The 57,671-nt window shown below is 45.1% G+C and carries 52 protein-coding genes, 2 pseudogenes and 1 riboswitch (2 of these 55 only partly in view); of the genes and pseudogenes, 48 read left to right on the top strand and 6 right to left on the bottom strand.

Features of this window, described 5'->3' with window-relative positions:
* The 16 genes from ACBP55_RS31395 to ACBP55_RS31320 form a co-directional block, all read left to right on the top strand.
* Positions 1 to 1,267, top strand: partial view of a DJ-1/PfpI family protein gene (locus ACBP55_RS31395; RefSeq protein WP_464647274.1) — the 3' portion only. It extends 95 nt beyond the left edge of the window; only the last 1,267 of its 1,362 coding nucleotides appear in the window; the start codon falls outside the window, past its left edge; the stop codon is at positions 1,265 to 1,267.
* A 192-nt stretch (positions 1,268 to 1,459) separates the two neighbouring features.
* Positions 1,460 to 3,088, top strand: a complete 1,629-nt coding sequence (locus ACBP55_RS31390) for a PAS domain-containing sensor histidine kinase (protein ID WP_464647272.1) — start codon at positions 1,460 to 1,462, stop codon at positions 3,086 to 3,088.
* 145 nt (positions 3,089 to 3,233) lie between these two features.
* The gene (locus ACBP55_RS31385; RefSeq protein WP_464647270.1) at positions 3,234 to 3,692 is read left to right on the top strand and encodes a MarR family winged helix-turn-helix transcriptional regulator; all 459 of its coding nucleotides are present in this window, start codon (positions 3,234 to 3,236) and stop codon (positions 3,690 to 3,692) included.
* 204 nt (positions 3,693 to 3,896) lie between these two features.
* Complete coding sequence (locus ACBP55_RS31380; RefSeq protein ID WP_464647268.1) at positions 3,897 to 4,235, top strand: DoxX family protein; 339 nt, start codon at positions 3,897 to 3,899, stop codon at positions 4,233 to 4,235.
* A 235-nt stretch (positions 4,236 to 4,470) separates the two neighbouring features.
* Positions 4,471 to 4,926 carry a nickel-responsive transcriptional regulator NikR gene (nikR, locus tag ACBP55_RS31375; RefSeq protein WP_464647266.1) on the top strand — a complete coding sequence of 152 codons (456 nt, stop codon included), beginning with the start codon at positions 4,471 to 4,473 and terminating at the stop codon, positions 4,924 to 4,926.
* A gap of 51 nt (positions 4,927 to 4,977) precedes the next feature.
* Positions 4,978 to 5,382, top strand: coding sequence for a DUF2203 family protein (locus ACBP55_RS31370; protein ID WP_464647264.1), 405 nt, complete (start codon positions 4,978 to 4,980; stop codon positions 5,380 to 5,382).
* Between the two features lie 10 nt (positions 5,383 to 5,392).
* Positions 5,393 to 7,042, top strand: a complete 1,650-nt coding sequence (locus ACBP55_RS31365; RefSeq protein ID WP_464647262.1) for a copper resistance CopC/CopD family protein — start codon at positions 5,393 to 5,395, stop codon at positions 7,040 to 7,042.
* A 40-nt stretch (positions 7,043 to 7,082) separates the two neighbouring features.
* The gene (locus tag ACBP55_RS31360) at positions 7,083 to 7,268 is read left to right on the top strand and encodes a hypothetical protein (protein WP_464647260.1); all 186 of its coding nucleotides are present in this window, start codon (positions 7,083 to 7,085) and stop codon (positions 7,266 to 7,268) included.
* Between the two features lie 135 nt (positions 7,269 to 7,403).
* Positions 7,404 to 8,534, top strand: coding sequence for a GntR family transcriptional regulator (locus ACBP55_RS31355; protein WP_464647258.1), 1,131 nt, complete (start codon positions 7,404 to 7,406; stop codon positions 8,532 to 8,534).
* 192 nt (positions 8,535 to 8,726) lie between these two features.
* Positions 8,727 to 10,058, top strand: a complete 1,332-nt coding sequence (locus ACBP55_RS31350) for a glycoside hydrolase family 125 protein (protein WP_464653478.1) — start codon at positions 8,727 to 8,729, stop codon at positions 10,056 to 10,058.
* Between the two features lie 75 nt (positions 10,059 to 10,133).
* A complete protein-coding gene (locus ACBP55_RS31345) occupies positions 10,134 to 11,462 on the top strand; it encodes an extracellular solute-binding protein (protein ID WP_464647256.1) in 1,329 nt (442 codons plus the stop codon).
* 92 nt (positions 11,463 to 11,554) lie between these two features.
* Positions 11,555 to 12,400 (top strand): carbohydrate ABC transporter permease, encoded by an 846-nt coding sequence (locus ACBP55_RS31340; protein ID WP_084160062.1) that lies wholly within the window; start codon positions 11,555 to 11,557, stop codon positions 12,398 to 12,400.
* Between the two features lie 12 nt (positions 12,401 to 12,412).
* Complete coding sequence (locus tag ACBP55_RS31335) at positions 12,413 to 13,282, top strand: carbohydrate ABC transporter permease (protein ID WP_464647254.1); 870 nt, start codon at positions 12,413 to 12,415, stop codon at positions 13,280 to 13,282.
* A gap of 30 nt (positions 13,283 to 13,312) precedes the next feature.
* Entirely contained in the window at positions 13,313 to 14,491 is a 1,179-nt protein-coding gene (locus ACBP55_RS31330; RefSeq protein ID WP_464647252.1) for a glycoside hydrolase family 76 protein, read from the top strand.
* 154 nt (positions 14,492 to 14,645) lie between these two features.
* Complete coding sequence (locus tag ACBP55_RS31325) at positions 14,646 to 16,208, top strand: glycoside hydrolase family 76 protein (RefSeq protein ID WP_464653476.1); 1,563 nt, start codon at positions 14,646 to 14,648, stop codon at positions 16,206 to 16,208.
* 31 nt (positions 16,209 to 16,239) lie between these two features.
* Positions 16,240 to 17,913 carry an alpha-galactosidase gene (locus ACBP55_RS31320; RefSeq protein ID WP_464647250.1) on the top strand — a complete coding sequence of 558 codons (1,674 nt, stop codon included), beginning with the start codon at positions 16,240 to 16,242 and terminating at the stop codon, positions 17,911 to 17,913.
* A 441-nt stretch (positions 17,914 to 18,354) separates the two neighbouring features.
* Here the strand turns inward: ACBP55_RS31320 and glsA are convergent, their stop codons facing one another.
* From glsA to ACBP55_RS31300, 4 genes and pseudogenes are all read right to left on the bottom strand, one after another.
* Positions 18,355 to 19,308, bottom strand: coding sequence for a glutaminase A (glsA, locus tag ACBP55_RS31315; protein ID WP_464647248.1), 954 nt, complete (start codon positions 19,306 to 19,308; stop codon positions 18,355 to 18,357).
* A gap of 27 nt (positions 19,309 to 19,335) precedes the next feature.
* A pseudogene (locus tag ACBP55_RS31310) lies at positions 19,336 to 20,257 on the bottom strand (aldo/keto reductase).
* 109 nt (positions 20,258 to 20,366) lie between these two features.
* Positions 20,367 to 21,983 carry an MDR family MFS transporter gene (locus tag ACBP55_RS31305; RefSeq protein WP_464653474.1) on the bottom strand — a complete coding sequence of 539 codons (1,617 nt, stop codon included), beginning with the start codon at positions 21,981 to 21,983 and terminating at the stop codon, positions 20,367 to 20,369.
* Positions 21,984 to 22,046: 63 nt separating this feature from the next.
* A complete protein-coding gene (locus ACBP55_RS31300) occupies positions 22,047 to 22,475 on the bottom strand; it encodes a MarR family winged helix-turn-helix transcriptional regulator (protein WP_464647246.1) in 429 nt (142 codons plus the stop codon).
* A 522-nt stretch (positions 22,476 to 22,997) separates the two neighbouring features.
* Between ACBP55_RS31300 and pheS the strand changes: the two genes are divergently transcribed.
* The 5 genes from pheS to ACBP55_RS31275 all read left to right on the top strand — a co-directional run bounded on the left by pheS (position 22,998) and on the right by ACBP55_RS31275 (position 30,224).
* Positions 22,998 to 24,032: a phenylalanine--tRNA ligase subunit alpha gene (gene pheS, locus ACBP55_RS31295; protein ID WP_464647244.1), complete on the top strand. Its 1,035-nt coding sequence runs from the start codon at positions 22,998 to 23,000 to the stop codon at positions 24,030 to 24,032.
* A gap of 25 nt (positions 24,033 to 24,057) precedes the next feature.
* On the top strand, positions 24,058 to 26,511 hold the full coding sequence (gene pheT / locus ACBP55_RS31290) for a phenylalanine--tRNA ligase subunit beta (protein ID WP_464647242.1): 2,454 nt from the start codon (positions 24,058 to 24,060) through the stop codon (positions 26,509 to 26,511).
* A 94-nt stretch (positions 26,512 to 26,605) separates the two neighbouring features.
* The gene (locus ACBP55_RS31285; RefSeq protein ID WP_464647240.1) at positions 26,606 to 28,087 is read left to right on the top strand and encodes a cell division protein ZapA; all 1,482 of its coding nucleotides are present in this window, start codon (positions 26,606 to 26,608) and stop codon (positions 28,085 to 28,087) included.
* A gap of 12 nt (positions 28,088 to 28,099) precedes the next feature.
* Complete coding sequence (locus ACBP55_RS31280; RefSeq protein WP_464653473.1) at positions 28,100 to 28,648, top strand: CvpA family protein; 549 nt, start codon at positions 28,100 to 28,102, stop codon at positions 28,646 to 28,648.
* Between the two features lie 970 nt (positions 28,649 to 29,618).
* Positions 29,619 to 30,224, top strand: a complete 606-nt coding sequence (locus tag ACBP55_RS31275) for a transposase (RefSeq protein WP_464647239.1) — start codon at positions 29,619 to 29,621, stop codon at positions 30,222 to 30,224.
* A 262-nt stretch (positions 30,225 to 30,486) separates the two neighbouring features.
* On the opposite strand, the gene ACBP55_RS31270 is transcribed toward ACBP55_RS31275, so the two are convergent.
* Complete coding sequence (locus ACBP55_RS31270; protein ID WP_464647238.1) at positions 30,487 to 30,867, bottom strand: cupredoxin domain-containing protein; 381 nt, start codon at positions 30,865 to 30,867, stop codon at positions 30,487 to 30,489.
* 183 nt (positions 30,868 to 31,050) lie between these two features.
* A pseudogene (locus tag ACBP55_RS31265) lies at positions 31,051 to 31,420 on the bottom strand (phage holin family protein).
* Between the two features lie 244 nt (positions 31,421 to 31,664).
* Between ACBP55_RS31265 and ACBP55_RS31260 the strand changes: the two are divergent.
* The 27 genes from ACBP55_RS31260 to ACBP55_RS31130 all read left to right on the top strand — a co-directional run.
* Positions 31,665 to 34,025 (top strand): endonuclease MutS2, encoded by a 2,361-nt coding sequence (locus tag ACBP55_RS31260; protein ID WP_464647236.1) that lies wholly within the window; start codon positions 31,665 to 31,667, stop codon positions 34,023 to 34,025.
* Positions 34,026 to 34,163: 138 nt separating this feature from the next.
* A complete protein-coding gene (locus tag ACBP55_RS31255) occupies positions 34,164 to 34,844 on the top strand; it encodes a PspA/IM30 family protein (RefSeq protein ID WP_173185149.1) in 681 nt (226 codons plus the stop codon).
* A 79-nt stretch (positions 34,845 to 34,923) separates the two neighbouring features.
* Positions 34,924 to 35,343 carry a DUF350 domain-containing protein gene (locus ACBP55_RS31250; protein ID WP_029194077.1) on the top strand — a complete coding sequence of 140 codons (420 nt, stop codon included), beginning with the start codon at positions 34,924 to 34,926 and terminating at the stop codon, positions 35,341 to 35,343.
* A gap of 138 nt (positions 35,344 to 35,481) precedes the next feature.
* Positions 35,482 to 35,982 (top strand): hypothetical protein, encoded by a 501-nt coding sequence (locus ACBP55_RS31245; protein ID WP_173185148.1) that lies wholly within the window; start codon positions 35,482 to 35,484, stop codon positions 35,980 to 35,982.
* A gap of 118 nt (positions 35,983 to 36,100) precedes the next feature.
* Positions 36,101 to 37,414 (top strand): MFS transporter, encoded by a 1,314-nt coding sequence (locus tag ACBP55_RS31240; protein ID WP_464647233.1) that lies wholly within the window; start codon positions 36,101 to 36,103, stop codon positions 37,412 to 37,414.
* An 83-nt stretch (positions 37,415 to 37,497) separates the two neighbouring features.
* Positions 37,498 to 38,409, top strand: coding sequence for a cysteine synthase A (gene cysK, locus ACBP55_RS31235; RefSeq protein WP_464653471.1), 912 nt, complete (start codon positions 37,498 to 37,500; stop codon positions 38,407 to 38,409).
* A gap of 172 nt (positions 38,410 to 38,581) precedes the next feature.
* Positions 38,582 to 38,881 carry a hypothetical protein gene (locus tag ACBP55_RS31230; RefSeq protein ID WP_464647232.1) on the top strand — a complete coding sequence of 100 codons (300 nt, stop codon included), beginning with the start codon at positions 38,582 to 38,584 and terminating at the stop codon, positions 38,879 to 38,881.
* 179 nt (positions 38,882 to 39,060) lie between these two features.
* Positions 39,061 to 39,552, top strand: a complete 492-nt coding sequence (locus tag ACBP55_RS31225; RefSeq protein ID WP_029194082.1) for an Lrp/AsnC family transcriptional regulator — start codon at positions 39,061 to 39,063, stop codon at positions 39,550 to 39,552.
* 15 nt (positions 39,553 to 39,567) lie between these two features.
* Positions 39,568 to 40,773 (top strand): aminotransferase class I/II-fold pyridoxal phosphate-dependent enzyme, encoded by a 1,206-nt coding sequence (locus tag ACBP55_RS31220; protein WP_029194083.1) that lies wholly within the window; start codon positions 39,568 to 39,570, stop codon positions 40,771 to 40,773.
* 68 nt (positions 40,774 to 40,841) lie between these two features.
* Positions 40,842 to 41,108 (top strand): aspartyl-phosphate phosphatase Spo0E family protein, encoded by a 267-nt coding sequence (locus ACBP55_RS31215; protein ID WP_464647229.1) that lies wholly within the window; start codon positions 40,842 to 40,844, stop codon positions 41,106 to 41,108.
* Positions 41,109 to 41,169: 61 nt separating this feature from the next.
* Complete coding sequence (locus ACBP55_RS31210; RefSeq protein WP_268614224.1) at positions 41,170 to 41,697, top strand: type 2 periplasmic-binding domain-containing protein; 528 nt, start codon at positions 41,170 to 41,172, stop codon at positions 41,695 to 41,697.
* 32 nt (positions 41,698 to 41,729) lie between these two features.
* Positions 41,730 to 41,881: riboswitch (cobalamin riboswitch) on the top strand.
* Positions 41,882 to 42,127: 246 nt separating this feature from the next.
* The gene (locus ACBP55_RS31205) at positions 42,128 to 43,144 is read left to right on the top strand and encodes an ABC transporter substrate-binding protein (protein WP_464647226.1); all 1,017 of its coding nucleotides are present in this window, start codon (positions 42,128 to 42,130) and stop codon (positions 43,142 to 43,144) included.
* 1 nt (position 43,145) lies between these two features.
* A complete protein-coding gene (locus ACBP55_RS31200; RefSeq protein WP_029194087.1) occupies positions 43,146 to 44,183 on the top strand; it encodes a FecCD family ABC transporter permease in 1,038 nt (345 codons plus the stop codon).
* A 5-nt stretch (positions 44,184 to 44,188) separates the two neighbouring features.
* Complete coding sequence (locus ACBP55_RS31195; RefSeq protein ID WP_464647224.1) at positions 44,189 to 44,965, top strand: ABC transporter ATP-binding protein; 777 nt, start codon at positions 44,189 to 44,191, stop codon at positions 44,963 to 44,965.
* Between the two features lie 23 nt (positions 44,966 to 44,988).
* Positions 44,989 to 46,062, top strand: a complete 1,074-nt coding sequence (gene cobT, locus ACBP55_RS31190; RefSeq protein ID WP_464647222.1) for a nicotinate-nucleotide--dimethylbenzimidazole phosphoribosyltransferase — start codon at positions 44,989 to 44,991, stop codon at positions 46,060 to 46,062.
* A gap of 65 nt (positions 46,063 to 46,127) precedes the next feature.
* Positions 46,128 to 46,688: a bifunctional adenosylcobinamide kinase/adenosylcobinamide-phosphate guanylyltransferase gene (gene cobU, locus ACBP55_RS31185; RefSeq protein WP_464647220.1), complete on the top strand. Its 561-nt coding sequence runs from the start codon at positions 46,128 to 46,130 to the stop codon at positions 46,686 to 46,688.
* A 56-nt stretch (positions 46,689 to 46,744) separates the two neighbouring features.
* A complete protein-coding gene (gene cbiB / locus ACBP55_RS31180) occupies positions 46,745 to 47,734 on the top strand; it encodes an adenosylcobinamide-phosphate synthase CbiB (RefSeq protein WP_464647219.1) in 990 nt (329 codons plus the stop codon).
* Entirely contained in the window at positions 47,707 to 48,558 is an 852-nt protein-coding gene (gene cobS, locus ACBP55_RS31175; protein WP_464647218.1) for an adenosylcobinamide-GDP ribazoletransferase, read from the top strand. Before cbiB ends, cobS begins: the two co-directional genes overlap by 28 nt.
* A 461-nt stretch (positions 48,559 to 49,019) precedes the next feature.
* Positions 49,020 to 50,129: a threonine-phosphate decarboxylase CobD gene (gene cobD / locus ACBP55_RS31170; RefSeq protein WP_464647216.1), complete on the top strand. Its 1,110-nt coding sequence runs from the start codon at positions 49,020 to 49,022 to the stop codon at positions 50,127 to 50,129.
* Positions 50,119 to 51,723, top strand: coding sequence for a cobyric acid synthase (locus ACBP55_RS31165; RefSeq protein WP_464647214.1), 1,605 nt, complete (start codon positions 50,119 to 50,121; stop codon positions 51,721 to 51,723). The genes cobD and ACBP55_RS31165 overlap by 11 nt, the downstream gene beginning before the upstream one ends.
* 2 nt (positions 51,724 to 51,725) lie before the next feature.
* Positions 51,726 to 52,295 carry a cob(I)yrinic acid a,c-diamide adenosyltransferase gene (locus tag ACBP55_RS31160; RefSeq protein WP_464647213.1) on the top strand — a complete coding sequence of 190 codons (570 nt, stop codon included), beginning with the start codon at positions 51,726 to 51,728 and terminating at the stop codon, positions 52,293 to 52,295.
* The gene (locus ACBP55_RS31155; protein ID WP_464647211.1) at positions 52,292 to 53,233 is read left to right on the top strand and encodes an RluA family pseudouridine synthase; all 942 of its coding nucleotides are present in this window, start codon (positions 52,292 to 52,294) and stop codon (positions 53,231 to 53,233) included. The genes ACBP55_RS31160 and ACBP55_RS31155 overlap by 4 nt, the downstream gene beginning before the upstream one ends.
* Positions 53,234 to 53,360: 127 nt before the next feature.
* Positions 53,361 to 53,726 (top strand): arsenate reductase family protein, encoded by a 366-nt coding sequence (locus tag ACBP55_RS31150; RefSeq protein WP_464647209.1) that lies wholly within the window; start codon positions 53,361 to 53,363, stop codon positions 53,724 to 53,726.
* A 7-nt stretch (positions 53,727 to 53,733) separates the two neighbouring features.
* Positions 53,734 to 54,831, top strand: coding sequence for a site-2 protease family protein (locus ACBP55_RS31145; protein WP_464647207.1), 1,098 nt, complete (start codon positions 53,734 to 53,736; stop codon positions 54,829 to 54,831).
* 64 nt (positions 54,832 to 54,895) lie between these two features.
* Positions 54,896 to 56,071 carry an aminotransferase class I/II-fold pyridoxal phosphate-dependent enzyme gene (locus ACBP55_RS31140; RefSeq protein ID WP_464647205.1) on the top strand — a complete coding sequence of 392 codons (1,176 nt, stop codon included), beginning with the start codon at positions 54,896 to 54,898 and terminating at the stop codon, positions 56,069 to 56,071.
* Between the two features lie 91 nt (positions 56,072 to 56,162).
* The gene (locus ACBP55_RS31135) at positions 56,163 to 57,317 is read left to right on the top strand and encodes a DNA sulfur modification protein DndB (RefSeq protein WP_029194097.1); all 1,155 of its coding nucleotides are present in this window, start codon (positions 56,163 to 56,165) and stop codon (positions 57,315 to 57,317) included.
* Positions 57,317 to 57,671: the start of a DNA sulfur modification protein DndB gene (locus ACBP55_RS31130; protein WP_464647203.1), read on the top strand. Its footprint extends 830 nt past the window's final position; only the first 355 of its 1,185 coding nucleotides appear in the window; its start codon is at positions 57,317 to 57,319; its stop codon lies off the right edge, out of view. Before ACBP55_RS31135 ends, ACBP55_RS31130 begins: the two co-directional genes overlap by 1 nt.

The raw sequence follows: 57,671 nt of genomic DNA, 5'->3' as shown, positions 1-57,671 counted from the left end.
CGAGATGTCGGGTATCGATAAGCCATCACCACTTTTGCAAGAAGTTAAGATACCCGAATATGATCCGCGGAAGCCGACCGTAGCCGTTATTCTAGGGGATAGCGTGACCGAAGTAATCGATTTTCTGGTTCCTTATGAAATGTTCTCCCGTACTGGAGCCTATAATGTTTTTGCCGTTGCCTCGGATCGTCATATTAAGTCATTAACGGGCGGTCTTGATCTGCTGCCGCACTACTCTTTTAAAGAGATGGATGATTTATTAGGTAAAAGTCCCGACATTATAGTGATTCCCAACATTCCCATCATGGAAGACAAGAAGGTTCACCCCGTGCAAGACTGGATCATAAAAAATTCAGGAAATAAAACGATTCTACTAAGCATTTGCAATGGAGCCGAGACACTTGCCGAAACTGGTTTGTTGAACGGGAAATCAGCAGCAACACACTGGGGCGATATTAATAGATTGGAAAAGAAATATCCCGAAGTCCACTGGCAAAGGGACCAGCGTTATGTTCCTGACGGTAATATCGTTTCCTCGGCAGGCGTGACATCTGGAATCGATGCTGTCCTATATGTCATATCACAACAATTAGGCGAAGCCGTAGCCGTGAAAACAGCAGAAGAGATGAATTACCCTACGTACCAATTTGTTCATAACCCAAAGATGGAGCCATTTTCCATAGAACCAAAGGATGCGGCTTATATTTTAAATTTTGCCTATCAGTGGAACAAGAAACAAGCCGGCGTACTGTTGTATAACGGTATAGAGGAAACGGCATTGGGTTCGATTTTTGATTCTTACTCTGCTTCCGGTACGACAAAGACGTTGACAATTTCAAGCTCGGAACAACCCGTAGTGACAAAATACCGCCTTAACCTGCAGGCTAGATATCAAATGTCCAATGCCCCGAGATTAGATAAAATGATAATTGCAGGCACTCAGGCAAAGACTCTAGCGGCTGAAACCGTAAACCAATGGAAGCAGCTTGGTAATGACACGGAACTTCTGTTTATCCATAATGATTCTCCGAAAAGATTTGTCATGGAAGCACCACTGGAGGATTTATCGAAACAAGAGGATGTTCTAACTGCTCATTTTGCTGCTAAACGACTTGAATATCGTGCTAACCATCTAAGTCTTGACGGCAAACCATTTTCACTTGATGCGTTCGGCATACCTCTTTTAATCGGTGCACTTTCAGTTGGAGTAGCTTTTTATATAGATAGAAGATTTATCAGGAAGAAGAGAATGACCAAATCTAAATAATTGTTAAGTGAGGGAGTTGCTAATCGGCGGCTCCTTTTTTTGTATGTAAGAGGTCTTAATCTTTGGAATAAAAAACCGATAATCATTTTGAAAAATAAATGTTATAATCAGAAGCATCTATGTATAATAACTACTAGTTAATTATCCAATGTGTTCAGTCAGAGTGAAAAAGGAAGGTTAAGGAAGAATGATATGCATAATTGGTCAAAGGCACTAAATCTCAGAACTCCTTTTAAAATCTCTTTGGTCTATTTACTTGTAGGAAGTCTATGGATTATCCTGTCCGATAGAGTTATGGACATTCTTAACTTATCAGGGGCAATCACTATTCATTCAACTAAGGGTCTATTTTATGTATTACTTACAGCGTTGGTTCTATATTGGTGGGTAACACGTTTGAAGAAAGCCCTTACAGAAAGCGATGAACGGTACCGAATACTTGTAGAGCACTCACCGGAACCGTTAGTTGTTCACAGTAAAGGAAAAATAGTCTATATCAATCCGGCCGGTGCCGAAATATTTGGCGCAGCTAGCCCAGAGGAACTTATTGGTTATCCCATAATGAATTTGGTGCATCCTGATTTCATTGATATTGCTAAGGAACGAATTAGGCTGATCGAAGAGGAGAAGGTGCCCTCTGCTCCCATCGAGCAGAAATTTCTTCGTGTTGATCGTCAAGTTATTGATGTAGAAGTCAGAGCGGTACCTTGTATCTACTTAGGCAAACCGGCCGTACAGCTTATCTGCAGGGATATCACTGAGCGTAAACGAGCCAGGCGTATGCTGGAAGAGAGAGAGCAGAGTTATAAGTCCCTTGTTGAAAATAACCCCGATGCTATATTTGAATTAGATCTAAATGGGCGAATACTTAATATGAATTCAGCTACTGAAAGGATTACGGGCTATCAGCAGGAAGAGCTGCTGGATCAAAGCCTTTGTAAATTAATAGTAGGTGAGGATCACCTTAAAGCAAGCAATCTGTTTGAAGCGTCTACAAAAGGTGAATCTAACAATATCGAAGTCACCATTATTAATAAACGAGGCTATAGTATCGAATTAAATTTAAAGACGGTTCCGATTATCATAAATGATAAGATCGATGGTGTGTATGGTATTGCAAAAGACATAACCGAACGTAAAAGAACTGATGAGCTTCTGATTAAGTCAGAAAAGCTATCCGTAGTGGGGCAGCTAGCCGCTGGAGTTGCTCACGAGATTCGGAATCCATTAACTTCTCTAAGAGGATTTGTCCAATTATTACAGACCAGAATGGATAATTATAATGAGTATTTTCAAATTATGTTAACTGAATTAGACCGAATTAATTATATCGTGAGCGAGTTTTTGGTTATTGCCAAGCCGCAAGCCGTGTGTTTTGAGATGAAAGATCTTCGTAAAATTCTACATGATGTGATCTCGCTGCTTGACACACAAGCCATTCTTAGCGATGTGCAAATTCATACGGCATTTGATCGGGACATTCCGTTAATCAATTGTGAAGAAAATCAATTAAAACAGGTCGTTATTAATATTCTTAAAAATGCGATTGAAGCGATGTCAGCAGGCGGTATTATCGAAATTATTATGAAGGTAGACGACAATAATATCGTTATTCGGTTTATTGATCAGGGGTGTGGAATTTCTGAAGATCGAATAGGTATGTTAGGAGAACCCTTTTATACGACGAAAGAGAATGGGACCGGACTAGGATTAATGGTGAGCCAAAAAATTATTGAAGCACATCACGGTAGTCTTACTATTAAAAGTCAGATCGATAAAGGAACAACGGTTGACCTTATTTTACCTTTAGATCCAAATTAAAATGCTAATGAACTCCTGAAGAGGAGTTTTTTTTAATGAAAAAGAGGATTACTTGACAAACAAATTAGCCTAAAGTTAGCATAGTATTATGACAACTCGATGTAGAGAAGACTAAGAAAGGATTTACACCAAAGGAGGAACGATCATGTACCAGGGAGACGAACAAAGCCAGCTTGATTTAAGATTATTCCGAATCTGGAGTAAAGCAGCTAAAGCTATAGCTGATAATACCAAACGAGATATCGAAAGTCATGGAATCAGTCCTGACCATTTTATGATTCTAGAGCTCCTCTACAACAAAGGACCTCATCCTATTCAAAGGATTAGTGAAATATTTAGCATTCCAAGCGGGAGTATTACCTACGTGGTAGATAAGCTTGAACAGAAAGATTATGTAAGACGGCAATCAAGTCCTACGGATAGAAGAACCTCCAATGTCGCCCTTACTGAGCAGGGGGAAACCTTGTTTAATGAGATTTTTCCGAAACATGCAGCTGTTATATCTGAGAATTTCTCATTTATAAGCAAAGAGGATAAACTTCAGATGATCGATCTGTTAAAGAAACTGGGGTTTGGAGCACAGGAACTCAGTAAGGATAAGTAACAAAATTACGGATATCCGCTAAAACCAAAAAGGACCGTCAGGGTGATCTTCCCTGGCGGTTTTTCCTTATTTGGGTGGAGTTTTGCAGTGCCATGTTGAAAATTGTTGACAAATAAATACCCTAATGTTAGTGTATATTATAATATTATTAGGATATCTATTTGTAGTCTATCTATGATTAGGTAAAAAAGAGGAGAGTTTAGCATGAGTATTGCAGCAATTATTATTCAAATCGTTTTAGCACTTGGGTTTTTGATGTTTGGAGCTTTGAAGCTAGGCTCAAAGCAAATGGTGGATGAATTCACACGTTACGGGATGCCTCAGTGGTTTAGGGTAATAACTGGCTTGCTCGAAATTGCCGGTGCCGCACTTCTGGTTGCAGGAATTTGGAACGATCGACTTGTTGTTTTCGGCGGATGGTTGTTGGTCGTAATTATGGTTGGAGCCGTCATAACGCATCTACGTATTAAGGATCCTGTATCAAAAATAAGTATGCCCGTTATTTTAATCATTCTTACGTTGGTTGTCCTGTTTATAAAATAAGAATTACAAACATGAATAGTTGCCTAATTATCAATTTCATGGATAACACTAGAACTAATAAATGCCGGGTCCTTGTCAATAGGATCCGGCATTTTGATTGTTATTTTGCTTATAGCGGGGATTTTCTCATCGAAAGTGACCGGTTTTGCGAATTCGCTCCGGGTAAGGTTTGCTACAGAGCTCCTTTCTGCTAGAGTAAGGGTATAGGAAATGATATACGAAAAGGAGTGGGCGGATGTCTGATAAAGAAAATCTTGTGCGCTTTGGAATCTCCATGCCGCAATCTCTCATAGAGCAATATGACCGGCTCATTGCCTTGCAGGGCTATGATAATCGCTCAGAAGCCATACGTGATCTTGCGCGCAAAGCGCTGTTAACGTCTAGCAGTATGCAGCCGGACGAAACTGTAGCCGGAACGATCGTGATGGTGTATGACCATCATATTCGTGATTTGCCGATTACCTTAATGGAGCTGCAGCATGATTTCCACACTGCGATTATTTCAACGATGCATATCCATTTAAATCATCAGCAATGCTTGGAAATACTAGTTGTTCGCGGTAAGGTGCAGAAGCTCAGAGAGCTGCAACAGCGAATTCAAGTACTCAAGGGTGTAGGTTATGCGGAGCTGTCTGTTACTCATGTGGACGAGCATGGGCACTCACATGAGCATCCTCATTCTCATTTGTAGAATTCGTAGTTGAACTGTTTTTTTGATAAAATGAAGGCACGGAGGTGCGAGATGTCGGTTAAAAAGTGGTTCAGTTTAGAAGAGGCAAATGACATGCTGCCGTTTGTCGATCAGGAATTGAAGAAAATGCAAGCATTGAAGCGGAATTTTGAAGAAAAATATGCAGAGCTCCGTATGAAGAAAAACGAGCATGCTGAGAAACCCGGCGCGGAGAAGGACCCGTTTTTCGTCATGGAAGCAGAGCTGGAATTTCTTCAAATTGAAGCTCGCGGACTTATTCACAATTTTCAGCTTACAGGTGTAGAGCTCAAGGATATAGATACAGGACTTATTGATTTTCCCGCGTTGATGGATGGACAAGAAGTACTGCTTTGTTGGAAACAGGGAGAGGATAGAATTCGTTTTTACCATGGCAAACTGGATGGTTTTGCCGGACGTAAACCGATTTCGGAATAGAGGAAAATAAATGCAAAGATCTTTACGTTATACGGCTAAACGCTTTTTCATACCTACATGGCTTATATGTATGTTCGCCTTTATTCTCTTGAGCGCAGTTGCTGTTCCTCAGACAGCCTCTGCTCATGCGTCATTAGTACAGGCTCAACCTGAAGCGGGCACCAAGCTTGAAAGCTCCCCCCCTCAAGTTGCTGTTACTTTTAATGAACAGTTAGATGCAGGACTCTTTTATATCAAAGTATTGGATCATAACGGTAACGAAATAACAAGGAATAAAGCTTATATGAACCAAGAGCAGACAGGATTAGTTCTTGATCTGCCGAAGTTAACTGAGGGCTTTTATTTGATCAGCTATCACGTCATTTCCGCTGACGGTCACCCCGTTGCAGGGAGTTATCCGATAACGATTGGCAATCCGCCGCAAGAAGAAGCTCTTGATCTGCCTTCCGTATACGGTGGGCACAATCATGGGACGGGTCAGTTAACAACGAAAGATATCCTGCAATATGCGTCTCGCGGCCTATGGTATTTGATGATGTTGGCGTTGACAGGTTGGGTTATCTGGTTAAGGTTGTTGGGAGCAAGCGGGACTGAAACCCGGAAATCACTTTCAGCTTGGACTCTCAATCTTCAGCGCGCACAATTAGTTGCCTTACTGCTGCTCATTTTCACGCACATCGAAGATCTGCTTGGTGGCGGTGGGGTGGAGGAGATTTGGAAACTATTTAGTGCAACCAGTATCGGTATTTCCTGGGCGCTTATGCTAGTACTATCCTTCCTTGGATTTGTACTTATAGGTAGGGCAAAGTGGCTAGATTTATTATGGCCTTTATGTTTCCTAGCGGTGAAAAGCTTTAGCGGTCACGCGGCGTCTTTTTCACCCTTATGGGCGACAATCGGGCTGGATTTTATTCACTTGCTCGGCGCGGCATGTTGGGTTGGGGGCTTAGTGCTGCTCTATGCAAAATGGCGTCAAAAAAGTGATGATGTCAGTTCCTATATGCAGCAATTCTCGAAAATGGCTTTGATCTCCATCCTTGTACTTACCCTGTCCGGATTCTTATCCGTCTTGTTGTTCCTGCCAAACTTGCGTTACTTGCTCTACACGTCGTGGGGAATATTGATGCTTGTGAAAATTGGTGCTGTAGCACTTGTGATACTCATTGGTTTTATTATTCGGCTCAATTTGCGCAAACAGAAGGCCAAACAATCGGTTCTCTGGATTAAGGTTGATCTTACCTTTATGGTGATTATCGTGCTGCTGGTTGGGCTCATCACATATATGGCGCCAATTCCTGTTAATGAGCCGCTGCAGTGGCATCAGATGGGCGAGAAGGTCCATGTATCTGCGGATATTACGCCTAAAATCCAGGGTACCAATACCTTTGTAGCAAAAGTATGGCTCCCAGAAAAAGCAGGGAAACCGAAGCAAGTGCTCATGCTGCTTCATTATTTAGACGATAAAGAAATGGCGCCAATTTCTGTGCCAGTAACCTTGTTCGAGGATAACACACAAGAAGAATCATACGGCTTTGTAAAATTCAGCTATAAAGCACAGGGGGCCTACCTGCCGTTCCGCGGCAATTGGGAATTAGAGATGCGTGTCATGGATGCGGATGATAATGAAACGGTGTACAACAAAGAATTTATGGTGTATTAAAAAGGTTTAAATACATGATGGCTGAAAGTGGGTGGCGATAATGGCATGGATTCAAGTGCTCGACAAAGAACATTTGTCGGTCAAATTTGATAACCAGGATGAAATGGCATTGCTGGAGATCAACGATGGCGGCATCTCGCCTAATTATGTAACCATTCGTTTAAATGAAACGGAAATTGATGATCTGATTGAGGCATTACATCGGATTAAACAAGCCATTCAATAGGGATGACTTAGGAGGAGGGGCACATTGTGCCCCTTTTTTTTCATCCCTTCTGACTCTATTCAAATTGCGTATATCATGATATATTAATGGTATCGTATGATATAACATTTGGTTGGGTGCAGGGGGTAGGTAGCATTGTCAACGGATTCAAGACCCATTTACGAGCGAATATTCGAAACGCTGCGTGAAGAAATTATACAACGTAAATATAACGTTGGAGACCGCGTTCCTTCCGAGAAGGAACTGGCGGATGAATATAACGTAAGCCGTATTACGAGTAAAAAGGCGCTGGAGATGCTCGCAGAAGAGCGTCTCATCGTGCGTAAGCCAGGGAGAGGCTCCTTTGTCATGGAAGGAGGGGGGATTCCGGCTGAAGGACCATCTACGGGTGAGAGAACCAAGCATACGTTGATCGGCTTAGTCATAACGGATTTCGGCAATACCTTCGGTACGGAGATGATTTATGGCATGGAGCGGGCTTCTGCTGAGCACGATAGCTTCCTGGTACTGCGCAGATCGTTTGGTGTGCCTGAAAATGAAGTGAAAGCTATTCGATCGTTTCTTGAATTAGGCGTGGATGGCATTATTGTGTTTCCTGCACAAGGGGAGTTCTATAATGATGAACTTCTTAAATTGGTCATACAGCAATTTCCCTTAGTTCTCGTTGACCGTCATCTCAAGGGGGTAGCCGCGGCTTCGATTAGTACGGATAACATAACCGCTGCTCGCACGGGTGCTGACTATTTACTTGATTTGGGGCATAAGCAGATTTGCTTACTTACGCCGCCGCCTATGGATACAACAGCTATTGAGGACCGTATAGAAGGCTTCGTACGGGCTCATGCGGAACGCGGGGTCATGGTTGACAGGTCGCTCTGGTTAGATGAAATCACCTCTACGCTGCCCAATTCATTTCATTCACCTAATATCGATAAAGATATCGATATGATTAAGGAACACCTGCGCAGCAATCCGCAAATTACCGCCTTGTTCGCTATGGAATATAATATTGCTCTATTAGCCAAGGCTGCCGTGGAACAAATGGGACTTCAGATACCTGCAGATATTTCCATTATTTGTTTTGATAGCCCTCCTACGACGCTTGGCAGCGGCTATCGCTTTACCCATCTGATCCAAGCCGAGGATGAAATCGGCAAGCTCGCTGTAGAGAATGTGCTAAAGCTGAAACAAGGCGAGAAGGTAGCCAATAAAATAAGCCTGGAAGCCAAACTAATCATTGGGGAGTCAACGGGACCCTCCAAATGATCGGTGTACTCATCATCAGGGATTCGACACTTGAGACTGCTAATCTAGTAGTCTCTTTTTGATTGGTATATCAACCAATTTAAATGATATGTAAATAGTATGATAAATATATATTGACATGCTGTATACATACCAATATAATCGTAAATGTAAGCGGTTTATTTATCGGAATAGAGAGGAGCGAACCCGATGATGAATGAGGCTAAGTTACCTGCATCGATGAGTAAACTCATTGAGCAAGTAAGTGACGAGTTACTGAAGGAACAAAGGCCGAAGCTAGCTGCCATGTTCCGCGATTGCTTCTCCAACACGTATCAAACAACGATTCAAAGACTACAGGATGGATCAACTTTCGTAATCACCGGTGATATACCAGCCATGTGGCTCCGTGACTCATCGGCTCAGGTTCGAGCTTATCTGCTTCTAGCGAGTGAGGACTCCAGCTTGGCGGATATGATTGAGGGTGTGGTTAAGCGGCAAATGCAATATATTCAACTAGATCCGTATGCCAATGCCTTTAATATAGAGCCAACCAGCGCAGGGCATCAGCAGGACTTGACCCAAATGAGCCCATGGATCTGGGAGCGTAAATACGAAATCGATTCACTGTGTTATCCTATTCAGCTCAGTTATTTACTTTGGAAAGCAACAGGGAGAACCGCACATTTCAATGATGCCTATCGATCTGCAGTACGTGAGATCCTTCATCTTTGGCGCATTGAACAAGATCATGAAACGAAGTCTCCTTATCGCTTCCAACGATTGAATTGTCCTCTGACAGACACGTTAACGAGAGATGGAAAGGGCAGTCCAGTAGGCTATACAGGAATGACTTGGTCAGGTTTTCGCCCTAGCGACGATGCTTGCTCGTACGGATATTTGACTCCAGCTAACATGTTTGCCGTTGTGGTGCTAGGTTATATCGCTGAAATTGCAGAGCAGGTATGGCAGGATGCCAGTCTTATCCTTGAATCGACTAAGCTTGCCGCTGAGATTAAGGAGGGAATAGAAGCATTCGGGACGATCGAGCATCCCAAGCTCGGTACGATGTTTGCATATGAGACGGACGGACTTGGCAACTTCAATCTGATGGATGATGCCAACGTACCCAGCTTGCTCTCAATCCCTTACTTGGGATATGCCGCCGAAACCGATCCAGTTTATCAGCATACACGCAGCTTTATACTTAGTGATGAAAACCCTTACTTTTATAAAGGTAAAGCGGCTCAGGGAATCGGAAGTCCGCATACGCCGGATCGCTACATTTGGCATATTTCCCTGGCCGTTCAAGGTCTTACGGCTTCAAGTCGGGAGGAAAAGCTGCGTATCCTTGATATGTTAGCCGACACGGATGCTGGAACGGGCCTGATGCATGAGGGCTTCCACGTGGACGATCCATCGCAATATACGCGGCCATGGTTCTCCTGGGCGAACTCCATGTTCAGTGAGTTGGTGTTAGACGTATGCGGCCTATCGATTAAGAAGCTTCTGAGAGATCGCGTGAACGCATCGCACTCATCTTAGGTTATACAGGGGGTGGAACCCCTATTAACATAGCAACTGCACTTGTAACGTTTACTTAAAAAGGGAGGAAGAAACATGAAAAAATGGATGACCGTTTTAACTGCTCTCTCGCTCACGTTTAGTTTGGCAGCATGCAGCACGAAAACTGGCGGGTATCAGCCGGCTGATAGCAAAAAGCCTGAGGCCACGACAGCACCGGGAGCATCGACAGCCGCCACCAAAGCAGCACCTGTTGAAATTACGTTCTGGGGCGACTGGGGCGGAGAAGGTGAAAAGCAGTTTGTGATGATGGCTGATGCATTCAATAAATCGCAAGACAAGATTAAAGTTAAATATGTTCTGCAGGAAGATATGATCACGAAGTTTCTGACAGCGGCTACCTCAGGCGGCTCGCCTGATATTATGTTCTGGGACAGATGGCGGACTTCGCTGTATGCATCCAAGAACGTGCTTCACCCGATCGACGATTATTTGAAGAAAGACAATATTAACCGTGGCGATTATTACGATGAAGCCTTGAAGGAGTTTTCCTCTGGCGGTAAGCTGTATGGCCTTCCATTAACGGTTGATGCACGCGCACTATTTTATAATAAGAAATTGTTTGCTGAGAAAGGACTTCAGCCGCCGAAAACCTGGGATGAGCTGGAGAATGCGGCTAAGCAGTTAACGGTATGGGAAGGCGATAAGCTGGTTCGCTCCGGTATGTCGATGCAGGATAATGGGCTGTTCAATATGTGGCTGCAGCAAGCAGGCGGATCTATGGTGACCAGCGATCTGAAGAAGACGAATTTCAATAATGAACAAGGCAAACAAGTATTGGACTTCTGGGATAAGCTGATTAATAAGGATAAGGTGTATAAAGTTGGGTTTGAAAAAGGTCTAGGTGAAGGTACGGATGCTTTTGTGACGGGAAAAGTAGCTATGACTTATACAGGTCCGTGGATGCTTTCAACTTATAAGAAATACGGCAAGGATCTTGATTTCGGTGTTGTGCCTCCTCCAGCTGGACCTGGCGGTGCCAAAGGAAGCGTAATGGGCGGCTTCGGGCTCGTGATTCCAGCGGGCTCCAAGCATAAAGACGAGGCATGGGAATTCGAGAAATGGTGGTTAGCGAATAAAGACAACGCGCTGCTATGGGCGAAAACAAGCTTAAACCTGCCAGGCTTCAAACCGGCGCTGCAGGATCCGTTCTTCAAGGACGATCCGAACTGGAAGCCATTCATGGATACACTGGAATTCGCGAAGATTCGTCCACAGCATCCAGGATACTCGGTAATGGAAGGCGACGGTCTGATGCCGAATATTGAGCTATTCATTCAAGGCAAGCAGGATGCGGCCACGACGCTCAAGAAGGGGCAAGAGCAAGGTGATAAGCTGCTGGATCAGAACGCAGCAGGGAAGTAACTAGAAATGCGGGGGAGGGGCATCCCTCCCTTTTTGTGGAAGGGGGAATTCGCTTGGCATCGATAACCAAGCTGGGTCGACATCAAGCTAGGATGGGTTATCTCTTTATTACGCCGACGATTTTGCTATTTATTATTTTTACGATTATTCCGGTCATCATGGCATTCTATCTAAGCTTCACGAATTATGACATTGTAAGTAAAAACGATTTCGTTGGATTGGATAATTATAAGCGTCTAGCTGAAGATAACATCTTTTGGACGACTCTGAAGAACGTTTTGTTTTACTCCGTTCTTTATATTCCGCTGAATATTGCCATCTCTTTATCGATGGCTTTGCTATTTATGCGCAGCCGCTTCGGCGTAAAGCTGTTTCGTACAGCCGGGTATTTGCCAACGTTAACTTCTGGCGTTGCTGCGGCTACGGTATGGATATGGCTGTTAAACCCCGAGTTCGGACTCGTGAACGATATTCTGAGCAAGTTTGGAATCACAGGACCTTCCTGGTTGGCTGAAATGCCTTACGCCATGCTGTCCATTGTGTTAGTGACCTTGTGGCAATCCGTTGGATCGAACATGATCATTTATTTAGCGGGACTTAACGGGGTTCCCGATCATCTGTATGAATCCGCAAAGCTGGACGGAGCTAATGCTTGGCAGTCCTTTCGCTATATTACTTGGCCAGTGCTGAGGCCGACCACCTTTTTCGTAAGTACAATGGCCATTATTGGTGCGCTGCAGTTGTTTGACCAGGCTTTCGTATTGACCAAGGGCGGTCCCGCCAACTCGACGAAAACAACGGTGTATCACATTTATCAGCAGGGCTTCAACCAGCTCCAGATGGGCTACGCGGATGCGATGGCGTTTGCGCTGTCTATTATTATATTAGTGTTTTCGCTCATTAATATGAGACTAAACAAAGAGGAATCCGTGATTTAGGAGGGATGGCAAATGAAGCTACAAACCTATTGGCAAACGACAATCTTGTATATCATTTCCATCGCCGTCTGCATCGTCATGGTCGTCCCGTTTGTATGGAGTCTTATCACTTCCATCCGTCCGGATGAAGAGATTTTCATGCTGCCGATTCAATGGATTCCTTCCAGCATAACGATGGAGCATTATCGCAAGGCATTTGAGCTCGTTCCATTCGGTCTATATTTCTGGAATTCATTTTACCTTGCGTTCATGGGCGTACTCTTCAACTTGCTTTTCGGCTCTTTAAGCGGCTATGCCTTCGCTAAGCTTCATTTCCGCGGAAGAGATGCGATTTTCAAAATTCTGCTTGCTGCCATGATGATCCCTGGTGTTGTGACGATGATCCCGCAATTTTTCGTGCTGAAGCACATTCCTTTCATAGGTGGAAATGATTGGATGGGCGATGGCGGCAATGGCTTGCTCAATACATTTTGGGCGATTATTTTGCCAGGAGCGTCGGGATCCTTTGCGGTATTTTTTATGAGGCAATTTTTCGTATCTTTACCTAGTGATTTGCAAGAAGTATCTCGAATTGAAGGCAGCGGGGAGCTTCGTATCTTTTGGAACATCTATATTCCGCTCGCGAAGCCGGCGTTGGCTACACTCGGTATTTTTACCTTTCAAGCAGGCTGGAACAGCTTTCTTGGCCCGCTCATTATGCTTAACGACCCTGCCAAGAAAACGATTCAGCTAGGCTTAGCTGCTTTTACTTATAACAAACAGGTCGACTTCGGCCCGTTGATGGCAGGTGCTTTAATTGCGGTTGTGCCGATACTGATCTTGTTCTTGCTGCTGCAGAAGTATTTTGTGCAAGGAATCGCTTTTACAGGAACAAAAGGATAGTACGCAGGTCGGACAGATAGGTGAAGCGAATTGACAATTCGATTAAAAATGATCATAGCCCTGATGATTGTTGGGATAGGCATCATCGTGGCTGCTAGCTGGGGAGTGGAGTCAATGGACAAAAACAATAAAATGACCGATGTGCAAGTGAGCACAAAGAGAGAAACCTGGGAGCAGCGTGCGGATCTAGCGCAAGCCGGGCTGCTGAAGCAATATTGGAACGGAAAACTGAACTTATTCGATAATTTGTCGCCTTGCAACGATTTATGCAATGAGAAGTTCCATTATTGGTGGCAAGCGCATGGTGTAGATACGCTGGTTGACGCTTATGCTAGAACTGGCGATGCGGTGTATAAGGGCTACCTGGCGAACATGTATCAGGGAATTTTGGACCGCAATGGCGGCGTATGGCCGAATGATTTTTACGATGATATGGAATGGTTGGCTTTAGCATGGCTCCGTGCTTATAACGCTACTGGCGATGAGAAATATAAGGAAGCCGCACTTGAGCTTTGGGAAGATATTAAGACGGGATGGAACGAAGAGCAAGGCGGAGGCATTGCATGGCGCAAGCCGCAGCTTGATTATAAGAATACGCCGGCGAATGCGCCTGCTGTCATTCTAGCTGCTAGATTGTATAAGCAGTTCGGCAAGTCGGAGGATCTAGCTTGGGCGAAAAAGATTTACGATTGGCAGAAGGCCAATCTCGTTGATCCGGATACGGGCTTCGTCTGGGATGGGAAAAACCGCGAAGGGGATGGCAAGATTGATAAGAGCTGGGAATTCTCCTATTGCCAAGGTGTTTACATCGGAGCAGGAGTTGCGCTGTTTCAGGCGATTGGGGACAAAAGCTATCTGGCGGATGCGGCTCGGACTGCGCAAGCGTCGAAGCTCAGACTGACAAGTCCGGCAACAGGCATGCTGCCTAGTGAAAGCAATGGCGACGGCGGATTATTCAAAGGTATATACGTTCGTTACTTGACGGAGCTCGTTCTTGCTGACCCAGGTCAGAAGGAGTCGCTTGAGCTTCTTGTAACGAATGCAGACAGTCTCTGGAAATACGGGAGAGATGAGCAGCGCGTCATGTTCAGTAAATCATGGGCGGCAACACCTGAGCCTGCAGAGGATTTGAGCGTAAATCTAAGCGGCGTTATGCTCCTGGAGCGTATGGCCGCGCTGGAGAAGCAAGGATTGCTGAAACAGAATTAAGGCATTGAGAAGAGGGGCAGCCGAAAATCTGCCCCTTTATTAATAACACAGAAATAGAGACAAATGGGTGCGGAAAGGAGGTGAAATTTACATTTTTGAAAGCGCATTCACAACAACTAATTTTAAGTGAGAAAAGGAGTTGTTTTATGTGATCATGCAAAGAAAATCAGCTGTCAAATGGTTAAGTGTGAGTTTAGTAATGGCCCTATTCCTATCCGTTTGGGGAGGTTCGAATCGTGCATCTGCTTTCACAGCGTCGAATGCTGACACCGCGATGAATTCATTAGTAAACGTATTCTACGATGCTAACGCTAAATACTTCTACACGAACAGCGATCATCTCATACATGCTGCACATGCTTTTGGACCGAATGGAGGACTGTACACCGATTTCTGGTGGGAGGCTCAGATGTGGGAGACGGTCATGGATGCTTATCAGCGGACGGGAAGCAGCACTTACCGCACAATGATCGATGATATTTACACCGGATTCAATGCAAAATATACGAATATGATTGATAACCAATTCAATGATGATCTTGGCTGGTGGGCGCTTGCTTGTCTGCGTGCATACGAAATTACCGGTACGCAAGAATATTTGAACCGCGGGTCCTTCCTTTTCGATCAAGTCTATGCCTACTGGGATACGACTTATTATGGAGGAGGAATCTGGTGGAGAAAGGATGCAACGAACCCGGCAACCAGCAGCAATGCTCAGAAAAATATGGCTTCCAATGCTCCTATGGTAATGACGGCTATTAAACTAAGAAATGCCTATAATAACAGCACTTATCTTACGAAAGCCCAGCAAATGTACACTTGGATCAAAACGAAGTTGGTCAATGGAAGCAAAGTAAATGATCATATGGAAGGTACTGGAGCGGGTATCGTCAAGGATTGGGATTTCACCTACAACTACGGAACTTTTCTTGGAGCGGCGACCGCTTTATATGGGGCTACTGGTACGAGCAGCTACCTAACGGATGCGAATAATGCAGCTGGATATGTGATAGACAAAATGACTTCGGCTACTACCTTGATGTACGAAGGGGAGAATGATGCTCCCGGATTTAAAATGATTTTTGCCCGCAATCTGAATCAGCTTCGCGTACAAGCAGGCCAATCGCAATATCTAAACTTTTTGCAGCAAAATGCTACACAAGCATGGAATCATAGAAGAACTTCGGATGGCATTATCGGAAGTGATTGGACGGCTCCAACTGGTTCCGCCTATATCCAAAGCCTGACTGCGGCTGCGGGTGCTTCTATTCTTCAATTCGTTTCTCCGGATAATTATACGGGCAATATAGCGGGGAACGGTCTTTATGAAGCGGAAAATGCCCGGCGCACCTTAGCCAGCGGTGTTGGCATGATCAACGAAAGCACACAGACCGGCTTTAATGGCCGGGGCTATGTCGCAGGCTGGAATACGAACGGAACATCGCTTGATTTCTATGTGAATCAGAATAATGCAGGAACAAAGACGATTACATTCCGATATGCAGCGGCCGCCGGCAATGCAAGCCGATACGTCAAAGTAAATGGTGTAGACGTGGCTGCTAATTTGAACTTTACGGGAACTTCCGGATGGAGCAGTTGGAATACTGTTTCTATGACCATATCCCTTCAAACAGGATCGAATACGATACAACTTGGTTATGACACCTCGAAAGGAAACAATAACTGGCTGAATGTAGATCAACTTTATGGCTTGTAAGCCCAATTTAAATCCAAAATGGAGGTTTTTTATGAGAAAATCGACTCGGAAAAAAATTCATTTTATCGTGCAAATCCTACTCGCTTTCCTGCTTGCTTTGCCCATTGTGCTGTCTGGCAGCATCGCTCCGCAAACAGCATCTGCCTTAAATAATGGCTTATCGCCAACTCCGCCAATGGGTTGGAATAGTTGGAACTTCTATGCTTGTAACGTGGATGAAGTGAAAATTAAGCAAGCGGCCGATACGATGGTAAGCAGCGGTATGCAGGCAGCTGGATACAAGTACATTGTGATCGATGATTGCTGGCAGACAGGTCGGACCAGCGACGGTACCATAATTGCCGATCCGGTCAAATTCCCAAGCGGGATGGCATCACTTGCGAGCTATGTGCATAGCAAAGGCTTGAAATTCGGTCTCTACACGGATGCTGGGTTCACTACTTGTGCTGGAAAACCGGGGATGTATTCACATGAGGTGCAGGATGCGAATACGTTTGCTTCCTGGGGCGTTGATTACGTCAAGATCGACTGGTGCGATAATGGAGGCATGGATCCGCAAACCAGGTATACGATCATTCGGGATGCTCTCGCTAACTCGGGAAGGCCTATCCTATTCAGCATTTGCAATTGGGGCATCAACAAACCATGGGTGTGGGGTGCGGCCACGGGCAATATGTGGAGGACAACGGACGATATCTTCGACTACTGGGACCGAGTAACTTGGATCATTGATCAGAACGCTCCGCTTGCCAATTTTGCGGGGCCTACCAAAGGCTGGAATGACGCAGATATGCTCATGGTCGGCAATTATGGAACTGGCGCCGTCTTCGGCGGAGGCATGACGGATACGGAATACCGTTCGCATTTCTCGATGTGGACGATTATGGCTTCGCCATTAATTGCGGGAAATAATTTGAGCACAATGAGCCAATTTACCAAAGATACACTGATGAATTCTGAAGTAATTGCTGTAAATCAGGATGCGCTTGGCAGCCAAGGCATATTAGTAAGCGATCTCGGAGGTCTGCAGGTGTACTCCAAAAAACTGCAGGCTAATGGGACACGTGCGGTTGTGTTGTTAAATCGTACCGGCGCGGCTGCGAACATGACGGTCAATTTCTCGAGCCTTGGCCTGAATGCTACAGCTAGCATCAGGGATTTATGGTCCAAGACCGAGAAGGGATCGTTCACCAACAGCTACACAGTGAATGTAACTTCACATGGGACGGTTATGGTGAAATTGACGGGATCAGAAACAACGAGCGGTTCCTTTATCTCAGGTAAAACGTACCGAATCGTACCCAAATCGACGGGCTTATCCGTTGCCGTTGAAGCAGCTTCCTTAAACAATGGAGCGAAAATATTCCAATGGGATTACGGCACTGCGCAAAATGACCAATGGGTGATTACATCAACAACGGCAGGCTTTAATAAAATTATCAATGTGAAGAGCGGTAAATCTATGGCTGTCAGAAATGCCTCCTTGATGGACGGTGAAGACGTGATCCAATGGGACTTCGGCTCGACCCTCAATGATCAGTGGGAAATTTCGGGTGTAGGCGGCGGTTATTTTAAAATTATTAACAGGCTATCCGGCAAGGCATTGAATGTAGCCGATAACTCGCTCATCGCTGGCGGTAAAATGATTCAATGGCCGTATTCCGCCGCGGATAATATGACGTTCCAGTTAATTCCGTTGAACTAACCAATCTTATTTCTGACGTGCCTCAGAAACCCCGGAAGTACCAGAAGTACCAGAAGTACCAGGAGTACCAGAGGTACCAAAGGTACCACGAAAATGCCCGAAAAGGCGAAAGAACCTTCCCATTAGTCGGGAAGGTTCTTTTTAAGCTGTGTATGCCAGCAGAGCCATAGCAGAAACCGAAACTCACCCCTATTTAGAAGAGCAAGTTGTACTGCGTACAACAATTTCTTTGATTTCTTCTGGAAAATCTCAGGTTGTTGTATGTTGTACAACAATTTAGCCTTTTTATAGACAATATAGCTACTTTTGGCTAAAATTGTTGTATTTTTTGCAACATTCGAGTGGGAAATGTGAATTAGCCTTACGTAAAGTTGTACAAAGTACAACTTTACGCGAATAAGACAAGTGAAAGTTAGTCATTACGACTTAGCGTATCGAAATCTAAAATAAGCTCCAATCAAATTCCTGCGACAGCGTGCCCAAAAGGTGAACGCCAGCAGTGCTGTTGCCTTTGCGGTTCAACGCTGGTCCGACCAAGCCGATACCGTACTGTCCCGGCACCATCGTCAAAATGCTGCCGGACACGCCGCTTTTGGCGGGCAGCCCAACGTTCATGGCGAATTCCCCAGAGGCGTTGTACATCCCGCAGGTAAACATGAACGTCTTAGCGATCTGCACGAATCGCCGCGGTATAAGGCGTTGATTACGAATTGGATCTACGCCATTATGCGCGAGAACGAGGGCCAATCTAGCCAAATCGGTACAGTTCACCTCGACGGAACAATGGCTGAAATAGACGTGGAGAACGTCGTCAACCTCGCTATCCAGCACACCGTTGTCTTTCAGGAAGTAAGCTAACGAACGATTCCGGTGTGCGGTATCTGACTCAGATTGAAATACACTTTGATTAATTTCAAGTGAAGGATTATTAGCGATGTCTCGGAAAAAATGGAGAATTCGCTCGACTTGCTCCCTAGGACCACTACCTGCAATCAAGGATGATATCGCAATTGCCCCAGCATTGATAAGCGGGTTAAATGGGATGCCGGGTTCGACGAGTTCGAGCTTCAGCATCGAGTTGAAATCATCTCCGGTAGGCTCCATGCCCACCTTGGAGAAAACAACCTCTTCCCCGTTATCCATCAATGCCAAAATTAACGTAAATACTTTCGAAATACTTTGCAAAGTAAAACGGAAATCAGATTCGCCGGCCACAGCGATATTCCCTTCGGCATCCATAATACAGATACCTAGAACATCCGCTGGAGCGTTAGCAAGTTCAGGAATGTAGGAAGCAACCTGTCCGTCTGATGTATGTGCCTTGCTCTCGGTAACCCACTGAGGCAAGTGCTCCTTGAGCTGCTTCCATGTTTCTGCGTGTTGTGTATGACTCATTCCGAAGTCAATTCCTTCCTCATTCACTTAAGCTTTCCAAGCCTGCGGATGGTTATCGCTGATTAGCTCCGTTGCGCTTGCATTGGCAATAACCTGTTCAGGGTTTTTACAACCTGGAATGACCGTTGTAACAGCATCATGCTTCAAACACCAAGCTAATGCCCATTTGGCCATGTCCATTCCTTCAGGAACCTCTTCCTTTTGGATGCGCTGCACGTCCTCAAGCTTCTGCTTCACACTCTCGGCATCATGACGATGGCGAACGTCTGTGTTGCTGAACACCGCGCCAGGCTTATACTTACCGCTTAAATAGCCGCTAGCCAAAGGGACACGTGCCAGAACGCCAAGATCTTGATTCACACAAGAAGGGAAAACAAGCTCTTCGGGAGCTCGATCCAAGCGGTTGTACACGACTTGAATGGCTTTGGAATTGACCTTGCTGGAGGCTTCTGTTTGATGAATATTAGCATTACTGCCAATAGATGTTCCCAAATGGCGAATTTTCCCGGCTTGAACTTGTTTGTCCAAAATCGTCCAAAGATCATCATTATCAAATAAATGATCAGGTCCGGAATGGAATTGATATAAGTCAATGTAGTCCGTTTGCAAAGCTTTCAGAGAATCGTCCAGTTGTTTGACGACGTCTTCCGAACTGAAATCATCTGTTCGGGTGAACAGATCGTGGAAATGGTGGCCAAATTTCGTAGCCACGATCCAATTCTCGCGATTGCGGCGGGATAAGTAATTACCGATTAGAGATTCCGATAAATGGTCACCATAGCATTCTGCTGTATCGATCAGATTTATACCCAGTTCAGACTGCTTGATCGAGAATAGCATCTGCTTCAGCTTGCGTGTAGGTAAGTCCCCATTCTCCGCCGAACTGCCAAGTCCCAACACCTACGATGGAAACTTTCAAATCCGTTTTACCAAGTCTGCGATATTTCATGGCGAGCACTCTCCTTTTTAAGGTATCCAAGTTTATTAAACGCTATAGCTTGCTCCGTGTCAAAAAGAAAAAGCTCTTTCCTCTCATGAAGAGAAAAGAGCCTTTTATATTAAGCGAGTCCTGGTGAAAGTTCATTTTCTTTGTTGTCATCAGTTTTCTTAGATTTACGGTCAGAAACTTTAATATTTCCGATAAACAGTGTCAGAATAGCCCCAAGTAAAACGAACACTAAGCCTACAATAAACACTTGGTGAAGTGATGTAACCAAGGCATTTTTTAGAATTGGCAGCATATGATCCACGAATTCTTTTGGCATTTTAGCCAGGGTCTCAGGACTTAGCAGTGAAGAATATAAAGCTTGTGGATTGGTATGGATCATATCCGTCATTTGTGTAGCGAGCCCGCCTGCTTCCGCGGGAAGCTGATTGACAACAGGAGTTAAGTCTTGTTCCAATAGTACAGTTGACTTGTGATTCATAATGGCTCCGAGAATCGTCATACCGAATGTACCGCCAATTTGACGGAAGAATTGACTGGAAGACGTAACGACACCAAGCTCAGATTTCGGGAAGCTCTCTTGTAAAGCAAGTGTTAGGATTGGCATAACTAGCCCCATACCGAGACCAAGAATCAGCATGTAACTTGAAGCGATCAACTTCGTCGTGTTTATGCCCATAGTGCTAAGGAAATAAAAGCCGACAGCCATAATAATCATTCCACCAAGCATTTGCTTGCGAACGCCGATTTTTTGAATGAATTGACCGGAGACTACGCTGGCTGCAATCATCGTAATCATGAGCGGCGTCATCACTGTACCCGATGCTGAAGCACTGATACCGACGATGCCTTGCATGAAGAGAGGAACGAACATAATAGCTCCAAACATCCCGACAGCCATTAAGAAGCCTACGCCGTTAATTGTTGTAAATGTTCTATTTTTAAATAACCGAACAGGAAGGATTGGCTCTTCGGCTTTACTTTCAATAATAACGAAGGAAACCAACGATATAATAGCTAATGCAAAAAGTCCAATGATTTGCCAAGACAACCAAGCGAAATCTTTACCGCCAAATGTTAAAGCGAGCAGTAAGCTGACAACCCCGACAATCATGGTGACAATTCCCGGAATATCGAACTTTACTTTTCCTGTTGCTTTATGCTTTGGTAAGGCAATTGCAATTAAGACAACAGCAAGGATACCGACTGGAAGGTTGATGTAGAATACCCAGCGCCAGTCCAATGCGTCAACGATCCAACCACCGATTTGGGGGCCAATAACCGATGATAAACCGAAGATCGCACCGAATACGCCCTGCCATTTGGCACGTTGTTTTCCGGTAAATAAGTCCCCGATAATAATCATCGCCATGGGCATCATAATACCGCCGCCAAGCCCTTGCAAACCGCGGAACAAAATCAATTCGGTCATGTTCTGAGACATCCCGCATAAGGCAGAAGCGGCGATAAAGATGACTAGACCAGTAACATAGATGACACGACGACCAATTAAATCGGCAAGTTTACCTGCAATTGGAACGACAACCGTTGATGTCAACATGTAAGCAGTAGTCAACCATGCCATGAGGCCAAGACCGCCGAATTCACCGACGATACGCGGCATTGCTGTTCCGACAATCGTACCGTCCAAAGCGCCAAATAGCATAGCAATGATAAGACCGGTAAGCAGGAGACCTCGATTTTTGAGTTCGGGTCCTTCTGCTTCTATGGAATTCTCTGAAGCTGTTTTTTGTATGTTTTCCACTTGTACCACTCCTTGAATATGATGAAATTAATAATAATTAGTTAACTTTTCAAAGGCACTCACAAGAATACGCATTTCGTCCGGAGGAAACTGTGACAGTCCGCGAGCAATGACTTCTTTCTGGACATCTTCTGCTTGTTTGAGTATAGCCTTTCCGGTTTCGGTTATTTCAACTAGTACAATCCGTCGATCTGTCTCATGGTGTTTACGTATAACATGCCCACTTTGGACAAGTCGATCAATCATAACGGTGATCGCACTCGGTTTAACGCCCAGTTTATCAGCGAGATGAGTTTGTTTCGGAGCGCCTTCTTTAGAAATCATGAATAACATGAATATTTGTGGCTTTGTTAACTCCGAATTTAACTGGCTAATTACGGTGTGACTAATTTTCCGATGTGCTGTTTCAAATGTTGTGCGAAACCGATTCGTATAAGCAAGCAGTTCATCTTCCATTTCAAAAACCTCCTTACCACTTTATTAAAGTATCAAATCATTAAACAATAAAATGTTTATATGAATTAATATTTAAACTGTTTAAATAAAATATACGCCGCTGATGATTCGAAGTCAACAGGTAAATTCAGTACCCAGGCTAGTTAACTTGCATATCCGGCATATCTTGCATATAATAATTGATACATATACGTGAAAATGCTTTGACGGAGAAGAGTACGCAGTGCTTCTTGACAGGGAGGGAAAGCCGATGATTGAGAGCTATCCCCGAGAATCAGGCTGCTGAAGTTCGCTCCCGAGCAGTCCTTTGAACGGAAGCTTAACCAATGGCTTCTAAATAGAAGGAACCGGACACAACGTCCGTTATCTGAAATGAAGTGAGAATCGTTTCTTTTGGCATATGCCAGTGAACGAATCTAATTAGGGTGGTACCACGGCTTTTCGTCCCTTGTAAGGGAGCGGAAAGTCTTTTTTGTGTTTTCATTTAGGGTGATTAAGGGGCCTAATTCAGGAGGGATTTCGATGAAAGAGCGGTTAGAAGCTTTGAAGCAGGAAGCGCTGCAAGAGCTAAGCGGCGTACAAAGTCAGCAGGAACTGAACGTTTTACGTATTAAGTATTTGGGTAAAAAAGGGCCGTTAACCGAGGTACTACGCGGTATGGGCGCATTAAGTGCGGAAGAAAGACCGGTTATCGGCCAAGTAGCGAACGACGTTCGTGCAGCGATTGAAACCGTTATTGAAGAGAAGCAAGCAGCATACCAACAGCAAGAAACCGAGAACAGATTGCGTGCAGAAATGATTGACGTAACCCTGCCGGGACGTCCATCACAGCAAGGTGCCGTGCATCCTTTAAGCAAAGTTATTCAAGAAATTGAAGATATTTTCATTGGTATGGGGTACACCGTAGCGGAAGGCCCAGAGGTAGAGCAGGACTACTACAATTTTGAGGCGCTTAATCTGCCGAAGGATCACCCAGCTCGCGATATGCAGGACTCATTCTATATCACAGATGAAATTCTCATGCGTACACAAACCTCCCCAGTTCAAGTTAGAACAATGGAGAAACGTAAAGGGGAAGTTCCAATCAAAATCATTTGTCCGGGCAAAGTATATCGCCGCGATGACGATGATGCGACACATTCCCATATGTTTACTCAAATCGAGGGTCTGGTCATCGACCGTAACGTACGGATGAGTGATCTGAAAGGAACCTTGCTTCAATTCGTTCAAGAAATGTACGGCAAAGAGACGAGAATTCGCTTGCGTCCTAGCTTCTTTCCATTCACAGAGCCAAGCGTTGAAGTTGATGTGAGCTGTGCGATGTGTGGCGGCGTTGGCTGCCGTACTTGTAAACAAACGGGCTGGTTAGAAATCCTCGGAGCGGGCATGGTACATCCGCGCGTTCTGGAGATGGGTGGATATGACCCGAAGGAATACACAGGATTTGCATTTGGAATGGGTGTTGAGCGCATTGCGATGCTGAAATACGGCATTGAAGATATTCGTCATTTCTACACGAACGATTTGCGGTTCTTAAAGCAATTCTTACACTTGTAAGCATCAGGAAAAGGAGGGGTTAAGCATGAAGGTTTCTTATCAATGGTTATCGGAATATGTAGATGTAACAGGCTTCACAGCCGAGGAATTAGCAGAAAAACTGACCCGAAGCGGCATCGAAGTGGATATCGTGGAAGATCGTAATAAGGGTGTAACGAACGTCGTCGTTGGATTTGTAAAATCACGCGAAAAACACCCAGACGCAGATAAATTAAGCGTGTGTATCATTGATGCCGGACAAGGCGAAGACTTGCAAATCGTTTGCGGGGCTAAAAATATTGATGCCGGACAAAAGGTGCCTGTCGCTATGATCGGAGCTGTGCTTCCTGGCGGATTGCAAATCAAACGCGCTAAGCTGCGCGGCGTAGAGTCACAAGGCATGATTTGTTCAGCCAAAGAACTTGGTCTGAACGATAAGCTGCTGCCGAAGGAAATTCAAGAAGGCATCCTAGTTTTGCCTGAAGAAACCGAAATTGGCAGCTCAATTCTGGATGTCCTTGCTATTAACGACAAGGTGTTAGAGCTTGACCTGACACCAAACCGCTCCGATTGTTTGAGCATGCTCGGAGCTGCTTATGAGATCGCGGCGATCCTCGGACGCGACGTCAAACTTCCTGATGTGGAAGCAGCGCTTCAAGGGACTGGAACAGCCGCAGTAAAAGCTGCTGATCGCATCAGTGTGAAGATCACAGCGACAGAGAAGTGCACGCATTACGCGGCTCGCCTTATCGAAGGCGTGCGCTTCGGCACTTCTCCGCTGTGGATGCAGAACCGCTTGATGGCAGCTGGTATCCGCCCGATCAACAACATCGTAGACATCACAAATTTTGTGATGCTCGAATACGGCCAACCGCTCCATGCTTTCGATGCTGAGCAGTTGAACAATGGCCACATCGATGTACGCCTCGCTGAGGCCGGCGAGAAGCTCGTTACGCTCGACGATGTGGAGCGTACGCTAGAGCCGCACATGCTGCTCATCACAGACGGCACGAAGCCTGTAGGGATTGCCGGTGTTATGGGCGGCGCTAACTCTGAAGTGACAGAAGGCACCACACGGATTCTGCTTGAATCCGCCAAGTTCGCAGGCAGCTCTGTACGCCGAACGTCGCGCCAGCTAGGGCTCCGCTCTGAAGCGAGTCTTCGCTTCGAGAAAGAAGTAAACCCGGAAGCCGTGCTTCCGGCATTAAACCGTGCTGCTGCGTTAATGGCTCAGTACGCATCAGGTCAAGTCGCTGACGGCATCGTCCAAGCCGCAGCAGGCACACACAAGCCAGTCAGCATCGAGCTTGCAGCTGACCGTGTAAACAATTATCTCGGCACTGAACTTTCCTTGGCCGAGATGGGTCAAATCATAGAGCGCCTGCACTTCACCTTTGAGCAGGCAGGCGAAGGCAAGCTGCTCGTGCATGTGCCGAGCCGCCGCGGAGACATCACACGGGATGTCGATTTGATCGAAGAAGTAGCTCGCCTGTTCGGCTACGACAACATCCCGACAACCTTAATGACCGGCGTGACGACGCCCGGCTCATTGACCAAAGAGCAGTCGATCCGTCGCATCACTCGGAATCTCCTAACTCAAAGCGGACTGCATGAAGTCATCACCTATTCCTTCACGCAGCCGGATCAGACCGTTTCGCTGCCGGGTCTATATCCAGCAGCAAAGCCAATCTCGCTCGCTATGCCAATGAGCGAGGATCGCAGCCAACTGCGTACTAGCTTGCTTCCGCATCTGCTAGACGTTGTTAGCTACAATCGTAACCGCACGATGGATGATGTGGCTATTTTCGAAATCGGCAAAGTATTCATCACGGATGAGACTACACTTACAGCTTTGCCGCAAGAGAAGCTTCTCCTCTCCATTGTACTGACAGGCAAACGCCATCAAGCGCATTGGGCTCAGAAGTCAGAAACTGTCGACTTTTATGATATCAAAGGTGTTTTTGACCGTCTTGTAAACTACTTAGGCGTTAAAGGGCTTACCTATAAATCAGCATCACCAGATGGTTTCCATCCGGGCCGAACAGCGGAGCTTCTCTTGAACACAGCTGAGGGTCAGCAAGTCATAGGTCGAATTGGTCAACTGCATCCTACCGTTCAACAACAGCGTGATCTTGACGACACTTATGTACTTGAGGTTGAACTTTCCCCAATCTTGGAAGCTGCTGGAGATGCAATTGTATATAAATTGCTGCCGCGTTATCCGTCCATTGGACGTGATCTTGCGGTAGTAGTGAACTCTAGTGTACCAGTAGGTCTTATGGAGCAAACCATCACCGAAGTTGCCGGAGACTTGTTAGAATCTATTCAAGTATTTGATATCTATACCGGAGAGCGTTTAGGCGCAAATCGCAAGAGCGTAGCCATTGCCTTAGTATACCGTCACGCAGAAAGAACGCTGTTGGATGAAGAAGTAACAGAGCTGCATGCCAAAGTTGTGCAAACCCTTGAACAACAATATGAGGCAGAGTTAAGAAAATAGTCTAACTTTCATTTAAGTTGCAGGAAAACAGGCTGGTCTTATCGAAATTACACTCGATAGGGCCAGCCTTTCATCTAAGGGAGGATATAAAAAAGTGAACGCTGAAGATAAAACGAGGATTACCGTTGATATATATGGACACCAATACAAATTAAAAGCAAGTACCAGCACCAATTATATGAAGCGAGTAGCTGAATACGTAAATGAACAAATGTTTCGTATTGCCAAGGGCTATCCGCGGTTAGATTCACAGAGAATCGCCGTTCTGGCTGCCGTGAACATGGCTGATGAGTGCTTCCGTATGAATGAAATCATGGAAGAACTGACCAAAGCTCAAAAGAACCAAGAAGCAACAAAAGCTGCCTATGACAAATTAATTGTTAACTTTAACGAAATGAAACTAGAATACGAGCAACAACAAACATACATAAGTGAGCAAAATGCTAAACTAGTACAAGGTAACCAAACGCAAGAGCAAATGAAACAAGAAGTTCAGAAAGCAATACAAGAACAAGAGCAATTGAGGCAACAATTACAACAAGCTAAACAACATCAAGAACAAGTTAAACAACAACATCAAGAGCAAGCTAAACAACAACAAGAGCAAGTTAAACAACAACAAGAACAAGTTAAACAACAACAAGAACAAGCCGAACAGCAGCAAGAGCAAATCAAACAACAACTAGAACAAGTCAGACAACAGCTCGAGCAGGAAAAACGTCAACAAATACAAGGAAGACAACAGCTAGACCAAGAAAAACAACAACACCAACAAACAAAGCAACAATTGGAGCAGGAGAAACAACAAAAGGCGCATCAGCTGCAAAAGCTGAACGAACAGCACAGAGTCGAAAAACAGTCACTCTCAGAAATCCACCAACAAGACAGAGAAATGTTAAATCAGCAATATCAACAAGAAAAAGAAGCACTCATGCAGCAGCATCTGCAGGAAAAAGAAATCATAAACATGCAACATCAAGAGAGAATTGATACTATTAGGAACCAACTTCAAGAAAAACTAAGTACAATTTCAAACCAACATAAAGAGAAAATAGATAATATTACAATTCAACATCAAGTGGAAATAGAAACACTCACAACTGCGCACCAAAAGGAGATAGATACACTCACAACCTCGCACCAAGAAGAAATAGAAACACTCACCGCCCTATACCAGGACGAGGCAGAGGCTAAGATACTGAGTTATGAGCAAGATAAAGGCAATCTAGTTGGGGAATTTCAAGAACGACAAACAAACATTATTCAACAGCTTGAAGACCAAAAATCAACAATTATTACACAATATCAAGCTCAAATTGATGCCTTACTAGAGCAGCAGCAATTAGAACGAAGTGCACTTGCTCAACATTTTGAAGAAGAAAAAGAACGGATCTTAGCCCAAGCACGTAGAGAAAAAGAAGAATTAATGCATCAAAGCTTGAACGACGAGGCTCAGCAAAAAGAGCTTCAAAACATCAAAGAAGAGTATAAAGAGCTGCGCGAGGAATATGCTAAACTGCAGAATGAATACAATGAGTGGATCGAACTTGTAGAAACAGATAGTCCTGGCAGGTAATCCATAGTGACAATGAATACATTAGATTATGTCATGTTGTCGATAGTAGCTTTGGGTCTGCTGCTTGGTTACTTTAGAGGATTTATTGCCCAGATTGTCTCACTCTCAGGTTTTGTTCTCGCCTACCTCGTTGCATTTTATTTTTACAGGGATTTCGCCCCTCTGCTTCGAAACGCAATTTCACTGCCTACCTATCAAAATTACCAAAAATACGAATTTATCGTAAAAGGCCTTAATCTGGATACCTATATCCTGAACGCTTTAGCCTTTGCTATATTGTTTTTTGGTGTAAAATTCGCACTAGTCATCGTAGGCAGAGCACTTAATATACTAGCAAAAACCCCAGGCCTGAACTTCATCAACCGTTGGAGCGGCGCATTGCTGGGCTTAGCAGAAGCACTTCTGATCATCATCATAGCCGTCAATGTTATCACCATCATGCCCTCAGATGGACTTCAAAAGCTGCTCTCAAGCTCAACCATAGCTCCATATTTAATTAACGAATTACCCAATATAGCAGGTAAACTCCAAGAACTCTGGAAGCAAGGAATCCCCTTGTAGAAGCTGCCTTCTTTCTAATATAGAAAGGGCAGCTTTTATCAGTTATACCACGTTGAACCAGAGCCAGTACTTCCCGACTTACATCCACTAAATATATGAGTTCTGTAGTATCTACAAAGTCGCGAAATATCACAAATCCATAACTCGGATACGGCAACCTACACAACCACATCCAGAAGTACATCTACAACTATATCCAACGGCGGCCACAGCCACACAAACACATCCACAACGATAACCAACCGACTGCAAAGTCACAGCCACAAGCACTTCAACAACGATAACCAAACGACTACCACAGCCACATCCCAAACCGAACCCCGAACCCAAACCAGAACCCCAAACCAGAACCCCAAACCGAACCCGAATCCAAAACAAAACCTATACCCAACAGCACCAGCATAGCCACAGCACAGCCACAGCACTGCCACAGCCCCAGCCACAGCCACAGCACCAGCCAGAGCACAGCCATAGCCACAGCACCACCCACACCCACACCCACCACAACCTAGTTCAGTAGCTTTTCAGTTATTACTCAAGTAATTGAGGCTGGGAAAGTCGAATAAAACTACTAATCACAGGTAATATCAAGTCCAGTAACCTTCGCGACTGGGCAAGAATGATAACTCTTATAACTCCAAAAATATCTTCACTCGAACAGATAACATCTAAAATTTAGTTTTCTGTAGTATCTACAATCATCAAAAAACCTCAACTAAGCCAAAAAAAACATTCTATGTCCCTGACTGAGACGACATCTGTTCAAATTCTTACAAAGGTTTAAACTAAAACTAACAAATTATTTATTAATCGAACTCGAATTGAAATTTTCATTGTAGATACTACAGAAAATGAATATTCATTATATTAATCTTAGAAAAAAAATTTTCTTTACATACAAACAAATGTTCTGTATAATACAAATATAGGAAATTATTTGGATCGCATTATACTTGAGAGGAGTCAATTCATGGATGCATATTTATTTGAATCGTTGGATGACACTTTCAAGACAGAGGAAGATTGTGTAAGATTTTTGACGAAAAGACGGTGGGCGGGTGGGTTTTGTTGCCCGAGTTGTGATTATCATTTATTTTATATAGTGAAGACTCGCAATTTATTGGAGTGCAAAGAATGCCGTACGCAAATTTCATTAACAGCCGGAACGGTTATGCATAAATCTAAGCTTCCCTTGATGATTTGGTTCAAAGCTATTCGAACATTGATCCAGGATAGCCAAAGTTACTCGATTTCAGCTTTTGCGAGCTTGCTTGGAGTGAATTATCGAACTGCTAAATTGATGCTGGAGAAGCTACAACTAGCTTTATATAAGCAATATTCACGTATGGGTTCAGGTGCGGGCAAGATGAATAAACAAAGAGTAAAATCCAGTCTAAATAAAAGAAAGCATACAACTATTACCTCTCGAAAGATCAACACTAACTTCTGTAAGTATTTATTCACAAATTCAAAGAATATAAAGTATGTAGAGGATGTTTTGTTTAGAAAATGGATGGATGCTTTCTTATCCGTTTTTTTGTTTCCTGTCTACTTAAGGTATTGTCAAGTGCTTTGATGTATCGTTAAAGTCACTTATGAATGCACGTGCCCCCAACCTAGTGGCTAGGGCAACCAAGGCAGCCAAGGATAAATAAATGGACAGGCTTTAACGAATCCAGCATTCATTTCTTTGAGCTGATGGCTGCTTAATCATCAATTGTTGTTGATTAATGATAAGTAATTGGAAGTTTGAAGAAGAAATGTTATACCTTGTGCAAATAAAAAAGCCTTACCGCTTACTACCGCGATAAGGTCTTATGAATGGATGATGACTTAAACTATTCAACAATCAATGTTGTTTTCATATTAGCGTGACCACTGCCACACATGATCGAACAGTTAATTGGGAAAGAACCTGCTTTATCTGGCGTAAAGGTAACTGTTTTGTTGCTGTTATCGAGATTTATTTTGAATTCCTTAATGGATGCACCATGAACGCCTTGCGTATTATCAAGCGTAATTGTAACGGGCTCTCCTTTTTTGACGCGATATTCGGATTGGTCAAATTTGAAGTTACTGGCTTTCAATAATACTTGCTGGCCTGCTGCTGCAGTAGCGGCGGGAGATGAGGATTGTGTTGATTTTGTATCTTTGTTTCCACAAGCGGCTATCGCAAAGATTAAGACTATTCCCATAAAAAGAACGAGTAATTTCTTCAATGTATACCCCTCCGAAATTGTATTGGTTTCCCTCATCATTGTACACGACCTCTTCCCAAAAAACAGTGACAAACTCGTGAAAGAAATTGTTAAAAGAAAAGATCGGTCCGGCGAGTGAATACGCGGCAGACCGATCTTTTTTGGGCCTTAGCATGGATATCAGTTATCGAAACTGATAGGTTTTTATCGACGATCTTCTTTTCCTGAGATCCCTTGTTCAAAGGGGGTTTTCACAGGAATGAATAGGTCGATGATTCCGATGACCAAAGCAGCTAATATGGCACCTATTATGCTCGTAGATACATTACTTACGACAAACTGGGCGGCCCAAATGACAAGCGCGCTCACCAGAAAGCCTACGATTCCCCTGCCAAAGGGAGTGATTTGTTTGCCGAAGATCCCTTCAATGATCCAAGCAGCAACAGCAATGACCAAAGCTAGAAAAAATGCGCTCCAGAAACCGCCGACTTTAAAACCTGGAACTAACCAGTCTGACAAACATTAAAACCAAAGCAGAAACAATAAACCTTACCAGATGTCCGAGAAGATGCATCTCGTGAACCTCCTTCTTTTTGTGATGAGAACAAGTTCTCATGACAAGAAGTGATTTTTTGCAAACAATGCTTCGTGTGTTCAAGTCTTGCATTCCTTTTGGCAGGAAGATAGGTGCACAGCTTAGTGTATCCAAATCCAGTGAATATTATGGTAGGCAGCATCTTCCATATAACGATTGTCTCCGTAGCTAATCAAGCTTGTTTTGGTTTATAATATAGGGTAGAGAAAAGAGGTTGGGATCGTTGAATAAGAAAATAATTAAAACATTAGATTATCAGAAGATTTTACATAAACTAGCTCATCATGCGTCAACTTCGCTTGGTAAGGATGCCGTGGAAAAGCTTGAACCTAAGGGTGATTTTGAACTCGTCAAGCTTCGGCTGCAAGCAACTGATGAGGCTGTTAATGTAGAGCGATTAAAGGGGAATGCCCCTTTCGGTGGAATTCGAGATATTAGATCTTCATTGCACCGAGTTAGAATTGGCGGGATGTTAAACCCAGCGGAGCTTCTTGATATTTCGACGACAATGTTCGGTACACGCAGGTTAAAGCGATTTGTTCTCGCGGTTCATGAAGAATATGCAATACCGATGCTCAAAGGGCAGGTTGAATTACTCACAGAAAATAAGTCATTAGAGGATAAAATTAATAGTTGCATTGATGAGAATGCTGTTGTTGTTGACGGTGCGAGCCCTGAACTGGGACGTGTGAGAAGCGAATTACGCACAGGTGAAGGGAGAGTCCGCGAGAGGTTAGAGCAGATGCTTCGCAACTCATCTGTTCAGAAAATGCTACAGGACGTATTGATCACTATTCGTAACGACCGTTTTGTAATCCCGGTTAAATCAGAGTACCGATCCAGCTTTGGCGGGATGATTCATGATCAGTCAGCATCGGGAGCGACGCTATATATTGAGCCCGATGCTATTGTTCAATTAAATAACAAAATTCGTGAATTAAAGTTTAAGGAAGAAGTTGAAATTGAAAAAATTTTAAGAGCACTCTCAGAGCTTGTTGCTGAACAAGTGGATTTGCTTGTGCTTGATGTGGATCAATTGGCTGAGCTTGATTTTACGTTTGCTAAAGCTGGTCTGGCTAGGGAACTGAAAGCCACAATGCCTAGATTAAATGATCGAGGCTTCATTAAGATAAAGCGAGGCCGGCATCCGCTTATCGCGGCTGATTCGGTAGTGCCGCTTGATTTGGAGTTGGGCAATGATTTCTCACAAATCATTGTGACAGGGCCTAATACAGGTGGTAAAACAGTCTCCCTCAAAACAGTGGGACTCCTTAGCTTAATGGCGATGTCAGGCTTGTTTGTTCCAGCTGAAGAAGGCAGTCAATTATGTGTGTTCGATGCCATTTATGCAGATATTGGTGATGAGCAGAGCATTGAGCAGAATTTAAGTACTTTTTCGAGTCATATGACGAATATCATAAGTATTTTAAGAGATATGACACCAAAGAGCTTGGTTTTGCTGGATGAGCTTGGAGCAGGTACAGATCCTGCAGAAGGTTCGGCTTTAGCGATCTCCATTTTGGATTATATTCATCAAATCGGCTGCCGAATCATTGCCACGACTCACTATTCGGAGTTAAAGGCTTATGCCTATCAAAAACAAGGTACCATTAATGCAAGTATGGAATTTGATATACAAACGCTAAGTCCAACTTACCGATTGCTTGTAGGTGTTCCTGGTCGAAGTAATGCTTTTGCGATTGCAGAGCGCCTAGGCTTATCGAAGCGCATTATTGAGCATGCACGTACGCAGGTGGGCGAGGAGGATAAGCGCGTCGAGTCAATGATCGCGTCGCTTGAGGAGAACCGCCTGATTGCGGAAGCTGAGCGCCAAAGCGCTGAGAGGATGCGACGTGAGGCGGAAGAGATGCGCCTAACGTTAGAGGCTCAGCAGGTCAAGTTCGACGAGCAGCGCGATAAGCTGCTCGAGAAGGCCGAGCGCGACGCGCGTGAGGCTGTCGCCAAGGCGCGCCGCGAAGCGGATGAAATCATCGCCGATCTGCGGCGCATGGCGCAGGAGGAAGCCGGTGGGGTTAAGGATCACCGGTTGGTAGAAGCAAAGCGCCGCCTCGATCAGGTGGCGCCGGAACTGCGCGAGAAGCAGGTTCGCGCGGCGAAGAAGCGGCCTGAGAGAATCGAGGCCGGGGATGAAGTGCGTGTCGTGACCCTGGGTCAGAAGGGTCACGTCGTAGAGGTTGTTAGCGCCACAGAAGCAACGGTGCAGTTGGGGATTATGAAAATGAAGGTCGAGTTGTCGAATCTCGAGAAGATCGGCAGCACGGCTCAGAAAAAGCCAGCTCATCAGGTGGCTACAACCGTCAAACGAACAAGAGATGATAACATCCGGATGGAACTGGATATGCGCGGTCTCAACATGGAGGATGCCTTGATCGAGGCAGATCGATTCCTAGATGAATCTTTCTTGGGCAATTTAGGTCAAGTGTATTTGATTCATGGCAAAGGAACAGGTGTACTGCGTACAGGAATGCAGGAATACTTGCGCCGTCATAAGCATGTGAAGAGCTACCGAATGGGGAATTACAATGAAGGCGGAGCAGGAGTTACAATCGTTGAATTGAAATAACTTTTAATTTTTTAAATCTTTTTGAAACTCATTCTTTGGGACTGCGTATGTAATATGTGTAAGCACCGGTGATTAAAAAAGAATTCGCATTACCCAAATATTAAATATACGTTTATAAACCTTAGGAGGAATTCAGAAATGGGAATTTTTAAAAGACTTCGTGATATGACAATGGCTTCAATCAATGACTTGTTGGACAAAGCAGAAGATCCGGTTAAAATGTTAAATCAGTTTCTGCGTGACATGGAAGAAGACATCTTAGAGGCTGAGACTGCGGTAGCTAAGCAGATCGCAATTGAGAAGAAATTCAAGCTTCAAGTCGAAGAATCCGAAGAGATGGTAACGAAGCGTACAGAGCAGGCTATGAAAGCCCTCGAGTCTGGCAACGAAGACCTGGCTCGCCGCGCGCTGGAAGACAAGAAAGAGCACCAAGGACGTTACGATGAATTGAAACGCCAATATGATCTTGCGAAAACGAATGCTGATCAACTTCGCAGCCAATTGACAGAAATGAAAGACGAGTTCAACAAAATGAAGAACAAAAAGGATTTGTTGATTGCTCGCGCTGAAACAGCAAAAGCTCAAAAACAAATCAATCAAGCGATGTCTGGTTTTGGTACGGACAATGCAGCTAAAGGTTTTGACCGCATGAGCGAGAAAGTACTTCAAATGGAAGCTGAAGCGCAAGCAAGCGGCGAAATCCGCGCTAAAAACCGCAGCTTAGATGATGAGCTTGACGGACTTGGCGGAAGCAGCAGCGGAATTGATGATGAATTGGCAGCTATGAAAGCAAAGCTTGCTGAAAAAAAACAATCCTAATGCTATACTAATAGTACCTGCGAGAGACTGAGTCAAACTCAGTCTCTTCTATCTTTCGTGAAGGAAGGCAGGAGACGATATGAACGAAGAGGTGGATGTATTGCTAAGTAACCCATATTTATCGACGCTTGCCTTTTTTGCAGTTGCTGTAATCGCGCTTGTTGTATTTCTAACGATTTTTGAAATGGTCACCAAATATGATGATTGGGCTGAGATCAAAAAAGGCAACTTATCTGTAGCGATGGCTACAGGCGGGAAGATTTTTGGGATTTGCAATCTGTTCCGGTTCGCTATCCTAAACAATGATACGATGATTCATTCCCTCATTTGGGCAGGGTACGGATTCTTGCTATTGCTGGTTGCCTACTTCATTTTTGAATTCTTGACGCCTTATTTCAAAATCGATGAAGAAATCAAAAAAGACAATCGCGCAGTAGGTTTCTTGTCTTTGACACTGTCTGTCTCCCTTTCCTACGTGGTCGGAGCTTGTGTAACTTAGAAACATACATAATCTTGGAGGCTTGAACAATGAAATACCTGTGGGGCACTTTGTTTGCCATTGCATTTGTATTTATGGCGGCAGGGGTTTATTATTTATTGAAATATGCATGAATGCATTAGGTTGGAGGATTATGTAATGAGTGCCAATGAGGAAATAGTTTGTCCATGGTGCCAAACGGAGATCGTTTGGGATCCGGAAATTGGACCGGAGGACGAATGTCCACACTGCTTTAACGAACTGAATGATTATAGGACTATTGATTTAAAGGTGAAACAAACGGGTCAACCGCTCCGCTTTGATGAACAAGAATATGCCGATTCGGATGAAGATTTGTCATTGGCTTGGGATGATTCGGATGAACCTCTTGATAAATACGGAGAAAAAGTTCAGCATATTACGGATGAACAAGAAGAGGCGCCCGAATGTTCAAGCTGTCATGAACTGATGTTGTTTGCTGGTACTGAGGTCACGAGTGGCACTTCTTTCACGCCAGTTATTCCCAAAACGCTAGGAAGTGCTTTCCTAACAGGTCCCTTTACTTCAAATGTTTTTGTATGCCCGTCTTGCTTCAAGGTGGAGAAAATCTTGTCTGATACCGATCGACTGCTCATGGTTGAACGTATTAAATCGGAGTAATAATGAAACCGAGTCCTTTATGGATTCGGTTTTTTTATATGTCCACCCTCATATTTTCACTCGATTGGGGAAGCTTAACAAGAGCTATTTCGATCTATGGGGAAAGGTGAGGAGGAATATGCAAAAGGATCAGAGTAAGCAATTTGTTCAACCAAGCAGAGCAATAGATGGCACAAGAAGCAATTATTTTGAAGAACGTGGAAGTGGAGCCGTCGAAGTTAAAGGTTCACAGAAGAAAGGCCGGCTAGATGCGCAAGCGATTCTTTTGCTCATCGTTCACACGCTATTTGGCAGTGCAAATGCCTTGTCCGGAACTTTCGTTGGTGTGTATTTGTGGAAGGCTAAAAATGACTTCGCTTTAATCGGTTGGTTTACGTTGACGACTCATTTGACAATGGCGATTACCTTCTGGTTAGCAGGGAAATGGGTGAAGGAACACAATAAAATGAACTGCTTACGGATCGGTGTGGCAGTTTCCGCTGGCTTTTATATGCTGGTATTGTGGCTTGGAGCAAGCAGCTTTCACTATTTTGTTTGGTTAGGTATGGTTCAGGGAATTTCAGCTGGCTTATTCTGGGTTGCTTTTAATGTCGTTTATTTTGAAGTGACGGACCCCGATAATCGCGATCGGTTCAATGGCTGGGTTGGGCTATTGGGTTCTGGCGCAGGAATAATCGCACCATGGATCTCCGGTTTACTCATTGTGAGTTTGGGAGATGGTGCTGGGTATCGGTTAATCTTTTCCATCTCATTAGGTATCTATGTGCTAGGCGTGATTATCAGTTTCTTTTTGAAAAAGCGGAAAGTACAAGGTAGCTATGAATGGTTGTTTCCCTTGCGTTGTCTAAGGCAAGCAGAAACACCTTGGAAGCGCGTGTGCTTAGCCTTGCTATTTCAAGGAGTTCGAGAGGGTGTCTTTGGTTTCATGATTGCACTCCTCGTCTACATATCCACATCAAGTGAAGCGAGATTGGGGAGCTTCGTACTGATTACTTCTGCGGTTTCATTAGTGAGTTTCTGGGCGGCGGGACGATTTATTAAACCGCGTTTTCGTAAGATCAGTATGTTGATTGGTGCTGCTATGATCGTGGCCGTTATTATTCCTTTTTTCTGGAAAATGGGATACAGCACTTTACTTATTTTCGGCATAGGAGCTTCGCTCTTTTTTCCGATGTATTCGGTGCCTATGGTGTCGGCTGTATTCGATCTAATTGGTTCAAATGAAGCCAGTGCTAAGCAGCGGGAAGAGTATGTTGTTCTTCGTGAGCTTTCACTCAATGTGGGGCGTGTGTGCGGTGTGCTCTTATTCATTTGTGTCATTTCGTGGAGTACGGCGCCACTTGTAATAAACGTACTGTTATTAATCATTGGCAGCTCATCGCTGGTCAGTTGGTACTTTATGAAAAAGCAGTTAACTGTAATTAGAACTTGACATTTTTCGTGCTTCCCGATAAAGATGTGGATATGGATTGTTTCATTGGGAAGAGGAGGGGGAGACCCTTGACACATAAAAAAATGGTGAATAGCATCACAGATCTGATTGGTGATACACCGGCTGTAAGGATTAACCGATTAGTAGGTCCAAATGATGCAGAGCTCTACGTAAAGCTTGAATACTTCAATCCAAGCGGCAGTGTAAAGGACAGGGCTGCGTTTAATTTAATCGAACAAGCGGAGAAAGATGGGCTGCTTAGTCCAGGTGCTACGATTATCGAGCCGACTAGCGGTAATACTGGCATTGGACTTGCCATGAATGCGGCTGCCAGAGGCTATAAAGCCATTCTAATCATGCCTGACAACATGACCAAAGAACGGATTAATCTGCTCAAGGCCTATGGCGCAGAGGTCGTTCTCACCCCCGCCGCGCTGCGGATGCCGGGAGCGATCGAGAAAGCGAAGGAGCTGAGGGATCAGATACCAGGCAGCTATATCCCGCAGCAGTTCGAGAATCCGGCGAATCCGAGCATTCATCGGACGACAACGGCTCCGGAAATTCTGGAGCAAATGGACGGGCGTCTGGATGCATTCGTAGCAACCTCAGGTACGGGCGGAACGATTACCGGAACCGGTGAGGTGCTGAGGGAGAAGCTGCCGGATATTCAGATCTATGTGGTGGAGCCAAAGGGGTCACCGGTTCTGTCTGGCGGAAGCCCAGGCCCACATAAACTCGTTGGTACGAGTCCAGGCTTCGTACCCGCAATTCTGAACACAAGCATTTACGATCAGATCGTGCAGGTGACGGATGAAGATGCGATCCGCACCATGAAAGATCTGGCCAGTAAGGAAGGCATTCTTGTAGGACCTTCAGCTGGAGCCTCGGTGTGGACAGGTTTGCAGGTTGCCAGTAAATTAGGAGCGGGCAAGAGAGTACTCTGCATTGCTCCAGATACGGGCGAAAGATATCTGAGTATGGACATTTTTAATTAAATTTATGAATAGGCTTAGCAAATAATAGCGACTCACCGGATCTAAAAGGATCCGGACGGGCCGTTCTTCATTATTTTTTAACATAAGAGTTGATAAAAGAATATTGAATAAAAATTCATAATTGAGTATAATTATAAGTATATGAAAGTTGGAATCGAAAGGTGGAAATGCTGTGAAATTAGCTTATATTAATGCTCTTCCTGAAAAAGATCAATTCCAAGAATTTATACAGACATATACAGAAGAATGCATAACATTTGGAGCTCAAGCGATTGTGAATTGGAACGATTTCCAATCGGAGCACGTTATCTCGGTTTATGATGAAAATAAACTTGTCGGAATCGGTTGTATGGCGGGAGAATGTCATGTTCATGTGCGTCCTACGTATGAGCATCGTGAAATTGAATCTATGGTGAACAAATTGCTGCAAGCGGAATCTAAGCTTAGTTTGGTTCACGGACAATCCTGCTGATTATAGGCAGGCAGAGGCTACTCGGAGTTCCCGGTGGCCTTTTTCTTATTTATGAGGTGGAAATTTCGGTTATACAAAAATATTCCGCTCTAAAACAAGCTCAGTAATTGAATTAGGACGGCAATTCATTGTAAGATTAAAGGATGAACGAATCAGATTTCAGAAAGGTAGGTTTAACCATGGATGCTTTGAAGCTAAAAATTCTCGAAATACTGAAGGAAGATGCCCGCAGGAGTGCGGACTTGATCGCCACTATGCTAGGAACGGCGGAGGCCGAGGTGGCGCGAGCGATAAGCGAGATGGAAGCGGATAAGGTCATCGTCAAATACGCGACAGTAGTTAACTGGAGTAAAGTGGATGACGAAAAGGTTACCGCCCTGATTGAAGTGCAAATTACGCCGGAACGCGGACACGGGTTTGATGCTATCGCGGAACGGATCTATTTATATCCAGAAGTCAAATCGGTTTATCTCATGTCTGGCGCCTATGATTTACTTGTGGAAATTGAGGGCAGTTCCCTCAAACAAGTCGCTTCTTTCGTGTCTAACAAGCTTTCACCGATCGATCGCGTACTTTCAACAAAGACGAATTTTATATTAAAAAAATACAAACAAGACGGCATTATATTCGAGGATCAGGAAGACGATCACCGAATGCTCGTTTCGCCGTAAAGAAGAGGGAACGCCATGATCAAAGATGAGATAACGATCCAGCAGAACAAAGTAAAATCGATGCAGGACTACCTCGCTCCTGCCGTACGTGAAATGAAGCCTTCAGGTATTCGGAAGTTTTTTGATTTGGTGAGTAACAGCAAGGAAGATATTATTTCTCTTGGTGTAGGGGAACCGGATTTCTCAACACCTTGGCATGTCCGTGAAGCGGCTGTGCATTCCTTGGAACGTGGTAGAACAAAATACACGCCAAACTCAGGTATTCCTGAGCTTCGTGAAGCGATTGCCGATTACCTTCATACGTCCTTTAAAGTGAAATATGAGCCATCGAATGAAGTCCTTGTTACGGTTGGCGGCAGTGAAGCGATTGACTTAGCTCTCCGAGCTTTAATAACGCCTGGCGACGAGATTCTTATACCTGAGCCTTGTTATATTTCGTATTCTCCAATTACGAGCATAAGCGGCGGCGTAGCTGTTGGGATAGAGACCTTCGCGAAGGACCAGTTTAAGCTGACAGAGAAAGCTCTTCGCGATGCGATTACACCACGCTCCAAAATATTAATTCTCTGCTATCCTAGCAATCCAACAGGCGGTATTATGACCTATGAGGATTGGCTGCCGATTGCCAAAGTCATTGAAGAGAACGATCTTATTGTCATTTCCGATGAAATATATGCAGAGTTGACTTATGGTCAGAAGCACGTGAGCTTCGCGGCTATTCCCGGCATGAAAGATCGGACAATTTTGGTTAGCGGGTTCTCCAAAGCTTTTGCCATGACAGGCTGGCGGATGGGATATGCTTGCGGTCACCATGAGCTTATTTCGGCGATGACCAAAATTCATCAATATACGGTGATGTGCGCACCGGTGATGGGTCAAGTTGCTGCTCACGAGGCGTTGACGAACGGCTTGGAAGAGAAAGATCGGATGATCGAGTCTTATAACCAACGCAGACGTCTGATTGTAAAAGGGTTCCGAGATATTGGTCTCGAATGCCATGAGCCGCAGGGCGCTTTCTATGCATTTCCAAGTATAGTCGCAACCGGATTAACTTCAGAAGAGTTTGCTCAGCGGTTATTATTTGAGTCAAAGGTTGCTGCAGTGCCTGGAGATGTGTTTGGTTTAGGCGGAGAAGGCTTCCTTCGTTGTTCATATGCCTATAGTGTTTCTCAACTAAATGAAGCATTAGAGAGAATTGGTAATTTTATGAGAAAATTGTAATCTATAACGTAAATAAATATGTTCATTATTGATGAAAACTGGTATTCTTGTAGTAAGGAGGGATGAGCATGGCTTTTATGGAATATCAACTATCAACCTATCAAAAACATTTTCAAATTCGTGAACAGGATTTCGGACAACGTTGGTTAACCAAGCGTGCGAAGAAGCAAAACTCCCTTACCTTATTAGAAGAAGAGATTCATTCTCTGCGACGCAGGTTAGAACAGATGGTTTTTGACGGGGAAGAAATGACATCGGAATCCGTCGTTGAATTGAGTACAATGCTAGACCAAAAAATAAATGAATATATGCATAATGGGAAAAAAAGTCGGTGAAAACCGACTTTTCTCACGACTATCGATGGATTCAGATAACAAACGGAGGTACGCTCACAACATGAAAGTGAAATGGCTGTTGGTTATGATGATGGGTCTTATGGTGATGCTTACGGGTTGCGGCGGGCCGAAGCCGGATGTATCTATATTTATTATGGGTGCTAATGGTTTTCCAAGTGAAGCGGGGGACAAGCTGGAGAGTTCATTGAAATCCAAGGTTGGCGAGGTTCCTACAGTCAAAGTCAATACATCCCCTATATTTTCGTTGGAAAAAATGATTGTGGAGCTGGCAGCAGGAGGCAACGGTATCTTCATTCTTGCTGAAGATCAATTCAAATCACTAAGTAATCAAGCAGGTTTCGTTTCTTTGGATGATACGATCAAACCAGAAGATTATCCGGATGGCGTTATTCAAATAGCGGAAGAGGGCAAGCCTGCTGAAAAACATCTTTATGGTATTCCACTTGCAGGAAACAAATGGATGAAAGAGCAAGGTTTTGAAGGGAAAGGCTTGGTAGCTTTTATTCCTCAAAATGCTCCGAAGATGAATGAGTCGAAGCAAGTGCTCAAAGTAATTGCACAAAAGTAACAAGAAGTCTATAATCGACAAATAGATTGATAGTAAAATATGCAGCCATAGGTGCTGGTAAGCTCATTACTAGAGATTGCCACTTAAAAGGGAAGCCGGTTAAAGTCCGGCGCGGTCCCGCCACTGTAATCCAGGCATGAGTTGCCGGGAGAGTCAGGATACCTGCCTATGGTGCCGTTTACGACATCCTTCGAGGAAAAGGATCGCGTTAAATCAGGAAGCAACCGTAAGGGTTGCTGAGCGCCGCGATTTATCGTCCCCTTTGTTCCTTCGAGAACAAAGGGGCTTTTTTGTTAGTTGATAAGAAAGTATAAGTTTTATACTTTTGCTCCACATCAACCTTGACAAACGCGCTCGTCTCTGAGAGACGGCGCAGCCGTTTATCCTTGGGTTCAATCGAAATAAATTGTTCAGAGAGAGGGTTTACCAGATGAAAAGGAATTCAGTAAAAAATGCATTTATTCTTACAGTAGCGCTAGCAACAGCAATGAGTCTCGCAGCTTGCGGTAAAAAGGAAACGGAAATCTCTAATCCGTCTAAGCTTGGCGGGGAGGGGACGAAAGCCCCTGCTGCAACGGCGGCACCAACAACAGCAGCAGCCAAGAAGACGGTTTATCCTTTGAAAATAAAGGATGCTACGGGCAAGGAGTTTACATTTGATAAAGCGCCTGAGCGTATTGCATCTGTCTCCCCGGCGGAGACTGAAGCCCTTTTTGCAATTGGGCTTGAAGCTAATATTGTTGGTGTATCTGATTATGATGATTATCCAGAAGCAGCGAAAACGAAGCCAAAGCTTGGCAGCATAACGAAGCCTAACCAAGAAGCGGTTATCGCAGCAAACGCTAATGTCGTTTTTACGGGGGTTTCGATGAATCCCGATACGGTAGAAAAGCTGCGTGCTTTGAATATCAACGTGTTTAAAGTGGAGCCTAAAACAGTGGATGATGCCATTGCGAATATTCAAACGTACGGAATAATTACGGATCATCAGGAGCAAGCGGAAAAAGTGGTTGCTAAAATGAAAGCGGACCGTCAAAAGGTTGTTAATGCAGTGAAAGACGTGAAGCAAGAGAACAAGAAAAAGGTTTACATTGAATTTGCCCCGGGATGGACAGTGGGCAGTGGCGAGTTTATGGATGAATTGATCAAGATTTCTGGTGGTGTTAACGTTGCAGGGGACAAAAATGGCTGGTACCAAATCAGTGAAGAGAAAATCATTCAACAAAACCCAAGTGTAATTCTGTTCGCTAATGGTGTTGTCGATAGTAAAAGTAAGAAACCACTAGATGAAATTATCCGCACACGAAGCGGTTGGGATGCCATTGATGCCGTGAAGAACAAGCAGGTGATTGGCCTCGACCAAAACATGCTTAGCCGTCCAGGCCCAAGACTGACCGACGGGTTGCTTGAAATGGCGAAAGGCATTTATCCTGAACTGGTGAAATAAAATGAAAAGAAAATTAATGCTATGGGGAGGAGTAGGGGTTATACTCCTTCTTCTTTCTATTGTGGCGAGCTTGTCGCTGGGTACCGCAAATCTCCCGGTCCTGCAAATAGCCAGTATTCTCGCCAAGCATATCCCTTGGCTGGGAGATCACATCCATGCCACTTGGCCGCAGTCGTCCGAACAAATCATCAATAAAGTACGATTTCCACGTGTATTACTGGGGATTCTAGTAGGGGCTTCACTCTCAATCGCAGGGGCAGCCTTTCAAGGTGTGCTGCGCAATCCACTTGCGGATCCTTATGCACTCGGTGTCTCCTCGGGGGCTTCTGTAGGAGCCGCATTTTTAATCTATTTCGGACTGCAAGTAGCGTGGTTTGGGCAATGGTCGATTCCAATTGTTGCCTTCGTAACAGGACTTATTTCTTTATTTCTGGTTCTTAAGCTTGCGCAGATTGAAGGGAAGCTGAAGATGGAGACGCTTATTTTATCAGGCGTGGTCATGCAGGCATTTCTAGGGGCAATCGTATCCTTCATGGTGTCAATTTCCAAACAAGTCATTAATGAAATCATTTTCTGGCTAATGGGCAGCTTGGCCATGCGAGGTTGGTCGTATACGTATATCATTTCGCCCTATTTAATAATCGGTTTTATCGTGCTGCTAAGCTATGCAAGGTCGTTAAATTTACTGTCTTTGGGCGAGCGGCAGGCGTCACATCTCGGTGTGAATGTAGAGCGTACGAAGCTGATTGTGCTTATTGTGGCCACCTTCCTTACTGCTGCTGCGGTATCGGTTGCTGGTGTAATCGGCTTTGTAGGGCTCATCGTGCCGCATTTAGTGCGACTTTTGGTAGGTCCGGATTATCGGTTGATTATTCCATTGTCCGCAATAGGCGGCGGAATCTATGTCCTCTGGGCAGATACACTTGCTCGTACCCTGCTGAGTCCAACTGAAATACCACTTGGGGTCATTACAGCATTTCTGGGCGCGCCATTTTTTGCTTATTTGCTCCATAAGGATAAGAAAACGTTAAGAGGTTGATCAAGATGATTAAAGTGGAGAACCTTTCCCAGAGCTTTAGGGAACAGCAAGTGCTGGAGGACATCAGCTTTGAGATCAAGCAGGGTGAATTTTTTGGCATAATTGGGCCAAACGGCAGCGGTAAGTCGACGCTGCTCCGTCTACTATCAGGGATTGATCCTGTCAAAAACGGACGTGTTGACCTGGGTGGCCGTTTAGTATCCTCCTATTCGAGAAAAGAACTGGCTAAATGGCTTGCTGTTCTCCAGCAGGATGCGCTGCCTCCAGTTGGCTTTACGGTCCGTGAAGTGGTGGAAATGGGCCGCTATCCTTTTCAGAATTGGCTTGGTGAGGAGCCGGCTGATGCCGAAGGTTTAATTGATGGGATTGTCCGGAAGCTGCACTTGGAACCGCTGATAGATCGAACAATCGAGCGCCTTAGCGGCGGTGAACGGCAGCGTGTTTCACTTGCTAAAGTGATGGCGCAGCAGCCGCGGCTGCTTATGCTGGATGAACCAACAACGTTCTTGGATATCGGATATCAAGTACAGATGATGGACTATATCAAGGAATGGCAGCGAGAATCCGAGTTGACGATTGTAGCTGTCCTGCATGACTTGAATTTGGCTGCGCAGTATTGCACACGATTAATGGTTGTACATCATGGCGAGCTTGCGGCGATAGGAACACCAGATGAAATTATTACAAGCGGATTAATCAGCGAAGTGTATGGAACTGAACCGATTGTGCTACAGCACCCCGTTAACGATGCACCGCAAATTTTATTACAGCCCGGAAAATAGTTGAGCTATCGGAGGACACAATCATGAATAAGATGCAAGCAATTATAGATAGCATTAAGCCTGTTCATCAAGATGTGGTGAACCAAGCGAACGAGCATTTGAATCAGTTGACGAAACCGCAAGGAAGTCTAGGGAAACTGGAAGATATTGCGCGTCAGGTTGCCGGAATTACGGGCGAAGTGATGCCGATTTTTGAGAAAAAAGCGGTCATCGTAATGGCTGGAGATCACGGTGTATGTGAAGAAGGGATTAGTGCATACCCGGCGGAAGTAACGCCTCAAATGGTGCTTAATTTCCTTTATGGCGGGGCTGCTGTCAACGTTCTTGCCAGACATGCCGGCGCTGAAGTCGTCTGTGTCGATATGGGGGTTAATGCTGATCTGGAGCACCCTAATCTCCTTTCTCGCAAAGTAAGAAAAGGAACGCGTAATATGGCGCGTGAAGCGGCATTAACGCTGGATGAGACTGTGCAGGCGATACAAGCTGGCGTAGAAGTTGTAGACGAGTTGGTGGAAAAGGGCTATCGACTCTTCGCTATGGGAGAGATGGGGATCGGTAATACAACGGCCAGCGCGGCGATTTTGTGCGCTTTGACGGGCTTGGATGCCAGCATTGCTGTTGGTCGAGGAACAGGTATCGATGATGGCAAATGGCTGCATAAAGTGTCTGTTGTGAATAAGGCGCTGGATGTGAATGAGCTTCGTGTGGATGAGGTGAACACATCAAGCGCAGAGTATGCGCTGGATGTGTTGATGAAGGTCGGCGGACTGGAGATCGCCGGACTTGTTGGCGTGATTCTCGGCGCAGCGAAGAATCGCTGTCCGGTAGTCGTCGACGGCTTCATCTCGTCGGCAGCTGCACTTGTGGCGAGCCGATTAGCACCGCTAAGCGCGTCCTACATGCTCGCCTCGCACTTATCGCAGGAGCAGGGACATGCGAAGCTGCTCGAAGCGGTTGGCCTCGCAGCGATGCTGCAGATGGATATGCGCCTGGGCGAAGGAACAGGCGCGGTGCTTGCCTTTAACTTGATCGATGCCGCAGGCAAGATCATGAAGGAAATGGCGACATTCGAGAGCGCAGGCGTGTCGCGGGGTTAGAGGCTTGGCTGCAGCGATGATTCGTTAGCTTACGCAGTAAGTGAAGAGAGGGAGGCGAAGGCGCCATGGCGGTTTTGGTTACGGGCGGCGCGCGCAGCGGCAAGAGTTCTTTCGCGGAGAAGCTCGCTATGCATGGCAGCGAGCGAGGGATTTATATCGCGACTTCCCACATCTACGATGAGGAAATGAAGGAGCGGGTTGAGCTGCATCAGCAGATGAGGCTTGCCTCGGGGTATCTCTGGGATACCCGGGAGGAGCCTTTCCAACTGCGGGAATTACTGCTCCACCTGCAGGAGAGCGTGGAGGATGCCGTGGTCTTGGTCGACTGTTTGACGCTTTGGCTGTCCAACTGGTTGCTCCAACATGAGGGGGAAGTAGATGCTTCTGCTCGGGTAATGAAACGTATAGACGAGCTTGTAGAAGCCGTGTCCTCCTACCGTGGACACCTTATCTTGGTTACGAATGAAGTAGGTGACGGCATTGTGCCGGAATATCCGCTTGGCCGCAGTTTTCGTGATTTGGCAGGACGAATGAATCAACGCTTAGCTGAGGCGTGTGAGCAGGTATTCCTTGTCACGGTTGGCATACCCATGGAGCTCAAAAGCAGAGCTTATCGACTGGAATAATCGACTGGAATAAATACTGGAATAAATAAGTCTTTAAGCATAGAACGGTGATCAATATGTGGATATATTCTTGGCAGGAAATCGTTAGTATGACGGCTGCTGCCATTGCGCTGGACTGGTTAATTGGTGATCCGAAGTGGCCTACACACCCGGTTATTCTCATCGGACGCTTCATTCGCTGGGTAGAAGGCAAGTTACATAGAGGAAAAGAGACATCAGTTATCTCGTCTGGATGGGTGCAAACAAAGGGTGTCATGCTTACTGTTTCTACTGTAGTGCTGAGCTTTTGCGTGATGCTGCTGCTTATTCTTGCTGCTCGCTCGATCCATGAGTGGCTCGGATACTTGGTCTCTACATGGTTCATTTCCACAACGATAGCTATAAAAGGATTAAAGGATGCCGCATATTTAGTTTACAATCCGCTGCGTGCAGGTAATCTCACAGATGCTCGTAAGTACACGGGCTACATCGTAGGCCGCGATACGGATGAGCTCGGCGAGGAAGAACTGACGCGCGCGGTCGTGGAGACCGTGGCGGAGAACATCGTCGACGCGGTCATCGCGCCTTTGTTCTATGCGCTGATCGGCGGTGCGCCGCTAGCGATGCTGTACCGGGCATCGAATACGCTGGATTCGATGGTCGGCTACCGAAATGACAGATACCGTCATTTCGGCTGGGCGTCGGCCCGCTGGGACGACGTTATGAACTGGATCCCGGCTCGGCTCACCGGCCTCCTGTTGATCCTCGTCGCCCTGCTGCAGCCGGGCCTCTCGGCGAAGCGCGCAGCGGCAGCAATTCGCCGCTTCGCGCATTTGCACCCCAGCCCGAATAGCGGAATTCCGGAGTCGGCGGTAGCCGGGGCACTCGGAATTGAGCTCGGCGGGCTGAACGTCTATGGCGGCGCTGCGAGTGAGCGCGCTCGCCTGGGCTGGCCGCTGCGTCCGCGAACGCAGCAGGATATTGTTTACGCCGTGAGGATGCTCTACGGCGTCAGCTTTGTAGTGATGGGAGGATTGCTGTGCATACTACTCGTACTGTTTTACTAGACTGGCTGCGTGCTTGCATAGCAGCCTTTCAGTTTTTAACCCGTTTGCCCATTCCTGTGCAAATTGACTATACGAACCGAGTATTCCAAAGAAGCGTGATATTTTATCCGCTAGCGGGTTTCGTCATCGGTCTTCTTTTACTCCTAGCAGGCGAGGGGTTAAGCCTCATCCTGCCTGCGATGCCCGCAGCCGTTCTGCTGCTTGGGTTCTGGATCGTCTTAACAGGGGGACTGCATTTAGACGGGCTAATGGATACCGCTGATGGTATTCTTAGCCACAGACCCCGCGAGCAAATGCTAGAAATCATGAAAGACAGTCGCGTTGGCGCCATGGGTGTCATCGTATGTGTTCTCCAACTGCTCCTCAAATTTTCGCTTCTTTACACCTTGCTAGATACTGGTGGGATGGGCGGCGTAAGCTTCTTACTTGCGGTCGTGCCCATCTGGAGCCGCTGGTTTATGGTTGCAGCTATTCATGGTTGGCCATATGCCCGGCGAGACTCGGGATTAGGTAGTTTTTTTCGCGGAGTTACCAAATGGCATGTGACTTTGTCTAGCCTAGTAGCTCTCTTTACTACTACGCTTTTTATTGCAATTTTTTCCATGTGGCAAGCTGACTCTGGCGTTACATTGTTCTCCTTCACCAATGGTTTAACTATCATATTTAGCTTTGCTATAGGCACAATTCTAATTGGTTGGATTTTGGCCACGTATATAAGTCGTAAATTGGGCGGTTTAACTGGTGATACATACGGTGCATTGAACGAGCTTCTCGAAACTCTACTTTTATTGGGCATTGCCATTTTCGCAACTTCCCAGATGTAGGTTTGAAACATCCCGAACAAGAAATATGCCTTGGGGATAAATCAGCAGCTTCGTGAGGGCAGATGGGCTATCGTGGTTACCAATGTTGTATTTTCTACAACATTTATCACGCCAAAAGGATATTTTGCAACTTGAAGTTGCATTTCGTACAACATTTTGAGCACTTTTGTTGCGAAATGGTCTATATTGGGCCAAATTGTTGTACATTATGCAACAATGAAGGGAGAGAGGCGAGATTTAGGCATAAATTGTTGCACTTTCTACAACATCATTCAACTGCGAATATGAATTCATTCATCCAGCAACCTAAATTCTGCTTATAAGACGATTGATCCCGATTTAAGACAAATCAATGTAGAGCAAGATTGGTCGAATGAATCGACGGTCTCGTTTGTACAACATTTCGAACTCAATGGATTCAAATGTATATAACGCATCCCAACGAGAAAGGAGTGAATATCATGCTAGAACGCTATGGGCATGGTGGCGATCTCTGGACGGCAGAAGAAGCCTTTGGCCGTCCGAAGGAGCAATTCTTGGATTTCAGCTCGAATATGAATCCGTTAGGTCCTCCTTCGATTGTGCAGCATATTCTCAGAGACGGGTGGCGCGATATGGTCAAATATCCCGACCCCGCCGTGCGTGAGCTGAGAAGCAAGCTTTCGTTGAAATATGATATCGAGGTGGACAGTATACTGGTTGGCAACGGGGCTGCGGAACTGATCGATCTGACTGTGCGAGTGTTAAGGCCATCTATAACCGGATTAGCGAGGCCTTCTTTTAGTGAATATGAGGAAGCAGTTCATAAATCAGGCGGCGGTATTTACAACATCCCTCTATCATCAATTCACAATTTTGAATTGCAGAAACAAGATATCGAAACCGCCTATTCGGCCGTTGACTTGTTCTTTCTAGGTCATCCGAATAATCCAACAGGGAAACTGGTTCCTCGTCAGGTGTTGGACATGCTTATGCAGAGTAACCGTACATTGGTGCTCGATGAGGCATTTATGGATTTTGTACCGAATGAGCAAGAACACTCTTTCCTGAAACTCGCTTCCACAAGTCAGCAGCTTGTCATCATCCGTTCGATGACGAAATTTTATTCCATCCCGGGTATACGTTTAGGCTTTATGGTGGCTCACCCCGATAGGATTCGGCAAATCCAACAACTTCAGGTGCAGTGGAGCGTAAACTATTTGGCTCAGCGCATCGGAACAGCCGTGCTTGATGATGTGGATTTTGAGCAGTCCAGCCGGCAGTGGCTGAAGGAAGAGAAGCCATGGCTCACTCGGCAGCTCGAGCAATTAGGTCTTGAAGTCGTACCTAGTGATGTGAATTTTTTGCTTTTTTCATTTCCTGAGGGGATGGGTATCGATGTGAAGATGGCCCAGAAGCATTTGGGTCAGCAAGGGATATTGATCCGAGATGCTTCCCTTTTTGAAGGTCTCCATAAACGCTATTGCCGGGTTGCGATACGTCTTCGCGAAGATAACGAACGGTTAATAGCTGCTTTACATCACATGATGGCCGAATTCATGCAGAACCGGGGGCAAGCTGATGACGAATAAGACTGTGCAAGCTGCAACACTGATGGTTCAGGGCACAGCTTCCGACGTGGGTAAAAGCATTCTAACGGCCGCATTGTGCCGCATTCTTGTTCAAGACGGTTGGCAAACGGCGCCATTTAAGTCGCAAAATATGTCCCTTAATTCGTATGTTACTTTTGATGGCAAAGAGATTGGCCGAGCGCAAGGGGTGCAGGCGGATGCCTGTCGTATTTTAGCCACAACGGATATGAACCCAATCCTGCTTAAGCCGAAGCAAGACATGGTTGCTCAGGTTGTAGTTCACGGGAAGCCATACTCGGATCTAGATGCCAGGACGTATAGAGAGTCCTATTTGCCGCAGGCTGAAGTCATTGTTAAGGAAGCTTTACTCCGGCTGCGCAGTCAATATGATGTAGTGGTGCTGGAGGGGGCGGGAAGCCCTGCTGAGGTTAATTTGAAGGACCGCGATATTGTAAATATGCGGCTAGCGGGCTGGGCGGATGCTCCTGTACTTCTTGTCGCTGATATTGATCGTGGAGGCGTATTTGCCTCAATTGTAGGCACTTTGGAGATCTTGACACCGGAGGAAAGAGATCGGGTTAAAGGCTTTATTATTAATAAGTTTCGCGGAGATGTTAGTCTTCTGAAGCCGGGCTTGGATTGGTTAGAAGAGAGGACAGGGAAACCTGTTCTTGGGGTCATTCCCTATCTGCCGCAGTTAGGCATAGAGGATGAGGATTCGGCTTCATTAGATTCCAAGCGCATGCAGAGCAAGCGGAATGAGAACTCTCAAGGGAAACAGGCTGATCAGTTGGATATCGCGGTCATTCGCTTGCCACGCCTCTCTAATTTTACGGATTTCGATCCTCTGCAAGAGGAGAAAGATGTCCATTTCCGCTATATTACACACCTTTCCGAGTGGGGAGAGCCGGACGTCGTATTGCTGCCGGGCAGTAAGAATACGATGGATGATTTACGATATTTGAACGAATCTGGTCTGGCAGAACGAGTAAAGGCTTTTGCGCAAATAGAGAATGGTTGGGTCGCCGGTATTTGTGCAGGCTATCAGATGCTAGGCGCCAAGCTGCTGGATCCAAACGGCTACGAATCAGATCATCCTGAGCTGGAGGGGCTAGGGCTTTTACCAACGGAGACGGTATTTACTTCCGATAAACGGACCATTCAAGTTCAGGGAAGCAGCACACTTTTTGCTGAAGATAGCACTGAGATTGTCATTGATGGCTATGAAATCCACATGGGGCGGACGCGTTATTTGCAAGAAATGGTGACGCCTTTCCAGATTAAGGCTCTTACCAGCCTTGATAAGGATAGCTCTGACAACGTTCTGCACGGAGACGGGGCAGCTGCGGATCATGGGCGTGTTTGGGGGACGTATTTACATGGAATATTGCATAATGATGACTTCCGCAGAGCCTGGTTAAATCGTATTCGCAAGCATACAGGATTATCCCTCATCGAGGGCGGACTTCGTTTTAAAGAACGTCGAGAGGCTGCTTTCGATAGATTGGCTGACCACGTTAGATGTCACTTGGATATGAATCGTGTTTATGAGATGATGGAGTTATCAAAGCCTTGGAAAAGGGAGGATGTTTGAAAATGAAAATTTATACTCGAACTGGTGATGCGGGGCAGACAGGCGTAATCGGTGGCCGTGTGGATAAAGACGATGTTCGTGTTGAAGCTTATGGCACAACAGATGAACTGAATTGTTATGTGGGCCAGGCGATGAGCTTTATGGATCCAGAGAAATATCCTGATTTACTCCCGGATTTGCTGCAGGTGCAGCATGAACTGTTTGATTGCGGCTCAGATCTTGCACTCTTGAAGCAGGAGCTGCGTCCTTATAAAGTAACAGCCGAAATGGTCGATATGTTGGAGACTTGGATTGATAAATACGATGCTGAAACTCCGGATATTACAAGATTCATTTTGCCGGGCGGCGGAACCGTTTCATCCACACTTCATGTTTGCCGTACCGTTTGCCGTAGAGTCAAACGCCGGGTGGTAACGCTTGCTAGAACACAGCCAATTAATCCAGAAGTCCGCAGATACTTGAACCGACTGTCCGATTTATTCTTCACCATTGCCCGCACTGCGAATCACCGTGAAGGAATTACGGATGTGGAATATGTGCGAAGCGCTGAGGTGTTTAGACGTAAATCATGAGTTATTATGAACCGTTAGTATACATCGTACCGCCGGAGGAAGAGGGCTTCATTCTCAAGACGGTGCTGCAAAAAAGATTGATGGTCTCACGCAAATTGCTATCCCGTATTAAGCTGACCGAGCAGGGCATAACGGTGAATGGGGTTAGACAATACATCAACATTAAGGTGAAAGCTGGCGATCGTGTAGAAATTCGCATGGAAGAAGAGCAATCCGAGGATATCTTACCGCAGGATCTTCCACTGCACATTCTGCATGAAGATGAGCATCTGTTGATATTAGCCAAAGATGCGGGTATCATCGTACATCCGACGCATGGGCATTATTTGAACACAATCGCCAATGGCGTTGTGTATTATTGGCAGCAAGCGGGCATTACGTGCCGTTTCCGCCCCATTCATAGGCTTGACCAAGAAACCTCAGGTGTATTGGCAATCGCAAAGACACCCTATGTGCACCAGCAAATATCTGAGCAGATGATTCAGCATCAGGTGAAAAAAGAATACCTAGCCTTTGTGTGGGGAGTCGTCACAGCGCAAAGCGGAACGATCAATGAACCTATTGATCGCGATCCTGAACAGCCGCATATTCGCATCGTTACCGCTGACGGATATTCGGCCGTAACTCATTATGAGGTCGTGGAACAATTTGCGCATGCCGCTTTAGTTCGGATATGGCTTGAAACCGGTCGAACACATCAAATCCGTGTGCACATGCGGTATTTGGGTCATCCGCTGCTTGGAGATAAAATGTACACACTTCCTGAGTTTGAGCAGAGTTTATCAGCAGCAGAAGCCAGTGAACGACTGGGTCGTCAGGCTTTGCACGCGTATAAACTGGGCTTTGTGCATCCAGGAACAAGGGAATGGACGGAGTTTCATGCTCCTCTGCCTGCGGATTTAACTGTTTTGCAAGCATGGCTGCAGGAAAGTAAGTAATTAAACAGAAACCATCTCTTTTTAGGATGGTTTTTCTTTGTTATAACTTGACTTTCCGTATCAATTAGCTCAGAATTTTAAGTAGTTCGTTTCATTTCAACTTAGACTTAAAGGAGCTTTAAACATCATGGGAGTAAAAATATTTTGTTACGATAAATGCGGGACATGCCGTAGTGCCGTAAAGTGGCTGAAGAATCATCATGTAGATATTACAGAAAGTGTCCCTTTATTCGAAACGCCGCCTTCTGCCAAGGAATTGGCTAAGCTGCTTAGTGATAGCGGTCTGGAAATTAAAAAGTTTTTTAATACTTCCGGAGAAGTATATAAAGAGATGAGTCTGAAAGACAAGCTTTCCAGCATGTCGCAAGAGCAAATGCTCGAATTGCTCGCCTCAAACGGCAGGTTGATTAAGCGTCCGATCGTAACCGATGGCCATAAAGTAACTGTTGGCTTCAAGGAAGCAGAGTATGATGAAGTATGGGCGAAGGGGTGATCATAGGTTGGAAGAGAAGAAGAAACCAGCAGGTAAAAAGTCACCGCTAGCCATTGGAGGTTTCATAGCCGTTCTATTATCACAAGGAAAGCTGCTCTTAGGCTTACTAAAGCTTGGTAAGGTTGGCGGAGCCATCATTTCGATGTTCATTACAGTTTGGGCCTATGCCTATCTGGCTCCGCTGCCCTTTGCAATTGGCATTGTTCTGATGATTCTCATCCATGAGTTAGGTCATGTTTTCGCTGCCAAGATAAAGGGGCTTCCCGTGTCAGCTCCCGTATTTATTCCTTTTCTTGGAGCACTGATTACAATGAAAAAGAATCCTTCCGATGCTGCAACAGAAGCGTTTATTGGCATAGGTGGTCCTATTCTGGGGACTGTTGGTGGCGTTGCCGCTTTTGGTTTGGGCGTATATATCAATTCTCCTGTCATTGTCTCGGTTGCCTACGCTGCATTCTATTTAAATTTAATTAATTTACTCCCCATTCATCCACTAGATGGAGGGCGAATTTCTACAGCAGTAACTCGTTGGCTATGGATTCTGGGTTTAATCGGCGGTTTGGTATTTATTTACTATATAAATAGCCGTGTAAGTCAACTTATTTTCTTTGTCATATGGGCTATGTTTGCTTGGGACTTGTATAAAAAATTCGTGAAATACAGAAATCGAGAAGAGATTCTTTCGGTTTCGACTCGGTTCGATTTTAGGGCTGATCATCTGCTCCAACAGGGATATATCATTCCAGGCGAAAATCATACACGAGATCTTGAATATACGACTTATTCGGATTTACAGGGCCCTGGGGAGAGTAGACAAACTATTGTGTTGTATTGGCAGGGGATCGGATTCGAGGGTCATGCGTTATTGCCTCAGCAATCCATTATTAAAAGGGTTCAATTAACCAAAGTGGAACGTATGCAGAAAGAGACGGGGTTTTATTTAGGGTTGCAAGTAAAAGTGGATTATACACCTCTAGGGATACAGGAGCTTTATTATGAAGTCCCTGCGAAAACTCGTTGGAAATTCGGAATTGCTTATCTTGCGCTCGTATTGTTTTTGCTTTATATGATTAGACTTGTTCATCAAGTTGGAATTATCGGCTGATGAGGTACACTCGCCCTATTAATTAATGATATGAAGTGAATTCATTATAAAGAGGATATGAACCATGAAAATTACAGGATCAAAGCGACTTAGTCAACTAGGATCGGCTATTTTTTCAGAAGTAGCAGATTGGAAGAGAGAGGTTATGAACCAAGGGGTAGACGTCATAGATTTAGGTATAGGAAGTCCTGATCTACCTCCTTCTGATCGAATTATTGAAGCGATAACAGAGGCCGTTCGCAACCCTGCGCATTACGGTTATCCTACATCTGAAGGAAGTTTAGCGTTTCGAGAAGCGGTTGCCCGATGGTACCGCTATCGATTCGGTGTGGAGCTGAGTCCGGAAAGTGAAATATTGACTCTGATGGGCTCACAAGATGGTCTTGCTCACTTAGCGCTTTCACTCTGTGATCCTGGGGACATGGCCATTGTCCCTGATCCAGGTTACCCCATATATTCGGCAAGTCTCGTGCTTGCGGGAGTCGAACCTTACTTGCTGCCGCTGCGCGCAGAACACAACTTTTTACCCCAATTAGAGGACATTCCAGTAGACGTGGCTGCTAAGGCTAAATTCATCCTGCTTAACTATCCAAGCAATCCATTGTCTGCTGTTGCAGATCGCGCTTTCTTTGAGCATTTGATTACCTATGCCAAGAAGCACGACTTGCTTGTCGTACACGATCTTGCCTACTCCGAAATGGCTTTTGACGGTTACCGGCCAATAAGCATTTTGGAGATAGAAGGCGCTAAGGAGGTTGCTGTCGAGTTTCATTCACTGTCAAAAAGTTTTAATATGGCTGGTTGTCGAATCGCTTTCCTAACCGGAAATGCAGGCGCCGTGAATGCTCTAAAAACGCTGAAATCCAATATCGATTACGGTGTATTCAGTGCCATTCAAGCGGCTGGAATTGCAGCATTAGAGGAAGACATGGCGCATAATCACTCTGTTGCCCATGTGTATGAAAGAAGACGAAATGTGTTTATCTCGGCGCTAGCGGAAGCGGGTTGGATCATACCACCACCCAAGGCAACAATGTTTATATGGGCTCCAATTCCAAAAGGATGGACATCTCGACAAATTTCCCGGGAAATGTTATATCATGCTGGTGTTGTCGTTATTCCTGGAGACGCTTTCGGGGCCGAGGGAGAAGGCTTTGTGCGAATTGCATTGGTACAAGAAGAGGGTCGATTACTTGAGGCGGCAAAGCGAATAGGAGATTGGCTTCGCACGTTAGAATGAAAATTAGAGATATTGGTAAAAATAGGAGAATGAGAGACATATAGATGTTTACGTAATGAAATAAAACTTATTTGTTGAAAGGGGTAAGCATATGGATGCCATTTCCTCATTATCGGAGCTTTTAGCTGACCAGAAGCCTTCATCGTTCGTAGAAATTCCCGGAATTCTGGGGCAAACATTTGGGCAAGCGACAATTGCAGCTACACTGCCTATGAGCAAACTATTTTCAATCTATGAAGTTGATTTAGAAGTTCAACGTGCGATTATTCCGCGTAATCTTTCTAAACTAATTGATTACGTTAATTTGTATTTAGAAGATCGCCAACCTATTTATTTCCCGGGAATCATTTTCTCGGCAAGAGGTGCAGGTCACTATGACGAAGATCAACAAGCGCTTCGTTTGCAGCCTATTGAGAAATTGTATGTCGTGGATGGTCAGCATCGTTTGGCCGCTTTCCAGCGCATAATGGAGACGTTACAAAGTCAAATGGCTCGTGCCAAGGATCGTCGTGAGTACGACAAGATGGAAGAGATCACAGAGAAACTGCGCCGTTTGTACGCGTTCCCTATCTCAACCATGACCTATTTGGACATTAATGCTCGTCAAGAACGTCAATTGTTCTCCGACATTAATAAACTTCCGCGTAAGCTAGGTGGCAACCTGGCGGTACTTCGCGATCAGCGCAGATTCTATCACGTTGCTGCGTCGGAGCTTGCAGCCAAAGCGCCAGCTATGCAGAAGCTGACCGTAGATATGTTCTCTGAACGCGGCAAGTCCCCTGAGTATTTGTTCTCCTACCACTTGCTGATCGAAATATTGATTGCTTTGTTTGAAGGCAGAATGAAATCAGCAGCGCGTAATAATGGCTATCAATATGAGGATAAAGAGCTGCAAGATCTGGTATCCTTGGCGGGAACCTATTTCAACGGCTTGTTGAATTACTTGCCCGAACCAGCTAAGGGTGAAATCGTATGGTCGGAGAATATCCAAATTGCACTAGCCATGTTTGTGCATGAAGAAGCTACGAAACCAGGTAAATTTAATCGCTATGCACTTGAGCACGTGTTGAAAATACTTCCGCATGTGAATTGGAATAACATTTACGCGGGTGAAGAGAAGGATCGGTTGCCGAGACGGACTCGCATTATGAAAGCCTACAACCATATCAAAAACTTTTATCAAGATCAGAATGCATTTCTCATCAGCGATGCCGATTCTTATAATTCCAAGGAGGACGTGAGCTAATGGAAGGATTACGCCTTAAGATGACCATTCATCCTTTTTGCGATAAGTTCGGACTTTCAACCGTAGCTTTACGCGTTCAGGATCTGTTGAATTATACGATGATTGACCCTATGGTGCAGCGTAAGCTGAGCAACATGCAAAGACGCAAAATCTCCACCTATTTGCAAGAGCGGGAGCTCGATCATGTGTTCTTCGGACCGGTTACGCTGTCATTGCGTGAAGTGAATCAGCTGTCCAAGGGCGAGAAGGAATTCCTTCTGAAGCATGGATCTAAGCTGTCTATTTTGGACGGTCAGCATCGTATCTTAGCGCTTGGCTATGTGAATGATCAGATGCAAAAGGAAGTTAGACGTT

This window comes from Paenibacillus sp. WG02, assembly GCF_055396115.1.
This window is presented reverse-complemented; position numbering and strand designations above follow the sequence as displayed.

What these genes read in the sequence shown, in the direction of transcription:
- ACBP55_RS31365 (WP_464647262.1), top strand. Translation starts at nt 5,393, where the DNA reads ATGCAAAGATCTTTACGTTATACGGCTAAACGCTTTTTCATACCTACA.
- ACBP55_RS31220 (WP_029194083.1), top strand. Translation starts at nt 39,568, where the DNA reads ATGATCAAAGATGAGATAACGATCCAGCAGAACAAAGTAAAATCGATG.
- ACBP55_RS31240 (WP_464647233.1), top strand. Translation starts at nt 36,101, where the DNA reads ATGCAAAAGGATCAGAGTAAGCAATTTGTTCAACCAAGCAGAGCAATA.
- ACBP55_RS31245 (WP_173185148.1), top strand. Translation starts at nt 35,482, where the DNA reads ATGAGTGCCAATGAGGAAATAGTTTGTCCATGGTGCCAAACGGAGATC.
- ACBP55_RS31380 (WP_464647268.1), top strand. Translation starts at nt 3,897, where the DNA reads ATGAGTATTGCAGCAATTATTATTCAAATCGTTTTAGCACTTGGGTTT.
- ACBP55_RS31135 (WP_029194097.1), top strand. Translation starts at nt 56,163, where the DNA reads ATGGATGCCATTTCCTCATTATCGGAGCTTTTAGCTGACCAGAAGCCT.
- ACBP55_RS31385 (WP_464647270.1), top strand. Translation starts at nt 3,234, where the DNA reads ATGTACCAGGGAGACGAACAAAGCCAGCTTGATTTAAGATTATTCCGA.
- pheT (WP_464647242.1), top strand. Translation starts at nt 24,058, where the DNA reads ATGAAGGTTTCTTATCAATGGTTATCGGAATATGTAGATGTAACAGGC.
- ACBP55_RS31390 (WP_464647272.1), top strand. Translation starts at nt 1,460, where the DNA reads ATGCATAATTGGTCAAAGGCACTAAATCTCAGAACTCCTTTTAAAATC.
- ACBP55_RS31225 (WP_029194082.1), top strand. Translation starts at nt 39,061, where the DNA reads ATGGATGCTTTGAAGCTAAAAATTCTCGAAATACTGAAGGAAGATGCC.
- ACBP55_RS31200 (WP_029194087.1), top strand. Translation starts at nt 43,146, where the DNA reads ATGAAAAGAAAATTAATGCTATGGGGAGGAGTAGGGGTTATACTCCTT.
- cbiB (WP_464647219.1), top strand. Translation starts at nt 46,745, where the DNA reads ATGTGGATATATTCTTGGCAGGAAATCGTTAGTATGACGGCTGCTGCC.
- ACBP55_RS31255 (WP_173185149.1), top strand. Translation starts at nt 34,164, where the DNA reads ATGGGAATTTTTAAAAGACTTCGTGATATGACAATGGCTTCAATCAAT.
- ACBP55_RS31345 (WP_464647256.1), top strand. Translation starts at nt 10,134, where the DNA reads ATGAAAAAATGGATGACCGTTTTAACTGCTCTCTCGCTCACGTTTAGT.
- ACBP55_RS31275 (WP_464647239.1), top strand. Translation starts at nt 29,619, where the DNA reads ATGGATGCATATTTATTTGAATCGTTGGATGACACTTTCAAGACAGAG.
- ACBP55_RS31320 (WP_464647250.1), top strand. Translation starts at nt 16,240, where the DNA reads ATGAGAAAATCGACTCGGAAAAAAATTCATTTTATCGTGCAAATCCTA.
- ACBP55_RS31205 (WP_464647226.1), top strand. Translation starts at nt 42,128, where the DNA reads ATGAAAAGGAATTCAGTAAAAAATGCATTTATTCTTACAGTAGCGCTA.
- ACBP55_RS31210 (WP_268614224.1), top strand. Translation starts at nt 41,170, where the DNA reads ATGAAAGTGAAATGGCTGTTGGTTATGATGATGGGTCTTATGGTGATG.
- nikR (WP_464647266.1), top strand. Translation starts at nt 4,471, where the DNA reads ATGTCTGATAAAGAAAATCTTGTGCGCTTTGGAATCTCCATGCCGCAA.
- ACBP55_RS31215 (WP_464647229.1), top strand. Translation starts at nt 40,842, where the DNA reads ATGGCTTTTATGGAATATCAACTATCAACCTATCAAAAACATTTTCAA.
- cobU (WP_464647220.1), top strand. Translation starts at nt 46,128, where the DNA reads ATGGCGGTTTTGGTTACGGGCGGCGCGCGCAGCGGCAAGAGTTCTTTC.
- ACBP55_RS31140 (WP_464647205.1), top strand. Translation starts at nt 54,896, where the DNA reads ATGAAAATTACAGGATCAAAGCGACTTAGTCAACTAGGATCGGCTATT.
- ACBP55_RS31165 (WP_464647214.1), top strand. Translation starts at nt 50,119, where the DNA reads ATGACGAATAAGACTGTGCAAGCTGCAACACTGATGGTTCAGGGCACA.
- ACBP55_RS31280 (WP_464653473.1), top strand. Translation starts at nt 28,100, where the DNA reads ATGAATACATTAGATTATGTCATGTTGTCGATAGTAGCTTTGGGTCTG.
- ACBP55_RS31250 (WP_029194077.1), top strand. Translation starts at nt 34,924, where the DNA reads ATGAACGAAGAGGTGGATGTATTGCTAAGTAACCCATATTTATCGACG.
- ACBP55_RS31350 (WP_464653478.1), top strand. Translation starts at nt 8,727, where the DNA reads ATGAATGAGGCTAAGTTACCTGCATCGATGAGTAAACTCATTGAGCAA.
- ACBP55_RS31150 (WP_464647209.1), top strand. Translation starts at nt 53,361, where the DNA reads ATGGGAGTAAAAATATTTTGTTACGATAAATGCGGGACATGCCGTAGT.
- glsA (WP_464647248.1), bottom strand. Translation starts at nt 19,308, where the DNA reads ATGAGTCATACACAACACGCAGAAACATGGAAGCAGCTCAAGGAGCAC.
- cobT (WP_464647222.1), top strand. Translation starts at nt 44,989, where the DNA reads ATGAATAAGATGCAAGCAATTATAGATAGCATTAAGCCTGTTCATCAA.
- ACBP55_RS31300 (WP_464647246.1), bottom strand. Translation starts at nt 22,475, where the DNA reads ATGGAAGATGAACTGCTTGCTTATACGAATCGGTTTCGCACAACATTT.
- ACBP55_RS31155 (WP_464647211.1), top strand. Translation starts at nt 52,292, where the DNA reads ATGAGTTATTATGAACCGTTAGTATACATCGTACCGCCGGAGGAAGAG.
- ACBP55_RS31335 (WP_464647254.1), top strand. Translation starts at nt 12,413, where the DNA reads ATGAAGCTACAAACCTATTGGCAAACGACAATCTTGTATATCATTTCC.
- ACBP55_RS31160 (WP_464647213.1), top strand. Translation starts at nt 51,726, where the DNA reads ATGAAAATTTATACTCGAACTGGTGATGCGGGGCAGACAGGCGTAATC.
- ACBP55_RS31340 (WP_084160062.1), top strand. Translation starts at nt 11,555, where the DNA reads ATGGGTTATCTCTTTATTACGCCGACGATTTTGCTATTTATTATTTTT.
- cysK (WP_464653471.1), top strand. Translation starts at nt 37,498, where the DNA reads ATGGTGAATAGCATCACAGATCTGATTGGTGATACACCGGCTGTAAGG.
- ACBP55_RS31195 (WP_464647224.1), top strand. Translation starts at nt 44,189, where the DNA reads ATGATTAAAGTGGAGAACCTTTCCCAGAGCTTTAGGGAACAGCAAGTG.
- cobD (WP_464647216.1), top strand. Translation starts at nt 49,020, where the DNA reads ATGCTAGAACGCTATGGGCATGGTGGCGATCTCTGGACGGCAGAAGAA.
- pheS (WP_464647244.1), top strand. Translation starts at nt 22,998, where the DNA reads ATGAAAGAGCGGTTAGAAGCTTTGAAGCAGGAAGCGCTGCAAGAGCTA.
- ACBP55_RS31360 (WP_464647260.1), top strand. Translation starts at nt 7,083, where the DNA reads ATGGCATGGATTCAAGTGCTCGACAAAGAACATTTGTCGGTCAAATTT.
- ACBP55_RS31370 (WP_464647264.1), top strand. Translation starts at nt 4,978, where the DNA reads ATGTCGGTTAAAAAGTGGTTCAGTTTAGAAGAGGCAAATGACATGCTG.
- ACBP55_RS31325 (WP_464653476.1), top strand. Translation starts at nt 14,646, where the DNA reads ATGCAAAGAAAATCAGCTGTCAAATGGTTAAGTGTGAGTTTAGTAATG.